Genomic DNA, 57,671 nt, shown 5'->3' on the forward strand with positions numbered 1-57,671 from the left:
ATAGGTGATTAAATTCCTTTAAAAACCAATTAAACTGCGGATTGAACTAATAATTTTTGTAAATGCTTTTTCACCCGTGGCCATTTTTCTAGCGTAATACTATATATCACCGTATGCCGAGTCGTGCCATCTTTACGAATCATATGATTGCGTAAAACCCCCTCTTTTATCGCACCAATACGTTCAATTGCGTTTTGCGAGCGCCTATTATTATGATCTGTTTTGATTTGCACACGCCGTAGATAAAGCTGTTCAAAACAATATTGCAATAATAAATATTTACAATTTGTATTTATCGCTGTACGCCAATAGGCAGATGTTAGCCAGGTATAGCCGATTTCAAGACGCTGATGCTGCTCATCAATATTCATAAATCGAGTAGAGCCCACAATCTTGCCTGATTGTTTATCCACAATTACAAAGGGAAATTCTGTTTGTTGTTGTTTTGCCATTAATGCCTTTTCCACAAAGTTATCCACATCTTTCCTTTTTTCAATGGTCATGGACATATAAGACCAAATTTCTGGATAACTCCCTGCCGTTAATAAGCCTGCGCTATCATTTAGTTCCAAAGGCTTTAATTTGACAATATCATTTTCTAGGGTAATAAATTCCATGATGCCTCACTCCTTTTTTGTCTATTAAACGATAAAATTGATATGATGAATATAACCAATTTCTAAAAAATAAACCATATCAGAGGAGGTTTCCATTATGGAGCTAGCCATTTTATTTACTGGAAAGTCACCGAAATATATAGAAATTTATCAATCCATCAAGCAGGCTATTTTAACAAAAAAACTGCTTGCTCATGAACAATTGCCTTCTAAACGGACACTTGCTCAAACGCTGAATGTAAGTGTACATACTATTAAGGAAGCCTATGAGCAATTGCTTGCAGAAGGCTATATTTACAGCAAGGAACGCGCTGGCTATTTTATCGCTCCCTTTGAGGTTGACTGGTTACAGCACAAACAGCAGCTTCCCTCTACACCCATGCCGTCCACACCAAACGATATTCAATTTGATTTTAATAATGGGCATGTGGATAACAAGGCTTTTCCTTATACTGTTTGGTATAAGTTAATAAAAAAGCATTTTACTGTGGATAATTTAACAATTAGCCCTTGGCAAGGAGAGGATGCCTTGAGAACTGAAATTGCCCGATATGTAGAACGTTCACGTGGTGTTACTTGTGATGCTTCACAAGTTTTTGTTTCTAGTGGCACACAAAGTCAGCTTCAGTTCCTTTGTCACTTCTTTGGCTCAAAAACATGTGTAGGATTAGAGGAACCAGGCTTTAAACGAGTACGTGCGGTTTTACAGCAATGTGGTCTAGCCACTCAGGCGATTCCTGTGGACCATGCAGGCATCACGATTCCGTCAAAAGATATTCACCTATTATACACAACACCAGCCCATCAATTTCCTTTAGGTATGATTATGACCATGGAAAGACGAGCAGCATTATTACACTGGGCAAGCTTAAACCAAGCCTATATTATTGAGGATGACTATGATGCTGAATTTCGTTATAAGGGGCTTCCCATCCCCTCTTTAGCAAAATTGGATCAGCTTCAGCATGTGATTTATTTTGGGACATTTTCAAAAACATTGCTGCCTTCTCTACGAATTAGTTATATGGTTCTACCAACATCACTCGTAGCATCATTTACAGCCTTTTACCTTGAGCAAAAATCAGTGGTTTCAAAGGTAGATCAGCTTGTCTTAGCCGATTTTATGGCACAAGGACTATTTGATAAGCATTTAGCCAAAATGCGAACCATTTATCGTAAAAAACAGCAAGCATTACTAACAGCGATTTCAGTCCATTTTTCAGCAGAGTTCCAAGTAATTGGGGAAAAATCAGGGCTACATATTGTGATAAAGCTTCCTAACAGATTGTCAGAAGCAAGAGCTATCCAGCTTGCCGAAGAAATTGGGATTCATGTCTACCCATGTGCTACCTCTTATCAGCACAAAACGAGTGAAGCAATGGTGATTATCGGCTATGGTGGACTAACGCTTCAGCAAATCAATGATGGCATTGCTCGCCTTGCTGCTGTTTGGCAATAGCTTCTGTTATATCAAAATTTAAAGGAGGAATTGAAGTGAGGAAAGAAAATGAACTAATTACACTTTTCGAAACTATTATTATAGATGATGATCGAATTAGACTAGCTGTTCTTGAAGGTTCGAGAACTAATACAAATATTCCAAAAGATAACTTTCAAGATTACGATATTTCATTCTTTGTCACAGATATAGAGTCATATAAGAAAAGTGACCATTGGCTAAATGTATTTGGGGGCATAGTATTTATGCAAAAACCAGAAGCTATGGAGCTATACCCAGCAGAGTTAGGGAATTGGTTCAGCTATATTATGTATTTTAGCGATGGTATAAAGATAGATCTGACCTTGATTCCTTTAAACGAAGTAGACCAATATATAGCTGATTCAGATGGCTTAGTAGAAGTATTGATTGATAAAGATAAACGAATAAAGGAAAAAATTATTCCAAATGATACAAAATATTGGATTAAAAGGCCATCCGAGCGAGAGTTCGATGATTGCTGCAATGAGTTTTGGAATGTATCAGCTTATGTAGCAAAAGGCTTACTTAGAAAAGAGCTACTTTATGCATTGGATCATTTCAACCAAATTCTTCGACCTGAGCTTTTACGTATGATGTCATGGGATATTGGTATAAGAGAAGGCTGTCATTTCAGCGTAGGTAAGAACTATAAATTTATTGGTAAATATCTTCCTGAAAAAGAATTAGAGAGACTGGTTCAAACCTTTTCCCTGGCTGGTTATAAAGTGACTTGGAATTCCTTTAACTTATGTTGTGAAATGTTTAGATTTTATTCTAAAAAAGTCGCCTCTTTATTAAATTATACTTACCCTGATTATGATGAAAAAATGACGAATATCATCCAAAATATTTACATTAATTTAAGTGAAAATTAATGAATATTAGGAAACCCAAATAATCCTTGAATTTCTGCATGTCATTGAATTATCTGCTCTTGCAATATGAAGTTGTTCGCTTTCATCACCAATGAAACTTTCCTGCTATTTTTTCGTATGTACAGTTAAATGAACAAGTAAGGGGATTTGATAACCATGGAGAATCGTGAGCTATTACAACAGCATTTACAGGAAATCAACGCATGGGAAAACGATCAAAAGGGTTTATGGTTTTGGGAGAAGCTAGGAAGGATACCGTTTAAAATATTAGATAAAATGACACCTGCCTTTATTCAAAATAAGATTGCTTTATTAGTCGATGAATTAGGTAGTTATATTCAGTCAGGTGGAAAATATTTAATTAGTGAACAAGCCATGCTACAAAGGATTCGCAAGCATTCCTCAACAGAGCATCTTTTAACCATTTCTGATGTTGGACAAATACCATTAGAGGATATGATCGCGCTTAGTGAGCAATTACAAAGTGAACGTGTGAAATTTGCGACAGTTCAAGGAGCCTCCACTGGCTTTGGTGGCATTTTTACGTTAGCGATTGATATTCCTGTGATTTTAGGAACAGCATTAAAAACATTGCAAGAAATTGCGATGATCCATGGCTATGACCCTAATGATAAAATGGAGCGAATTTTTATTGTAAAATGTCTACAGTTTACCTCTGCTGATATTGTTGGAAAAGAGGCAATTTTACAAGAGCTATCGACTATGAATAGCTCAAACAAGACTTCTGAAAATATGATTTCTCAGCTTCAAGGCTGGCAGGAGGTATTTTACACTTATAGAGATCAGTTAGGCTGGAAAAAGCTGTTTCAAATGATTCCGATCGCTGGTATGGTTTTTGGTGCTTATGCCAATAAAGGTATGATTCAGGATGTTGCAGAAACAGGTATTATGCTTTACCGTAAAAGACGTATTGTGGAAAAGTTAAATGAATTAGATCGTTAATGAATGTGCAAAAGATGACACTCCTTAGTGGAGTATCATCTTTCCTGCACTTTTTATATTTTAATTAGTATTTTACCTTGATGCTGACGACTTTCCATCAATTCATGAGCCTGTTGCATTTCCTCTAAGGAGAAAATTTTAGAAATCGGCACCTGGAAGCTTTCCTCTTTTACAATAGCAAAAATAGCCTGTGCCACCTGCTGTAGCATCGCTGGGCTTTTAGCTCTTGTTGTACCTAAGCTAAAGCCTTTAATATTGCGACAACTACTGTGTAAATCCGATGTGTTGATCGATCCTGCCCTGCCTCCGCTATTGCCAAATTGGACAAGTGTGCCGTATGATGCTAAGCAATGTAAGCTTTCCTCTGTAATTGCCCCTGCAATCGAATCAAAAATGATATCAACACCATGACCATTTGTATAATTATTAATAGATGTACTAAAGTCATCATATGTAAAAACTTGATGCGCACCAAGCTGATAAGCAATGGCTGCTTTTTCTAACTGACTTACTGTACCTAGGATCTGCTTTGCCCCAAGCCTTTTTGCCATTTGAATTAGCATTGTCCCGACTCCCCCAGAAGCAGCATGAATTAATACAGTATCCTGTTCAGTAATAGCTGCTACTTGATGTGTTAGCATATATGATAAAAATAACACAGTTGGTACAGCGGCTACCTTTTCCCTGGGAACATCTTGTGGAATTTTAAATACTAACTGCTCCTTTGCTACAACATATTCTGCATAAGCTCCATTTTTCGGAAATGCGATTACTTGGTCACCCTTTTGAAACTCACTGTTATTACCAAAAAACTCCTCCACAGTACCTGCGATATCTAAACCGAGAATCATTGGAAAATTTGCCTTGGCTTTATTACCTGTACGGTTTTTAATATCGGCAAAATTTACGCTTGTATAGGTTGTACGGATTAATACCTCGCCTTTTGCAATTGTAGGCTTCGGGCATTCACAATATGTTAAAACATTCGCTGATCCAAATTCATTGATTATGATAGCTTTCATAGAGTTCGCCTCCTTGTTATAGTAAAATTATATACAAATGATCCTATAAACGGAGGAATTTTATGAAAAATAAACCAAGGTAACTTTCCTATAACGGTGTATCCTATGATTTTTTTGACAAGAATAGCGATAACATCTGCTTTATGTTCTCTGGTACAGGCTATAGCTATAATAAGCCTATCCTTTATTATACAAAGTCATTAATGCTTGAGCTTGGTAATTGGTATAGGGTCTTTTCTAACAGCTTTAGGCTATGTTGTCTTTACCACATCCTTTCTGTTCACTATCGCAGCTTTAGGTTGCTTTACTGTAGGATTTGCCACTGCCTTTGCAAATACGGGCTTTTATACATTATATCAAAATAATATTCCAGTCCACAAGATGGGACGTATTGGTAGTATTTATGGTTTTTTTGGAGCACTTTTCGGTATTATTTTAACAGCCATACTTGGCATTGCTGCTGAATGGCTAACAATCCAGCTTGTTGTCATTAGTGCCTCTTGTCTAATGTTGTTGGTAGCTGTTATTTTATTATTATTAAATATACAGCCTGCAAAGAGGCACTTTTATTAACATCTCCAGCCAGATTGTGTCCATTCCCATCTGGCGCTATTACTGCTCAATTGGAAAATGTTTTACTTGCTCTACGGCTTCTAATAATTTTTCCGTCACGATTTCAGATTCATCAATATGGCTTGTTAGAACACGATTTGTTTCATCGAATAAAGCTGTTGTTGTCTTAAATTTATGCATGACATCTTCATTCGATAATTTTTGATCCTTAATATAGCCTAACAGCTCATTAATGCCTGTTTGAACATTTGTCATAATGTGCAATAAATCATCAATTTGCGTGGAGGTTTTAGCACTTTTATCAATTCCCTCAGCTACTAGCTTCATATTATTGTTATTATCCTCATAAGCTAGCCCAATTTGTTCCTCAATTTTCTTTGTTAAATTAGCAATATCCTCTGTGCTGGTTTTCGTATTTTCAGCTAATTTACGAACTTCCTCCGCAACAACGGAAAAGCCTTTGCCATGCTCCCCTGCTCTTGCTGCCTCAATCGATGCATTTAGAGCTAATAAATTGGTTTGATTTGAGATTTCTCCAATTACATTTACAATTTCTGCAATTTGTTTTGAACGGTCACTTAAATTGCTCATGCTTAAAGATGTTTTTTGTGATTGCTCTCCCAATGCATCAATGAGTAATTCAACCTCATGGACAGCCTGTTTACTCTCCACCGATAATGTCATCATTTGATCAGATGAGATAATCAATGAATTCCCCTTATCCAGTGCATGTTCCGAAATTTTATTGGACTGAATCGTGCTATCTTCTACTTTATTAAATTCTCCTACAATCTCACCAACCATCTTACCTAAAATAACATGCTGATTATTCACTTTATTATGCTGTTCAATGGTTTCGATGATCTCTTTATGTAACTCATTTAAAAATATTTGAAATTCATGATCTTTTTTATCAAGCTTCGCATTTAATTCATCAATTTTTGTTTTAAATTGTTCAACATCCTCTTTTTTAGATTGAAACATTGTGAACATCGGCCCATCACCTCAAGTAAAATTTTCCTGTCTCATTAATTTTACTTATTTTACAGGTATTAATCAATGATGCCCCATTATCTAAAAAATCCCCTTCAGCTCAAAATAGCGCTGAAGGGGATTTATCATTTTAATAGGCTAAACCAAATAAAGCTTTAATATGTGTTAAATAACGAATATTAGAAGCTTCTTTCATTAATGTAGCAGGAAGTCCTTTTAGCTCTGTGTTGCTAGCACCAATCGTTGCTACAGCATCTTTACGACCTAAGCTTGCAAGTGTACCAGAGTTGACTGCTGAGAATGATTTCATCTCTTGGTTTTTGTATTGTGCGAATACATTGTAACCAGCACATTCCCCCATTTGCCATGCAACTTGTGCAGTTGGTGCGTATAATGGACGCCCTCCATCAGCTGGTAGTGCTACCGATGCGTCACCAATAACAAATACATCTTCGTGTGATGTAGATTGTAAGAATTCATTGATTGTTGCTTTTCCACGATCTGCTGCTAAGCCTGATTCGCCTACGATTGGCAGTGGTGCTACTCCACCTGTCCAAACAAGTGTATTTGCCACAATTGGTTCACGGTCTTTTAGAGAAATAACATTCCCCTCAACACCTGTAACAGGCGTACCTGTAATAAATTCTACACCACGTTTTGCTAAGCTTTCAGTCGCACGTTGAATAAGTGTATCTGGTAGTACAGGTAAGATTTTTGGACCAGCCTCAACAAGCTTAATGTTAAGATCTGCAAAGTTAACACCGTGTTTCGCAGCGATTTTCGGGAAGTTGTCCACGATTTCGCCAACAAGCTCAACACCTGTTAAGCCGCCACCACCGATAACGATTGTTGCATCTGCTTCATCTTTAGACTGTGCATAGGCTTTAATACGGTCTTCGATATGCTTGTTAATTTTATTGGCATCATTAACTGATTTAAGAACCATCGAGTTTTCTTCTAATCCAGGGATGCCGAAGAATCCAGTTTGGCTACCTAAAGATACTACAAGTGTATCATAAGTTAATGTATAGCCATTATCTAAATCTACCTTTTTCGTATCTACATTGAATTTTGTTACTTTTGCAATATGTAGATCGATATCTAAACCTTTAAAGATTTTTTTAAGTGGTAAAGCGACAGCACCTTCTGCAATTGTACCACCAGCTAAACGGTGAAGCTCAGTAATAATTTGATGTGTTGGAAATTGATTAACTACAGTAATTTTAGCTTCATCAGCTGTTAGGTATTTGCGTGCTGTTAGTGCAGTTAACACACCAGCATAACCAGCACCTAAGATGACGATTTCTTTTGACATGATTAATTGATCCTCCGTCCTTACGAATTGAATTTACCTTGAGTCTTATTTAGCTTTACGTTCTGCGTTTACTTGTAAGAAAGCATTGACAAAACGGAAAATATTTTGAACTTGTGGGTCCTTTAACATTTTCATAAGACCGAATAAACCAATTACTTCCTGGCTCTCAGATGCACGGTCTTTCGCTTCAATTGCAGTAGCTGCAAGGTTTTTCGCAGAGCCTACTACAGGTCCAGCGATTTCTGTTACTGCTCCAACAGTATCATTTTTAAGCACTTCATCGGTTGCAACAGCTTGAGCAAACTCATATGATTTTGTTACTAATGTCATCATTTCAGTTAGCTTCGGTAATTGCTCAACTAAAGTTGTGAGTGATTCTTGAACTTCAGGCTTTAATAATTGGTCTAGCACATCTAATTGCTCTTTACTCACAGTTACTTGCTCAGTCTGTGCTTGGTTATTCGTTTCTGACATTTTGAACTCTCCTTTGCCATCACTAGTACTATTTTTTATTGCTTACATGTAAAAAAGACCATTAAGGTCAAACTTAACAGTCGTTACAGCGTATATCCTACACATTCACCAGTCACAAGGGCTGGACAGCAATCGTATGACTTGTTATTAGCGTGTTTAACTTTATCGTGCAAAAAGCTCATCATAATACCATCCTTAAGCTTGTCTTGGTGACATTACAACCTTCATTATAAGACTGTTCCACCATTATTTCAATGAGAGAATACACATATTCGACACTATTTTCAAAATCCATTGTTTTTATCAACAATTTGCTATTTTACAATAATAGGTTTTCCAACGCAGTATGGTCTATAATTTTAATATTTTTTCCTGCCATCTCAATATACCCCTTTTTTTTGAAATGTGGGTAAACGACGGCTTAATGTTTCTCTTATAGTATTTAATAAGGAAGCTAAATCTTTTTTGCTCAGTGTCAATAAAAATGTATCACTTTTGGCAATGGCTGAAGATTTTAGAATAAATGCAGCAAGCCTTTCGCTCACCTCTTTGGAAATTGCTTCACTCAAATGATTTTCAGTCTCCTCTAATCGTGCTGAAAGTTGTGCAAGCATATGAAACAAGGTAATAGGTGTACCTGCTAATATTTTCATAAGCTCCTCACCATCAAGCGAGCAAATTTCCATTTTTTCGAGAGCCTCTACTGTTGACTAGTATGATTCATTATTAAACAGGCAATGTTTTGTTCCATCTGATGATTTTTATTTGGGGAGAAACGATATTCTTCCAATGAGTCATATGGGATTAGCACTATAAATGACAATAGTTATCCACAAATGCGATTTATATTAAATTGAAAGGAGCTACCTCAAATAATGAGATAACTTCTTTCATAAATGATTAATGATTATTTTGTACAGATAGCCAAAAGAAATTTGTTACTTCCTTAGCTGTTTTATCTACAGCTCCTAATAAAGGCTTGCCGTCACCATCTTTCAAATATCCTACTGTCATCAGTGCCATAAAGTTATGGGCAAAAAATTTAGCATTACCTTTTCGAATCGTGCCATTCTCCATCTCCACTTGCATAGTCCGCTCGATTGTTTGATACATATCATTTTCGGATGCTTGGACTTGCCTCAACTGTGATTCCGATAAATTGATGGTAGCCTCTTTCATAAAATTTTTCATATCAATATCAATAGTTGCTGATAAATGAACTTCAACGAGCTGCTGTAATCGTTCTTTAAATGGCTTGGGTTGTTCTAAAATCTGTAGGATCGATAGCTTTATTCGATCCATCATCGCTATTAATGCAGATGTATATAATTCCCCTTTAGTTGGGTAGTAGTAATAGATCGTCGCCTTTGTTACGTTACAAGCCTTTGCTACATCATCCATTGAAATATTTTTGTAGCCTTCTTTAATAAAAAGTCTTGTGGCCGTTTCAAGGACAATATCTTTTGTAGGTTTCGCATTTTCATCATGGCGAGGTCTCCCGAGAACACGCGGTGATTGTTTCAACAAGTTCGCCTCCTTAATTAATCTTTTTTTTACGCATATTATAACATATAATATTTATGGATTGATTAATTAACCATCTAGTATATATAATTAAATTACTTACATGAAATGGGGGTCTTTTGATGAAAAAACATCCACTTGAGCAATGGGGCTCAATGGTTGCAAGTAAAAAGGGACGATTATTAGCACTAGCTTTTTGGGTGTTATTAGTAGTTGTATTCTCATTTGCTTGGCCACAAATCAATAGTATAGAAAGTGAGTCAGGCAAAAACTTACCTGACACGGAAATGTCTGAGCAAGCTACGTCCATCATTGCAGAGCAATTTCCTAATGATGCTGGCACACCTCTATTGCTGGTGTGGCATCGCGAAAATGGCTTAACACCTGATGATTTTTCGGCTATACAAGGTGTATACAACGAGCTGCAAGCAAAGCCCTTAGCCCATCAAACAATGGTTCCACCATTTGATCAAATGCCGCCTCAGGCTTTAATGGCTTCCGCTTCCGAAAATGGTACAACAATTGTGACACCTGTGTTTTTTGAAAAAGGTGTCGCAACAGATATGCTACAGGATAGTTTAGATAAGCTGACAAAAATTATAGAAGGCTATCAAGTCCAATTAGATGATAAATTATCAAGCGATGCACTCCATGTGCGCTTTTCTGGACCTGTGGGAATTGCCACTGATGCTGTCAGTTTATTTTCACAAGCAGATGTGAAGCTATTGATCGCAACTGTATTACTCGTTTTAGTACTACTTATTATTATTTATCGTTCTCCATTGCTAGCGATTATTCCTTTAATTGTTGTAGGGCTTGCCTATGGTGTGATTAGCCCAACACTTGGTTTTTTTGCTGAACAGGGATGGATAGATAAGGATTCACAGGCAGTTTCCATTATGACCGTTTTGCTTTTTGGTGCAGGTACTGACTATTGTTTATTTTTAATTTCAAAATATAGAGAAATACTCTTTGATGTTGAGGATAAGACGGTCGCAATGAAGCTAGCTGTCAAAGAATCGGGTGGTGCTATTTTAATGAGTGCCCTAACCGTGGTCATAGGTTTAGCAACCCTTAGTCTTGCCCAGTATGGCGCTTTTCAACGCTTTGCCGTGCCATTTAGCTTTGGCGTACTAGTCATGGGGATTGCAGCACTTGTCGTCCTACCTGCAATTCTTGTCCTTATTGGTCGAGTAGCGTTCTTCCCCTTCACTCCACGCACGGAGGAAATGGCAACTAAAAAGGGCAAGAAACAGCATAAGCCTTCACATAAGGTCAGTCATAAAATTGGTCATTTTGTTACCCATAAACCTTGGGTCGTTATTGCTATAACTGTAATCATACTTGGAGGATTGGCGGCATTTGTTCCACGTATTCAATATACATTTGATTTGCTTTCATCCTTCCCAAAAGATATGCCGTCTCGAGAAGGGTTTACTTTAATAGAAGAAAATTTTTCTCCTGGAGAGCTAGCACCTGTTCAATTAGTCATTGATACAGAAGGTACTGAAATGAACTTACAACAACAACTTGAAGCTATTTCTTACATTGATAGTGTGGCAGATGTACAAATAGGCGAAAAAAATAAGAATATACACTTGTATGAACTCACCTTCAATGCCAACCCTTATGCACAGGAGTCATTAGCTCATATTCCTGAACTACAAACAGAGGTGATTAAAATACTAGAGGCACAAGGGCTCAACAATGCTGAGAAACATGTTTGGCTTGGTGGAGAAACAGCTAGTCAATACGATACACAGCAAATAACGAAGCGTGATGAAACAGTAATCATGCCAACCATGATTGCCTTAATCGCATTATTATTATTTGTTTATTTACGTTCTATTACAGCAACTGTGTATTTATTAGCGACTGTTATTATTTCTTACTTTGGAGCATTAGGCGCTGGATGGTTAATCTTGCATCACATCATGGGTGCTGAGGCTATTTCCAGAGCTATTCCATTGTATGCCTTCGTATTCTTAGTAGCTCTCGGCGAGGATTATAATATCTTTATGATCTCAGAAATTTGGAAAAAACGTAAAACAGCTGATCATTTAACCGCTGTAGAAGAAGGTGTTGTTCGAACTGGGAGTGTTATCACATCCGCTGGGCTCATTCTAGCAGGTACATTTGCTGTATTGGCAACATTGCCGATTCAGGTGCTGGTACAATTTGGAGTTGTCACAGCCATTGGCGTACTGCTCGATACATTTATTGTTCGCCCATTGCTTGTACCAGCCATCACAACAGTTCTCGGCAAATATGCATTTTGGCCTGGTGCATTATTTAAAAAGGATGCTTAAACCTATTAACACGGACATTCATACAGCTCAGGCTACTACTATGTCCGTGTTCTTGTGATGATTCTTATCATAAAAAACTCCCTGTAGATAAATTAATTATCATAAGGGAGTATTTCTACGCTATTTAGTTGGCTTTTTTAAATCCATAGCATTTGCTGCACTTTCCACTTTTACACGTTTTAAGAAGAAAGCAAGTACTATAGCAACCGCTGTTAGCGCAGTGGCAATTAAGAAGGAGTGTGTAATACCATCCAATAAGGCTGTTTGCATAATTTGATCTTGCATTTGCTGCATCTGCTCTGGCGTAGGCGCAGCCCCTGATTGTGCTGCATTTGCTTTTGCCTCTGCCACTAATTCCTCTGCTTTGACCTTTGTACGATTATTCATAAATGTCACTAATATGGCACTACCAATAGCACCTGATACTTGCTGCAATGTATTGTTAATAGCCGTACCATGTGGGTTCATCATTTGTGGTAGTTGGTTTAAGCCATTTGTCATAATTGGCATCATAACCATTGACATACCAAACATACGAATTGTATACATTGATACAATATATGTGTAGGTAGAATCTATTGCTAATTTTGTTAAGCCAAATGTGGCAATTGTTGTAATAGCTAAACCGATAATCGCCAACACACGTGGACCAAATTTATCAAAGAGCTTACCAGTAATTGGCGACATAATCCCCATTACAAGTGCCCCTGGCAACATCATTAAACCAGCTTCAAAGGGCTCGATACCACGAATAGATTGAACATAAGCTGGCGTTAAAATCATCCCTGAGAACATCGCCATTGATATAATCACTGAGATCACAGATCCTAATGCGAACATTGGATATTTGTAAATACGCAATTCCAATAATGGCTCATCCATTTTCAACTGTTTAATAATGAAAATGATTAAAGCGATAAAGCCAATGGAAATTGTGCCGTATACCCATGGACTCGACCAGCCTTTATCCCCTGCTGTACTAAAGCCATATAAAATACCACCGAATGCAACTGTTGATAAAAGTACTGAAAGGAAATCTAAGTGAACTTCACGTGTCTCCATCACGTTTCTTAGCTTCCAAACACCAAATAATAAACTAATTACAGCAAATGGAATAATCATTTGGAAAAGCATACGCCAATCATGATGTTCTACAATATATCCTGATAATGTTGGGCCGATTGCTGGCGCCATAATCATAACTAAACCAAAGATCCCCATTGCTGCCCCACGCTTCTCTTTCGGGAAGCTTGTTAGCATAACGTTCATTAAAAGTGGTGACATACTAGAAGCTCCAGCTGCTTGCACCATACGACCTGCTAGCAGCACACCAAAGTTAGGTGCGAAGCCTGCCATAATTGTACCGATTGTAAAGATGGACATCGCTGTTATAAATAGATGTCTATTTTTAAAGCGTGTCACAAAGAATGCTGAAGCAGGTACTAAAATACCGCTCACAAGCATATACCCTGTTGCTAACCATTGTACTTTTGAATAGGTAATCCCAAAATCTTTCATGATTGTTGGTAATGCCACATTCAACAATGTGTTGTTTAGAAAAGCAACAAAAGCACCCACAAATAGAATAGCTATCATGCCATAAGGGGGCTTTTTCATTGTTTGCTCACTATTCATTTATATCCCTCAATTCTTTCTTGTGTTTTGCGATAAAACTTATTTTATACTCGTAGTCTACTTTTTTCAACAAATAAGTTTATAAATTTTATAAATGTTGATATATAAACATTTATACTATAGAATAAGAGTATAATACTTTAAAAAAGGTGAGGTTATGAACAAAAGAAAAAGACAAATTATTACAGCTGCACGCGAACTTTTTATTAAAAAGGGATTTGTAGATACATCTATTAATGACATCATCAGCGCTGCTAATATTTCAAAGGGAACCTTTTATAATCATTTTACTTCTAAGAACGAATGCTTAATCGCTATTTTAGATGAGGGACGTGAGGAAGCAAGCAATCGTCGTCATGAGCTTCTTTATGGGCAAGACCCCACTGATTTAGAGGTATTAACACAGCAAGTTGCCGTCCTAATGCATGTCAATAAAGAGCTAAATTTAGTACAGATTTTTGAATCCATCTTCCATGCACGGGATGCTGAGCTGAAAAAAATCATTATTAACTACCATTTACAGGAGGTAGAATGGCTTGCCAATCGTCTTGTGCAAGTATTTGGAGAAGAAATTAGTCCCATTAGCTATGAATGTGCTGTGCAAACATTTGGCATGATTAACCTCACATTACGTGCAGTCTTTATTGCTGATTATAAATACATCAATCGAGAAGCCATTGTACGTGTAGCATTACGCAATATTAGCGTAATTATACCTACTATGCTGGAATCGAAAGAAATTTTGATAAGTGTGGAAATGATTAACACGATTCAAAATGTCGTAAACTATAAAAACGTAACGAGGGAAATGGTTATTGAGCAATTGCAAGGCTTTACAAAAGGATTGTCAAGCACCGATATACCAGAAGGCTTAGAATATGCGGAATTTTTATTAGAGGAGCTACAGCGTGAAAAACCAAAGCTCTTTATTGTCGAATCACTGCTTACACCTTTCCGTAAAGCTTTCGTTGGAACAGGGCATGTAGCGGAAGCACGTGATATCGCCAATAGCTTATGGCGCTATGTAAAAATTGAACAACCCGCTGAGAGTTCTAAAAATAGATAACCTAAGAAAAATAAGTAAAAGGATGACTTCCATATGTAGCAGAAGTCATCCTTTTTAAATGTTATTTATTTTCAAGCTTATAATTGTCAGTTATTAACCTCAAATTATATAATAATTACAAACTTTTAATGAGGAGGTTGGCTTATGAAGAAGGAATGGAACTTAATCTTAACACTCATCATTGTTTTAGTTATTGCGGCTTTTTCAGTAATCAATGTAGACCCTGTAACCGTAAATTATTTATTTGGAGAAGCGCAGTGGCCACTGATCCTTGTTATTATCGGCTCCGTTTTATTGGGAGCGCTATTAGGCGGACTACTCAGTATGCTCAAAATTTATCAGCTTCAAAAGGCTTTAAAAAAGGCACAAGCGGAAATAGATCATCTTTCATAAATACAGCTTCAATAAAGGATTCACCCTTAGCGATTATCACACTTATTTTCATGCTAGTTATAGTTTAGCCTTACAAGTCGTTTTCAACTGTCCCCTCCTGTATACTGTTAGTACAACTATACAGCTTAGGGGGCATTTTGTTGTTACAGCGTATAATAATTACTGGCTATAAACCATATGAACTCGGTATTTTTAATGATAAGCATCCTGGTATTATTATTATAAAAAAAGCATTAGAAGTCCGTTTACGTATACTGTTGGATGAAGGACTTGAGTGGGTTATTATTAGTGGACAGCAGGGTGTGGAAACATGGAGTGCTGAAGTAATATGGATACTAAAAAGGGAGTTTCCTCACTTAAAATATGCAGTTATTACCCCTTTTTTAGAACAAGAGAAGAATTGGCAGGATCCTAAAAAGGAGAAATATCAAACAGTCATTGCCCAAGCCGATTTTGTCACTAGCGTTACAAAGAAACCGTATGAAGCACCTTGGCAATTTATCGAGAAGGACAAATTTATTATTCAAAATACAGACGGTCTTTTGCTAATTTACGATGAGGAAAATGAAGGCTCACCAAAGTATATCAAACGTCTTGCCGAAAAATATATGGAAACACATGACTATACACTCGCACTTATTAATGCCTATGATTTACAGATTATAGCAGAGGAAATACAGCAACAGGATTGGTAGAAAGATATTGCTATAATTTTCTGACAATTATATACTAGAACTATAAAAATCTTTTGTGAGGTTTTGATGAATGATTGTCGTGGATGCTACTAATTATTCGAAAGGAGCTGTTGTCATTTGAATAAACATATTGAAATGATTTTTGAAGCGTCTCCAATAAATGTCACTCATGATACGTATCGTAGAGAGTGTATGTATACACGTGGTATTCATATTGAAGAACAAGAATTTCTCGCCATTTTGAATACAATGAACTCTGAAGCACGTTTATATTTTGACTTCCATAATCCACGTAAAGAAATTAAACAAGGCACCTACTTAAATGGACACTCCGGCTTAGCCTACAATATTTATCATTACTATAAGCAACACTACGGCATTGAGGTTGCCGAGTTAATCAACGGTCAAGATTTTTATGTAAAAATAATATAATCGATCTATCAAAAAAGCCCCTTCAAAGTTCTACCATTCAAACTTTGAAAGAGGCTTCTTTTTATGTTATAGGTCTGTTACTTGTGCACCTAATTCTTTATTATTATACATCGTTGTATCCAATTCTTTTGTTACACGTGCTGTTGTTACACCTGCAGTCATTGAACCACTGACATTTAAAGCTGTACGTCCCATATCAATTAAAGGCTCAACAGAGATTAATACACCCGCAAGCGCCACTGGTAAATCAAGCGCTGATAATACTAAAATTGCTGCAAATGTTGCACCACCACCAACACCTGCTACACCAAATGAGCTGATGGCTACTACTGCAATAACCGTAATAAGAAATACAGGGTCAAGTGGATTAATGCCAACCGTTGGCGCAATCATAATCGCTAACATGGCAGGATAGACGCCTGCACAGCCGTTTTGACCAATTGATAAGCCAAAGGAAGCCGAGAAGTTTGCGATACCTTCAGATACCCCAAGACGTCCTGTTTGCGTTTGAATATTCATTGGTAATGTGCCCGCACTTGAACGTGATGTAAAGGCAAATAACAATGTTTCCGCAGATTTTTTTACATACGTTATTGGATTTAAACCGCTTAATGTCAAAATTAATAAATGTACAAGGAATACAATAATTAATGCTACATAAGACGCTATAACAAATTTACCTAAGTTATAAATCGCACTAAAGTCAGATGTCGCTACTGTACGAGCCATAATCGCTAAAATACCATATGGTGTTAAACGTAAAATAATTGTTACAACGCCCATAACAAGCGCATAAATCGCATCCAAGCCTTTTTTAATAGTAGCTGCTGTCGCCTCATCCTTACGTGAAACACGTAAATAAGCAAATCCTAGAAACGCTGAGAAAATAACAACCGCTATTGTAGATGTAGAACGTGCACCCGTTAAATCTAAGAATGGGTTTGCTGGGAATAGCTCAATAATCTGTGTTGGTAAATCTGGCGCTGCTAAGCCTGTTGCTCTTTCCTCAATATATTGCCCACGCTCAGTTTCTGCATCACCCTGCAAAATTTGCGTTGCATCTAAATCAAATACAGTTGCTGAAAAAATACCTACGGCTGCTGAGATAGCCGTTGTACCAATTAAAATCGCTAAAATAAGTGCCGCCATTTTCCCAAAGTTCTTGCCAATCTTCATTTTTGTAAAGGCAATTAAAATGGAGATAAATACTAACGGCATTGCCACCATTTGTAGCAATTTTACATAACCTGTACCGATAATATTGTACCAAGATGTTGTTTTCGCTAACACCTCTGAATCAATACCATAGATAAAATGAAGCCCAAGACCAAGTACAATCCCTAAGCCTAGACCTGCAAAAACACGATTTGAAAATTTAACGTGTTTTTTGTTCATCACATATAAAATTCCAACGAACACCAGCAATACTGCTACGTTCACGATAATTTGTAAATTTGACAATGAAATGCCTCCTAAGATGTTTTAATATAATGTATTCGAATTATATACCTATAATACCTATAATTCAAGTAAGTTTTATTGAGATTAATAAATTTTTGCGCTAAACATAGCCTCTTCCTTTTAATTATGCCCTGAAAATAGCCCTCGAAAACTTCGTTCAGATGGCTTTTTCGATCGTATAAATATTTTAGTCGTTCACACTACAATTGGTGACAAATAATAAACTGCCCCTAGATTGTTGGCTTTTAACAATCTAGGAGCAGTTTTATAGCTACATTTTAATTTCATTTCTAATCATAGCCGCCAATTATTCAAAGATACCATCATTATAGAATGTTCACTGTTAGGCTTTCCCGCGCCTTGGCTAATCAAAGCATGCTATATCGTCTGAAGAGTTTATCTTGTAAAACTATTTTACCGTTTGTAATGAGGCAGGCTTTTTATTAATCAGGTAACAGCTACCTGCAATTTTTTTACATTCTTTTTTTAGATGAGCTATGGCATTAGATAATTGCTCTACAAAGTCAAAATGCTGGCATTCATTTGTAATCACAGCAATAGATAAGGAGGTGCATGTTAAAGGTTGTAGTTCCCCCACTCTATTCGCCACCTGCACATATGTTAAATCCTCTAAATGATAAAAGCTTAAAATATTAGCATCAAAATCAGCGATAATTTTTTGACAAATGTCTTCTATCTGATAATGTGGAAGAATCGCCACAAAATCATCACCGCCAATATGCCCTAAAAAATCCTCCATACCACATATATGCCTTTTTAAAATATCTGTTAAATACAATAAAATTTTATCACCCTTATTAAAGCCGTACGTGTCATTATAGGATTTAAAATGATCTAAATCGAAATATATTAAACTGTATTGTGGTCGCTGTAATGCTTCCTCTAGCTTTTCATCAATTAATTTATTTCCTGGAAGACTGCTTAACGGATTCAAAAAACTTGCGATAGTTACCTGTATCTCTACTAGCTTTAATAGTAATTCTCGAATACTAACCATTCCATTGTATAAGCCATTTTTTGTAACGATAATATCATCATACAAATCCTCTGGTGGTCTGGACATTGCGAGCGTACTGACCTCTGTAATAAGTCTATTGCAGTCTACTATTAACGAATCTTCCTTCACAACAAGTCGATTTTGCCGCTCCATAAACAAATTGTAGCCATAGCGAGTACCTATTTTTTGATAGAAATGTGTACGTGTAATATGTCCAATCGGTTTTTCATCCCGAACGACAACGACACTACGCAACGTAGGATCACTTGTAAAAAGTTTATCTACTTCTTTATTTTTCACAAACTCGCTAATATATGGACCTTTTTCAATGACTTCCCCTATCTTCATAGTCACCCATCCTTATTCTCCCTAATCGTATTTCCTCTGCGGGCTTTCCTATCGCATAACCTTGGGCATAGTGAATACCTATACGAGACAAATATTCAAGTTCTTCGTGTCGTTCAATTCCTTCAGCGATAATTTTAGTATTCGCCTGTTCCGCATATTCCATCAACAAACTAACAAGCTGTTGTTGTTCCCTATTTTTATCAATAAATTGAATTAATGAACGATCCAACTTAATGAATTCTGGTTTTAAATAGATAAGCGTTTTTAAACTATTATAGCCTGAGCCTACATCATCTACGGCAATACGATAGCCTTGCGAGCGGTAATGGGATAACACACGTTCAAATTCCACAAAATCCACTACAGCACTACGCTCCGTTAATTCAAAGACTACCTGCTGAGGTTTAATACCAAGCTCTTTTAATAATTGTAGAGTCTCTCCACTATGATATTTTTTATCGATTAATACATTCGGATGAATATTGAGAAACACTAAAAAGCTTCTGTCCTTCCACTTTTCAGATAACCGCTCCTTAAAGCGTTGTAAGGAAAGATTTCTACAAAAGCATTCAAATAAAAATACGCAATCTGTTTGTCCCACAAACTCATAAAATTGATCGACACTCGTAAATAATTTTGAAGATACAGGGCGATTTAATGCTTCAAACCCTATCGTTTGCTGCGATTGTAAATCTACAATAGGCTGAAAGTATGTCTGTAGATCATGACGTTGGATAATTTGCTTTAATGCTTTTAAGCGCTTGATATATAATGCATTATGTCGATATTTTCCATATAAATATTTCAATAGGGAAACTATAGTGCTAGTTTTTAGCCTATATCCTACAGCAGACTCCATTGGTGCACCTCTTCAAATAGTTATTATGCTTCATTGTACGCCTTTATTGTAAAGAGACTGTGAATCATATGTAAAAAAGAAAGCAACAGTAGTCATTTCCAACATACTTACTTCATGATTCCCCATTCAACAAGTAGATGTCTCCTTTCGTACAGTCTACGATACAAATGGTTTTTTATCAGCAAGTTCATTTATAATAGAAAAATAGTAGCTTATTATAGGAAAGGCCTGATCGAATGATGAATGTAGAAAACTTTTTACAGCTACCCATTACCAAAAATTTCACTGTTGTTGCTGGTCACAACGGCTTACATAGAACTGTTCAAAATGTAGAGATTTTAGACTTTGAATTCTCACCAGATATTCACCCTGCTCGAGAAACGGCTTTTTCACCCAATAGTGTTGTGTTAAGCAGTTTATTATTTGCTAAGCAACAGCCTGACTATTTATTGAATGCTGTTAAAAGTCTGATTGAGCTTGGTGCTAGTGCCCTAGCATATAAGCCTGTTATTTTCCGAAGTTTACCGGATGAGGTGCTGATATATGCTGATAAGGAAAATTTTCCGATATTAAAATTTGGTGGAGATGAGTTTTTTGAGAAGATTATTTTAGAAACAATGGCCTATGCAAACACACAGGATTATTCGTTCTTTTTAGAAACTATTTTGCGAAGACTTATTGAAGAGGATATGACACAGGAGCAACTAAAATCCTTTTTACAGCAAATGAACAAGCCCTTTGAAAAATATGTATTTGTCGTTAATTTGCGAGCAAAGGACTCCTTTCAATCGAATTGGAAACAAAGCCTTATGGCATTAGAGCCGCTCTTAAAAACAGGTCTTATCTGCTCCTATGGAGAGAGCCTTTTTATTATCATGACTCATTCATCTCAGCAGTTTCAATTCGAAAAAGTGTTACATGAATGGCTTGCCTTATACGCTTTACCTATTGAGCTATATACCATTGGCTATAGCAATAGCTACGATAGCCAAACAGGATTTCCATTCGCCCTACGAGAAGCTTTTGCTGCAAGCATTTTTGCCGAGATAGATTTAATGCCAAGCTATCATTATAGCCATCTTGCATCAGATTGTTTATTCATTGAGCTCTATCGGAAAGAGCCAGCATTTGCAATGGACTATGTTACGAAATTTTTAGCCCCACTCCTTGATGATAAAGCAGACCCAGATTTAATAGAAACCGCCATCACCTATATTATTAAAAAAGGAAATATCAAAGAAGTAGCCGTAGCGCACTTTTGCCATCCCAATACAATTCGCTATCGCTTGGCAAAAATACGACAACTCGTTGGATGCATAGATAATGATTATGTTTTTTATGAACGTCTTGCTGCAGCCATTAAATTGTACTTATTACATCATAAATTAACCGGTGCATAATCACTTTGGAATAAGTACAAAAAACGCCTGGATATTTAGAAATAGAATCAAATTATTTTCTTCTTTCTTATGCTATTCTATTGAAGTCAGGAGGAAGGAGAGAAATGAAAACTTACATAGCTGATGGCATGCTGCTCATTACGGCAATCGTTTGGGGGAGCGGATTTGTCGTGACAGCCATTGCCTTAGAATATTTAACGGCCTATCAATTGATGGCCGCTCGCTTTACTTTAGCAACGCTGATTTTAATTTTATTATTTGGGAAAAGATTAAGAAAAGCTTCAAAATCGGTTATTTGGAAAGGTGCAATATTAGGTGCAATTTTATATACAGCATTCGCTCTACAAACCGTTGGGCTCGAATATACAACACCATCAAAAAATGCTTTTTTAACTGCTGTGAATGTTATTATTGTGCCGCTCATTGCACTTGCGGTGTACAAACGCCGTATCGATGGCTACGAAATTATCGGTGCTTTTATGGCGATTTTCGGAATCGGGCTTTTATCGCTTGAAGGTTCATTGACAATGAATATAGGTGACCTTTTATCATTGGCCTGCGCTGTTGGCTTTGCCTTTGATATTTTCTATACAAACCTTTTTGTCAAAAAAGAGGACCCTATTACTTTAACAATTATTCAATTTATGTCTGCTTCCATTATAGGTATTATCATTGTTATGGGACAGGGAGGTATGCCAACAAGCTTAGAGAAAGAAGGCATGTTATCCATTGTATATTTAGCCATTTTCTCAACAGTTATAGCTTATCTATGTCAAAATATAGCTTATAAGTATACATCAGCTACAAAAGGAGCTATTATTTTATCTACTGAATCATTCTTCGGTATGGTATTTTCAGTTATCTTTTTACATGAAATTTTAACAGGTCGCATGATGGCAGGTGCAGTGCTTATTTTACTAGCGATTATTATCGCAGAGGTTAAACCAGCCTATCCGAAAAAGCAGCTACTTGATCGAAATATTTAAAGGGACTTAGCAAATTTTTCTCTTTTTGAATATAAATTGATAAGAAAACCTTTTGCAATACTAAAAAGACTAGAAATAGAATATAGCATTTCTAGTCTTTCTTTACTATTTATAACACTTTTGCTAAAAAGTCCTGTGTACGTTTCTCTTGTGGATTATTAAATATTTCAGCTGGTGTACCTTCTTCCACCAAGTAACCACCATCCATAAATAAAATACGATCTCCCACTTCACGTGCAAAGCCCATTTCATGCGTAACAATGACCATTGTCATTCCTTCATGCGCCAGAGCACCCATTACGTTTAAGACTTCTCCAACCATTTCTGGATCTAATGCTGATGTTGGTTCATCAAATAGCATGACTTTTGGTTTCATCGCTAAAGATCTAGCAATAGCAACACGTTGCTGCTGCCCGCCCGATAGTTGATGTGGGTAGGCATGTTCTTTATCTGGTAATCCTACTTTTTTTAATAATTCTCTCGCTAAACTTTCACTTTCTTCTTTACTTTTTTTCAGCACTTGAATAGGTCCAATTGTAATATTCCCTAACACTGTTAAGTGCTCAAATAAATTAAATTGCTGAAAACACATACCCACATGCTGTCTTAATTGTGGAATATTTGTTTTTGGGTTCGTTAACTCCATCCCCACAATATCAATTTTTCCTTTTGTTGCCTTTTCTAATCCATTTAGGCATCTTAAAAAAGTACTCTTTCCACTTCCAGAAGGTCCGATGACTACTACCACTTCTTGAGGTTTAATATGTGCGTTTATGCCTTTTAAAACTTCAATATCTCCATATGATTTATATAAATCTTCAACGTGTATCAAGTCGCATCTTCCTTTCTAAATAACCAGCAAATTGGGATATAGAAAAAATAAGTATAAAATAAATAATCCCTATTGTTATCCAAATTGCGAAAGGTTCGAATGTTGTGGAAATAATAATTTGCCCTCGGTAAACTAAATCAATAATACCGATTGGTGCTAATAAAGACGTATCTTTAATGGCTTGCGCTGATTGATTCACTAACGGTGGAATCATTCGTTTAAAAGCTTGAGGTAAAATAATGAAACGCATTGTTTGAAACTCCGTCATCCCAATACTTTCAGAAGCTTCTCTTTGTCCTTTATTAACACTTAAAATCCCAGCACGAATAATTTCAGAAATATATGCTCCTTGATGCAATGCCAACGTTAATGTAGCCGCTATTATAGGATATGACCTTTGCCCAAACCATTCATTTAAAGGCAAAACACCCGCTAAACCAAAAACAATGAAAAATAATTGAACTAATAATGGCGTTGAACGGAAAATTTCTACATAAATTGATGCAATCCCTTTTAAAAAGGAAGATTGTGATAATTTCATAATCGCGGCAATTAAACCAATAATAATTGCTAATACAATGGAAGCGATTGAATAATAAATTGTATATTTAAGACCTTCTAAAATCATTGGCATATTTTCTAATACTACATCCAAGCTATCTCCCCCATTTCAACACTATCAATATTACAAAAGAGACGTAATATACCCCTTTTTAGCAATATTTAAAATCAGTAACATTGCTATGGGTTTTACCTTGATTCAGCAAAAATATTTGTACGGTTGCACAAAAAATATTGCTGAATCAAGATAAATCATGTTATTCAGCTTTAACTGCTACTTCCTCAGGCTTTACAACATCTTCAATGAAACCGTTCTTTTCTCCGTTTAAATACTCATCAAATAACTTCTCGTATTCCCCATTTTTTTGAAGCTTTTCTAAGCCGCCATTAATCTTTTCTAATAGCTCTGTTTTTGATTTATTGATAGCGATACCATAATATTCACCAGCTAAAATATCCCCTACAATTTCTGCATCTGTTTCTTGTGTAGTAATATAGTTAATGTTTGATGGATTGTCATATAAAATCGCATCGATACCACCATTGTCTAATGCACTATATGTTGTACTAATATCAGCATATTGCTTAATATCCTGGTCTTTGATGCCATTTTGAGTTAAATAGTTGTAGGATGAAGTCCCTTTTTGAATCCCTACCAGTTTACCTTTTAAATCGTCAAAACCTTTAATGCCTGAATCAGGCTTTGTTAAAATAGATAAACCAGACTTATAATAGGCATTTGAAAAATTCACGCTTTCTAGTCGCTTGTCTGTAATACTTAATGCACCTACTACTACGTCTAACTGACCTGCTTTTAAAGCTGGTACAAGACCATCAAATTGCATGCTAGAAAGCTCTACTTCAAAACCTTCTTCTTCACCAATTTTTTTAATGAGGGCAATATCAAAACCTACTAATTCCCCTTTTTCTTCAGATTCAAAGGGTGGATAAGTAGGGCTAGTTCCCACCTGGACTACTAATTTTTCAGAACCTCCACCTTCTGTCTTGTCAGAGCCTGATTTATCTGCCCCACAAGCAGCTAAAACAGCCACTAATAGTGTAGTTAAAAATAATAGCATTACCTTCTTCATAAACATCCTCCTCGTTAACAAATCTATGCGGTCAATACAGAATTCCTAAAATATTCAGACATTTAAACCCCTCACAGCGTACAGCTTTTTTCAATATGTTTTAACGTCTGGCTCTTGACGACACATATAGTTTTACCAATAGTATGAATTAGACTATCGAACCTTTTACTATATCTAAATTTTGAAAAATGAGTGTTGTTGTCTGTAAAGCTAGTATAGCACATATCAGAAACTGGCTGTGGGTAAATCTATACCGCTTCCAATGCCCAACTACACCCTGCTCAGGTCGTTTATTAGAAAATTCTGTTAATACAATAGATTGTATTATATGAAACTCGTATTCATTCCCTTCTAGTTGTTTCAAATAATCTACCTAGTACTGTTAAGCCTTGTTCTAGCATTTCTAAATCACCTATCGTATAGCCAATTCTGAATGATTGTGGTACTTCCAATCAATCCCTGTAGCAAAGGACAACACCTTCTTTTTCATACAAATTTCTACATAGCTCCTCGCTCGAAATATCAAAATCATATTTAATCAATACCCTAGTACCAGACTGTTATATTAACATGATAAATGAGGCCGGCTTTCTAGCCACTGATCAATGACTTGCTTCTCTTCGTACACAATTTTTCGCCCTCTTTCTAAAATCTTTTCAGAATGCTCAAAGGCAATTGCTGTAATGAACTCATCAAATACACCATCACAGATTGTGTCATAAGATCTTCTATTTTCCAATCAATCATATGTTTCTTTATCCTTTGTTACAATCGTTCTAGCTACTTAGAAAACTTTAGATGTACTGCACGTAGCAACTCCTTTAATAGATGGCATCTATTGCTCATCTATATTTCATCACATAGAACATAATCATCCACAATAGGGCTAGCTTAGATCTTCATCACAATGTTGAACATTATAAGCAGTTTTCCATTGCTATTAAAATTTATTTATATATAGCTAAGCAAGAAAGATTCAATAATTATTTGAATACTATTTCTCATAAACAATAGGATCCATGATGATCCACCAAAGCTTATAAAATAAAGGCTACTATTCAGAGGGGGTGCTCTCTGAATAGTAGCCTTTATTCCGTCACTGTCATAACACTAATAATAAGTCCTCCAACAAGCACCGTAACAATAGATAGGAGCAGTGTATGTGAAGACAATACGATACCACCTACCAAAATAATAATAGCATCCATACAAAAAATCAGTAGCCCCACATTCATACCTGTTTTATCACATATAAATTGAGCAATTAAATCTGTTCCACCAGTGCTTGTCTGAAATCGAAGCATCAAGCCAATGCCAAAGCCTACAAGAATTCCTCCAAATATAGCACTATAAAGAGCATCTATTTGTACAATATTCCTTACTGGCTTTAGGAAATCAATAATAAAGGATGAAGTAATTAGGCCATGCACGCTATTATAAAAATAGGTTCTATATTTAAACCAAGCTATAATAAAAATTGGCATACTAATGATAATAATCATTAAGCCAATTTTAAGATTATACAAATAATGTAAAATCAGTGCTAGCCCAACAACTCCTCCATCTAAAATTTCATAGGGTGTTAAAAACAAGTGAATACCTAATGATAAAGAAATACTTCCTATTATAATGACAAGACTTTTGGTCAAAAAATACATATAGCCCCCCTCTACAACTAAGCCTGTCTTATAGTATGAAATCAGATTATTGAACATGTTATAAAATAGCATAAGATACATAGACATTTTTATGATGATTTCGAAACTTATTGACGTATCCTTCGTATATACATAAAAACAAAGGGAGATGATTCAATGGGACATGCTTTATTAGAACAGGTTAAACAAACAAGAGTACATTTAAGGGAAGAACTGTTAGCAACGATTTTTGAAGAATTTGATGGTCAACGTATGGGATTAACAAAGGCTCAACGCTTAGAAAAGTATCGAAAAATGCTGGAAAGTCCATTTCGTTTTTTCCGTGGCAGTGCGTATCTATTTTATTTTGATGTGACAAAAATTTCGTCCCTTTTCCACACACCTGATCTAAAACCAACTTGGATTCAGGGTGATATGCATATGGACAATTTTGGTGCTTTTCAAAATGAGACAGGCAATATCGTTTTTGATGTAAATGATTTTGATGAGGGCTATGTCGGCTCCTATTTATACGATCTTACACGTATGAGTGTTAGCATTGCACTTTATTTAGAGGAACAAGGTTTACATAATACAGCCCAAGAAACGGCTATCCAGCATTTTCTGAGTAGCTATCTTCAGCAGCTCAAACGTTTTCAGCGTAAACAGGATGATCCATTGACAATGCTATTTACAAAGGATACTACCAAGGGGCCTATTAAAAAGATGTTAAAAAAGCTGGAAAAACGGCAAGGTACTCAATTCGTTCAAGACATTACACAGATGAATGAGGATGGCAAGCATGTTTTTCGATGGGATGAGGAAATACAGCCTGTTTCACCAGAGGAATATCAAGCGATTTCAAATGTCTTAACCAACTATACCATTAAGGATATCGCCATTAAATACGGCTCTGGCACAGCTTCTATAGGTTTAAAACGCTATTATATTTTAGTAGAGGGTGATATTGTCCTAGAAATGAAGGAGGTTCGTACAGCTATTCCAGCCTACTTCCTCCCCTATCGAGAGGAATTTTGGAATGCCTATAATCATCAGGGCGCACGCGTGGTGGGCACACAAAAGGCCATGCACCATTTAGAGGACCCACACCTCGCCTATGTAACAGTAGATGGGCAAGAATTTTATATTCGTGAGCGTTCACCATTTAAGAAAAAGGTGAAGCCAAAAAACTATAAAAGCTTAGAGGATTACTATACAACAACTGCAATTATGGGACAAATTGCCGCAAAAATTCATGCAAGAGCTGATATCGACTACTCACATGTGTTTGACTATCATAGTGAGGATGAAATCTTAAAAGCTATTGGCAAAAATCATTATCTTTTTATAGAGCATATTATATTACAAGCGATGCACTACAAAAACACCGTCTATACAGACTTTGAATTATTTAAAAACTGGGTTGAAGAGAGAATGACCCCACCTAGCTAATCAAAAAGTTAAAAAGCGCAAAAAATCAATTTTCAATAGTTGAAATTTTGCGCTTTTCTAATATAGAATTTTTTACTTTTGTCTTGCCTTCATGCGAGCGACTAAAAAACCACCTTTAAATGATTTAGGCTCATAGGAGATAATAAAAGCAGTAGGCTCAAATTGCTCTACGATTTGAAAGAGCTCAGCCTCACGATTTCTTTTAGTGAGGATTTCATATTTATAGCGATTACTATCTCTTCCCTCACCAACATAGATGGTTACAGCAAATCCTTCATTACGTAAAAATTTTACAAGCTCTTCATTTTTACTTTGCGTATTAATGGTTGCATAAACATAGCCGATTGCTAGCTTACGCTCAATTTTAGCCCCTAAAAATATACCTAAGCCAAAGCCAAATGCATAGACAACCATGGCAAATATACTTTGTTTTCCACTAAAGACAAGTGAAAGGCCAAATACATACACCAACATCTCCACCATACCAAATATAGCAGCAAGGAAGGTAATATTCTTTACCAAAAATATTGTGCGTAGTGTTAAAAAGGGTACATAAACTAGCTGAAGAATTAAAATTAAAATTATACTTTGCATTGGCATAAGACCTTTCTAAAAGTAATAATCGTTTCAGTGTATATTTGCTTCAATGATTTTATTCTATCCCCTTGTTACTGAGCATTAAAACACTAAATCCTTATTTCCTCTATCAATAGTACAATTTTAGTGTCTCTATTTATTTAACATCCTCCCCCTTATCTTTCTTATCGCATATATTTCTATATACACTGAGACAATACCTTTATTTTTAGTTAGTTTCACAGCATTATATTTAGAATTTTCTACGTAAAAATACCACCACCTTAGTTATTAGGAGATGGTATAATTTTTTCTTTCAACTTCCCCATATATCGGGTCTTTTTATTTAGAAGCCTCAGCAACTCCATGTTTAAAAGTATAGTGAACGAATAGTAACATGGTTATTTCCGTTCTACTAAAATAAACGAGCTTTCACTTTAAGACTTACTTTGATAGTTTTAGCTCCACAGCCTTCCCTTATGCTACACCATGTTTGAAGGCCTTAGCTCAAGCAATCTCTTTCAGCGTCTCACATAGTTACTAAAACCCTTTTATTATATTAACATAATTAAAATCGTATCTGCTTATTTAGAACTTTTCATTCTTAATCGCTTTATGGTATTTTACACGCAAAGCTATATCCACCAATTTTTTGAGCTGCCATTGCATCAGTTGTTCCATCTAAACCAGCATTATCTCTCGAATCAATTTCTGGGTTACCCCTCTGAGCAAAACATTTATTCATACAATTCATTTTTTCTTTATGTGTAAGATATCGTTCCCAGAAAAAATATCCAACAATAGAACCAAGGCCAATTCCTGCAAGCCATGCGACTACACCATATGTTGAAGGTTCCCCTTCTTCATCTTCTTTGTAGTTTACATCATCATCATAATTTTTCATATCTATTCCTAATTCTAAAAATTTAGTATTAACCTCTTCAGAAGTTAATGTTTCTAAATATAGGTATGAATTTATTTCCCTATTTGTAAAATTATACTTTTATTAGGCATTTTCATCATTAAACTCTAATTTTTTATGTTAAAATTATACGATATTAGTTCTGTTAGAGCTTCATCTTTACTGTTTCACCCAATATAAATCATATAAGTATAATAAGTATTTCGTTTTATTATACATAAATACCAAATAAATATAGATTATTTACCAAATCCTTTAAAATCTCCTAAAAAGTTGTTAAATTTGATTTTGATAGGGATCTCTTATAAAAAGAGGAATCTTATAGCAACATTTATGAATCAGTTTGAATGTCGGTAAATAATTCGAGATAAAGTTGAAAGCGAGGTGTTTTATTTGTATTTCTCAAATATTCAAATTTTAATGCTTGTATTTGCTTTTATTATTGCAGTTCTGGGAGCTGTAAAGATGTATCAAATTAAAAAAGAATATTTAGTGAAGCAGAAAGAATTAGAGGTAGAATCTGAAAAGATTGAATTGGAGAGACTAAAAATAACAGCTACACCTGAGGAAATTTCCAAATAGTCCATTTTACTTTTAGTTATTGTTATGCTATTAAATCTTCCATATAGAAAAGTGTCATCCCCTTATCTATAAGAGGATGACATATTTTTTTAAGCTTCCCCATGCATTGGGTCTTTCTTATGCTTTGGCCCAATCATGTTGAATAAAATATTAAGGATAATCGCTGTGACAGAACCACAAACGATACCGTTAGATGTAAGAATTGAAATTTTTTCTGGTAGTGCATCAAAAATGCCAGGAACCACTGATACACCGACACCTAAGCTTACTGCAATCGCAGCAATCATCGCATTCTCAGCTGATTCATTCATAACAGGTACAAGCATACCCATACCTTGTGTAATCACCATCCCGAACATTGCAAGCATCGCCGCACCTAGTACAGACGTTGGTATAATCGTTGTTAATGCTGCGATTTTTGGTAGGAAGCCAAGTGCTACAAGTAAACCACCTGTGATGTAAATGACTTTGCGGTCCTTAACGCCTGACATACGCGTTAGTCCCACGTTTTGTGAAAATGTTGTGTATGGGAAGGCATTGAAAATACCACCGATTACTGAAGCTAGACCCTCTGAACGGTAGCCACGAGCCAAATCCTTTGAATCTAATTTTTTATTACAAATATCACTTAGTGCAAAATAGACACCAGATGATTCTACTAAAGATACCATTGCCACAAGTGTCATGGTAATAATTGCCGTTACATCAAATGTTGGCATTCCAAAGTAGAAAGGTTGTACCATATGGAAGACATCTGCCTCTGTCACTGGGTTAAAATCAACTTTGCCCATCACTGCGCCTAAAATTGTACCAGCCACTAAGCCGATAAGAATCGAAACAGCACGGACAAATCCAGTAGAAAAACGGTAAACAACTAAAATAATCGCTAATGTAATAAATGCTAACGCAATATTAGAGCCTGATGCAAAATCTTCTGCACCTTGTCCACCCGCCATATTGTTTAATGCTACTGGTAATAAGGAAATACCGATAATCGAAACAACTGAGCCTGTTACGACTGGTGGGAAGAATTTCACAAGCTTTCCAAAGAAGCCTGCAATAATCATAACAATTACCCCTGAAGCAATTATTGAACCATAAATATCTGTAATACCTTGTTCGGGGTTTGTACCAATCGCAATAATGGGACTCACTGCAGTAAATGTACAGCCTAGAACTACGGGCAAACCAATACCGATAAATTTCCCCGAATAAACTTGTAATAGTGTAGCGACACCACACATCATAATATCAATCGCCACTAAATAGGTCATCTGTGCTGAATCAAAGCCAATTGCGCCACCAATAATTAATGGGACTAAAATAGCTCCTGCATACATTGCAAGCAAATGTTGAATCGCTAGCGTTGTGGATTTAAAGGTATTCATTATGCGTCGGCCTCCGGAGCAAATGTTACTTTGCCATCTTCGAGAGAATCTACAATTGCCAATGATTCTACACGTACGCCTTGCTCACGTAATAACTTACCGCCATTTTGAAAACCCTTTTCAATCACAATACCAACACCTACAACATGAGCACCGGCTTGTGCAGCAATATCCAATAAGCCTTTTACCGCTTCTCCATTTGCTAAAAAGTCATCAATAATTAAGACATTGTCGTCTTCATTTAAGAAACTACGTGACACTGAAATATCATTTGTTTCATTTTTTGTGAATGAATGCACCTTTGATGAAAAAAGATTATCTGATAATGTTAATGATTTACGTTTACGTGCAAATACAACAGGTGCCCCAATTTCTAAGCCTAGCATAACAGATGGCGCAATTCCTGAAGATTCAATTGTTAAAACTTTTGTAATCACTTGGTCAGAAAAGCGATTTGCAAACTCATGACCGATTTCCTTCATTAACATTGGGTCAATTTGATGGTTTAAAAATGAATCTACCTTTAATACGGATGAAGATAATACTTTACCCTCTTGCATAATTTTATCGTGTAATAACTTCATGGCTGTCATATCCTTCTTTCCTAAAATTAATAAAAAAACGCTGAATACCTTGATTCCATTCAGCTACGAGTGGAGCAAAGCATTCAGCGTAAAAACGTCGAAACGAATAGAAAACATCCTAATAATTGAAGTTCTCTAAAAGCATTGCTACCCATAGTCGATTTATTTACGGTAAATCGGTAGAAACTCGCGAGCCCTATTCTCGCTATTATATGAGTGGAATTGTATAAAACCATCAGAATACCCAATTTATCACTTTATTCGGAATAAGCTTGTAACTTCTTCAAAAAAAGTTTGATTTTTCGGAATTTAATGGCATTCTATAGTTTTTTATTTGTAAATGTTCGTGTTTTCAATCAACGTACTGATTATAGCAGACTCTTTTCTAGCTTGCTAGTATTATTTTGATAAATAAAAAAGGTATATTCATAATGACGACATTTTTGTGAAATAGCAACATCCTATCCTAACAAAACTAAGAGCTGTTAGGAAAGATAAAATCCTTCCCAACAGCCCAGCTTCTATATCAGTCTTCAATATCTTGTTCAAACGTTACAATTTCCCCTGAGATTGCATTAACATCTACCTCATATTCATATTGGCCATCTCTAATTTCAATTTCATAAAAGCCGCCATCCAGCTTAATTTTTGTCACTGTCCCTTGTACTTTTTTTAGAGCTGCTTCAATAGCCTGCTCCTTCGTAATCATTTTCGTAGTAGTGGCTGGAACATTATAGTCATCCCAATCATCATTATCTCGATATTCTTTTCTCTGCTTTAATAGCTTCCCACTATAGGCATCAAATTTTAAGTCGTACTCTTCCGTATCCGTATGCACCTCTACTTCATAAATAGAACGGCCAAGCTCAATGTCTACTACTGTTCCATCCACAACCGCTAAAGCCTTCTTCTCTATTTCCTGCATAGTTAATACCTTTTTTTCTTGGGCATTTCCTGATAATAATGTTGTAGAACCAATAGCAGCGCCAACTCCAAGGGTAACCACTAATGCTGGAATTATCATTATTTTTCTCATGTCCATCTCTCCTTTGCTTTATCTATTATTAGCTTACCAAGGAAAGATGATAGGACTATAAGGAGAACATTAGAATTTCATGAGAATGGATTAGTGATCGTCATCCCATATAACAGACATGACTTTTCCTGAGACAGCATGAATTTGAAAAGTAGCTTCATCGTCCTTTGTTTCAATTTCGACTAAATAGTAACCACCCTCTGCTGTTTCTTCAAAATCCACTGAGTCTACTTCCCCCTCTAATTGCTGCTGTGCTATATGAATAGCGTGTTGTGCCGAAAGGATCTGTCCCTCTATAGGCTGCTTAGACGGTTCGATATCCCTTTCAGCTATAATTTCACCTGAAAAGGCATCTACTGTTAACTCTTTTTGCTTGTTCTCTTTTTCAACACGCATTGTATATACATTATCTGCTAATCTAACGCTCTCTATCTCACTATATTCTTTTTTAACTAACTGTCTTATTTCGTTTTCTGTTAGCAATAATTGATTGTGTACTTCTTTGACCTTTAACTCTGCTACTTGCTGTGTTATCGCATCAAACATAGCTGTATACGTTACTTTATCTCTCGTAAAAAGCATTTCATAACTATTTCCTTGTTTCCTCACCTGTGTCACATGTGCCTGGTAGATTGTTTCAATATGCTGTACAGCCTCTGCCTCACTAAGTGGCTCAGCATGAAAATAACGATATTGAATAAACCAAATTATCCCACTACAAAGAAGGAGAGTAACAGCAATTATCACCATCCATTTTTTCATCGCTGTCCCTCCTTTGGTATACATAAGGTAAAGCTCGAGCCTTCCCCAAGTGTACTTTCCACATCTATCGTAATGCCCAATTGTTTAGCAAGCTCATAAGCAATGGCAAGCCCTAATCCTGAGCCACCTGTTTTTCGATTACGATCCTCTGTTACACGGTAAAAGCGCTCAAATAAATGAGGAATATGCTCTGCTGGAATACCGATGCCAAAATCTCGAATCGTAACTCTTACACAATTGGTCGTTTCCTTAGCAGAAATATGGACTTCACCCTCACTATATTTTCGTGCATTATCCAGTAAAATAAACAACAGCTGCTTTAAGATTTTTTCATCACTGGCAATATAGATTGACAGTGATACATCGACTATAAATGCTCGTTGATAAGCCTGTTGCATTTGCATAGCAACTTTATCTAAAAATGGCGCAAGATTAAGCTGTTCAAAGTGGATGTCCAGATGCTCGTTATTTTTGGCTAGCTCTAGCAATTGTAGCACCATTTCATGCATACGAGATGATTCATTGACAATAGCTTGTAGCGATTCCTGCGCTACTTCCCTATTTTCAAAGCCCCTTCTTAACAGTAATTTTGCATAGCTTTCAATAACTGTTATAGGTGTTTTTAATTCATGGGAGGCATTTGACACAAATTCTTGTTGCTTTTGATAATGCTGTTCAAGCTTCTCCATCATCATATTGAAAGTACGGTTAATATTGGCTAACTCATCCCCGCCTTTACTTGGAATGTCTATTTTTTCATATTTCCCTGTCAGCGCACTTTTACGCATCGTGTTATTTAAACGCTCTAATGGTAATAAAATCAGACGCCCAAGCATTAGGCTTGCTAAAAAAATCGGAATTGTTGCCATCACAGATACAACGACTAATATCACCTTTAATAGCTCCAATGTACTTGCTACTGCTTCCATAGATTGTTGCAATGTTATAGCTACAACCGTACCATCAACCCATATTGCTGGCATTGTATAGCTGATAGAGGGACCATCTGGCATTTCGAGGGTAGCCTGAACCTTTGTTTTTAAATGCTCTCCTTCATAAATATAAACAGCACCATCTGTTGGCATATAGGCTCTTAATACTTGTTGCAGATCGGTTTGAGCATTTAATTGACTTAATGTGGTGCTTAATTCATTTGCACGTGTCTGAAGCTGATTATGCTCTGTGTTGTAGGCAAATTTCTCATACAAAAAATAAATGCCACTATTGGTTGTTATTAAAATAACGAGCATTAACAAGGTTGTTAGCAGATGAATTTTTGTCTTAAGTCTCATAGCTCTGTTCCTTCAGCACATATCCGACACCACGCACTGTTTGAATAAGAGGCGTTGCATTAGCAGCTTCAAGCTTTTGCCGAACATAACGAATATAAACATCCACCACATTCGTATCCCCATAATAGTCATAGCCCCAAACAGCCTCTAGTAGTTGTTCTCTTGTTAGTACCTGCTTTGGATGCTTTAGCAAATAGCGCAACAAATCATACTCTCGTGGTGTCAGTTGAATTTCCTTATCAAAATATACAACTTCTCTTGTTTGTTCATTTATAGATAAATGTCCAAATGTAAGAGCTATTTGCTTTGGGCTAGCCTTTTGTGAAAACCGTAAAGCGTTACGAATACGTGCCAGTAATTCCTCAATTTCAAAAGGTTTCGTTACATAATCATTTGCTCCTAGATCCAACCCTTTTACCTTATCCTCCACTTCACTTTTAGCCGTTAGCATAATAACAGGTGTCTGTGATTCTGTTGCACGGATACGTTTTAGCACATCAATACCACTCATCTCAGGTAGCATAATATCCAGTAAAATTAGATCCCACTGCTGCTCACGGTATAGTAGCAAGCCCTCTGTCCCTGTATGGGCCATCTCTGCCTCATAGCCTTCAAATTGAAGCTCAAGCTGTAGCACTCTCGCAATATTTTCTTCATCCTCTATAATTAAAATTCGATGGGGCATGTCGAATCAGTCCTTCTTCTTTTCTTTCATCGTAAACGATGCAGGAGGTTAAAGTCTAATTAGAAAACGATGAGAAAAAAATCTCACCAAAAGCCTTGTTGATCGCTAATGGTGAGATTTTTAGTTAGTGGTGCAAAGCTCTATATAATAATGCTGCGAACTCTGCGCGTGTCACAGGGTCATTCGGTCTAAAGTTCCCATTATCACCGATTGCGATACCATTGGCTGCAAGAATGGCAATATAATCATAAGCCCAATGCGTTGCGGGTACATCTTTAAATGTTTCTTGCTCAGTAGCAGTAAAGTTAAAAGCCACTACCAATACTTTTGCCATTTGAGCGCGTGTCATATTAGCGTTTGGGTGGAAGTTGCCATCTATGCCATCAAATAGTCCAGCCTGCTGTACCTGATTAATTACCCCCCAATAGAGATGACTTTCTGGAATATCATTAAATGCTAATGCCTCTTTTTTCGGCTCTAGCTCTAATGCCCGTGTCAGCATCAACGCAACATGCTGGCGCTGAATCGGTGCATTTGGCTGGAATGTACCATCTGGGTAACCTGTAATGATGCCTTGCTTCGCCATCTCCTGAATCATCTGCCATGCCCAGTGATGCTGTAAGATATCTGAGAAAATTATAGCTGCTTCTGGCTGTGGTGCTGGCTCTGGTGATTGTGGCTCTGATGGCTCTTCCGGTTTAGGCTGTTCTGGCTTTTCAGGCATGGTTGGCTCTGGCGTTGGTGCTGATTCTGTTGGTGTTGGAGCTGGAGACGAATTACTGCTTCCTCCCCCACCTGACGAACCATTTGCGAACCATTTGGCAAATAAAGTATGATCCGCTGTCATTACATCTGTACTAAAATTCCATGTTGTTGTGAATTGAGCATCCTTATACCACCCTGCAAATGTATAGCCTGCTTTTGTTGGATCAGCAGGCTTAGTTGCTGGTGTATTATAAATAACCTGTTGTGACGGAACCGAGCTTCCACCTGTTGTATTAAAATTTAATGTATATTGTACTACGTTCCACTTGGCATACAAGATTGTATCTTCTATTATCACATCTGTAGCAAAGTCCCAAGGAATATTCAATGCCTCATCCTTATACCAACCCGCAAATGTATGCCCTGCTTTTGTCGGAGCTGTTGGTTCACTTACCTGCCCCTTATATATTACGGTAACAGGAGTAATTACTGTTCCTCCATTTGTATGAAATGTGACGTCATATGAATTTGCTACCCATTTCGCATACAAGGTAAGGTTTGATTCTTCAATATCAATCAGGCTATTTACTGCATAATCTATACCATCCCCAGCAGTAGTGCTGTTCCAACCCTCAAATGCAAAGCCTGTTTTCTCTAAAGCCCCTATATTATCTAGGATCGTTGCTTGAGCATTTCTTGGATACCTATTCGTATCTACTGGCGTATTCCCTTGTACAGAGCTATTGCCATGATAGATGACCTGATAAGTAAGCAATTCGAATAGGTGATGATATTGATTTGCATACGCTTGTGCAGTCGATGCATCATGACCATAAATAGTTAAATCACTTGGATTCATATTAAAAATATCTTCTAAAAGAATCGTTGCATCCGATAATATTCTTACGTGCTTGAGGCTATTGTCAGTAAAGGCATTATCCTCAACAGTTATTACATTTTTAGGAATTTCTAAACTACTAATTTGATTCTCCCCAAATGCCCATCTACCAATATTCGTTACACTACTAGGTATCTCTATAGTTGTAAGCTGATTATTGAGAAATACACTTTCTGCTATGTTTGTTATACTTAATGGAATTATCACATTCGAAAGTTGATTTGTGGCAAATGCGTATTCTCCTATACTGGTAACACGTGAAGGGATCTCTAAAGAGGTAAGTTGATTTTCTGAAAATGCCCATTCTCCTATCGTCTGCAAGGTTGTCGGTAGCTCAATGCTTGTTAATTGGTTCGCCATAAATGCGAAATCTCCAATTGTTTTAAGTTGATTTGGTAGCTTTACAGTAGCAAGCTTATTATCTAAAAATGCATATATGCCAATTTGCGTCACCTGATCTGGTATTTCTATACTAGTAAGTTGATTATCAAAAAATACACCTTCACCTATTTTCGTAAGATTATTGGATAGCTTCACATATGTTAATTGATTTTCTGCAAATGCCACATCTCCAATATTCGTTACACTGTCTGGTATAACCACCTGTGTAAGACCCTTTTCGCCAAATGCTCCACTACCTATTGCTGTTACTACCCCGCCACCTAGCTGACTTGGAATGGTTATTGCCGTATCTGTACCAATATAATCCCTAATCGTTACGGTTCCCCTATTATTTGTCCACACATAATCCGCTTCATTGACCTGAGCTGGAGGGTCAAATACTTGGAAGTTTATATTTAATCTATCTGCATACTCTTTTGCTGAAGAGGAATCTGGAGCATATATAACAACATCAGGACTATGCCCTATAAAAGCATCATCACTTATTGCAACATCCTTAGAATGTATAGTGATTTCCTTTAAATAATTATGGGAAAAGGCTCCATTCCCAATGCTTTTCACACTCTCTGGTACCTCTAAGCTTTCAATATCATTCCCTGCAAATGCACTTGCCCCTATAATTTCCACACCATCCAATATTTTCACATTGACAATCTCATTATTTGAAAATGCATGATCTCCGATACGGGTAACACTATTAGGTATATCTATGCTTGCTAATTCATTGCCAGAAAACGCATAATTACCGATAGTACTTAGATTATTTGGCAATATCACATTTGTTAGTCGGTTTAAGGAAAATACGCCATCATTAATACTCGTTAGATGACTTGGTAGCGTCACACTTGTTAGCTGATTTTGATAAAAAGCATAAGCGCCAATTGTCGTTACTGTTTCTGGTATTATTAGGCTTGTTAGATTTTTATTATTAAACGCCCAAGGATCTATCCCTGTTACTATTTTCCCTTGCAATTGATTGGGAAGCACAACGGCTCCGCCAGCACCTGTATATGTCTTTATGGTTACTGATCCATCAGGATTATCTTCAACATCATAATCCGCTTCATTAGCCAAAGTAATTGGCATTTTTATTATCGTTATGAAGAAAAATAGTGTGAGCAATATTCCGTACCTAACACTTGTGGTTTTCATATAAACTCTCCTTTCTAGTAAGATTGAAATAATTCTCCTTCATCTTAAAGATAATCATTTACCCCTACTATTGAGGAATGTTAATTGTTTTTAGTTAAACGTAAAAAACCCCCGCCATTAGTGTAAAACTACCAGTGAGGGGGATTCTTCTTATTGTAAGAGAGCTCTATATAAAAATGTGGTGAACTCTGCGCGTGTCACGGCATCATTCTGTCTAAATTTGCCTTGGTCGCCTATTGCAATGCCATTTGCTGCAAGAATAGCAATATAATTATATGCCCAATGTGTTGCAGATACATCGCTAAATGTTCTTTGCTCAGTAGCAGTCAAGTTAAAAGCCACTACCAATACTTTTGCCATTTGAGCGCGTGTCATATGAGCATTTGGCTGAAAACTTCCATCTATACCGTCAAATAGTCCTGCCTGTTGTACCTGATTGATTACCTCAAAGTACATATGACTTTCTGGAATATCATTAAATGCTAATGCCTCTTTTTTTGGCTCTAGCTCTAATGCCCTTGTTAGCATCAACGCAACATGCTGGCGCTGAATTGGCACATTTGGCTGGAATGTACCATCTGGATAACCTGTAATAATGCCCTGCTTCGCCATCTCCTGAATCATCTGCCATGCCCAATGTTGCTGAGAAATATCTAGGAAAGTAAGCTCAGGCTGTGTTGGTTGTAGCTCAGTAGGTTCCATTGGTAGAGGCTCTAGCTGTTCAGGCACTGGTACTGGCTCTTTAGGCATTGGTACTGGCTCTGCTGGTATTGGTGTCGGAGATTGATTACTACTTTCTCCACCACCAGTTGAAGCATTTGCTAGCCATTTGGCATATAAAGTAAGATTGGCTGTTACTACATCTGTCTTAAAATTCCAGGGTATTGTGAATTGAGCATCCTTATACCAGCCTGCAAATATATAACCTTCTCTTATTGGATTTGCTGGTTGTGTCGCAGTTGTGCTAGCAGTAAGCATTTGGGGTGCGATAGTACTTCCGCCGTTTGATACAAAGTCCAGTGTATAGTAGTGTGCTGCTTCCTTTTCCCATTTTGCATACAATGTTGTATTCTCTGTCACTTTATCTGTATCAAAGCTCCATGGTTTCATCAGCTCCTCATCCTTATACCAGCCTAAAAATCTATAATCTGCTTTTATCGGGAATGGTGGTTCGTCTATTAGCTTATTATACATCGCTGTCACAGGAGAAATGGCTGTACCTCCATCTGTATAAAAGGTAATGCTATATTCATCTGCTATCCATTCTCCATATAATGTCATATCCTCTGTCACTTTATCCATATCGAAGTTCCATAGTAATGTCAGCTCTTCATCCTTATACCAGCCTGTAAATGTATAGCCTGTTTTCATCCAAGCTATTGGTTTCTCCACCTTATCTCCGTATTGCACATTACTAGTGATTAATTCAAAGTTTGTTTGAAATTGCACAGTATAGTTATTTTTTGTCCATTGTCCGTATAGTGTGATATCCTCTGTTACCTTATCTGTCGCAAAATCCCATTGCGAACTAAATTCCTCATCCTTATACCAGCCTAAAAATGTATAGCCTGTTTTGGTTGGGTCTAGCGGCTTGGTGAGCAGCTCTCCATCTAATACTTCAACAGTTGTTATGTCTGTATCGTTATGAAATGCGACCGTATGTGGTTTTTTCATCCATTTTCCATATAAAGTTAAATCCCCTATTACCGCATCTGTAGCAAAGTTCCATGGCACAGTCAGCTCTTCATCTTTATACCAGCCCACAAATAGAGAGCCTCTTTTTGTAGGGTCTGCTGGTGCTAGTGCTTTTTCTCCAGCCAGTATTTTTTGTTTATCAATGGCTGAACCATTATTTGCGTTAAATGTCACTGTAAATGTTAGCGCATTTCCCTTTGCATAAATACTCGTCGGTTGAGAGATACTGCCATCCCACGGCGTTGTCCATGCTAAATCCTTATACCAACCATCAAATGTGTTACCTTGGTCTACAAATGTATTAGGTTGTAATACTAATGGACTTTGAAAGCGAACCCACTGTAATTGATTATCGGCGAATGTCCAATCCCCTATATGTGTCACTGTATTTGGGATATGAAGCTTGGTCAGTCTATTATTTTGAAACGCTCTAGCTGCGATGTTTGTCACTCCATTAGGAATAGTTAATTCTGTGAGTTTTTTCATATAAAATGACTGGACGCCAATATATGTTACACCATCTGGGATATCGACATTTACTAGATGATTCTCATAAAATGCAAAATCTCCTATATTGGTTAAGCCATCTGGAAGAATAATCGTTGTTAATAGATTTTGATAAAATGCGTAGTTCCCTATACTTGTCACGCTACTTGGAATGGTGACACTTTCTAATTTATTCCTCGTAAATACACCGTTCTCTATTTTTGTTATACCGTCAGAAATTGTCACCGATGTTAGCTGGTTATTTGAAAATGACTCTGCCCCCATTATTTTCACGCTATCAGGAATATCCACCGTCGTTAATTGGTTATTAAAAAATGCTAAATTTCCTATATGTGTAACGCTATTAGGAATAGTCACAGTCGTTAACTGATTCATCAAAAATGCTCTATCCCCTATTTTAGTCACACTGTCAGGAATAGTTACGCTTGTCACATCCTTATTAAAAAATGAGGATTCCCCTATGATCGTAACAGGCTGCCCGTTAATAATAGCAGGAATATCAACATGCCCACCATCCCACAAATAGGCTGCAATGGTGATGCCTGTATCGTTTGGTGTTGTATAAAACTCAGGTTTACTAAAGGGCATTATATCATTGCTTATACTGCTATCTTCACCTTCATTTACTTCATGCTCATTTGCATAAGAAACCGAAATTTGTTTCCATTGCAAAAAGAACAATATAAGTATAATCGTTGTAGTCTTTTTCATGCATCCCCTCTCCTTCATCTAAAAAATCAAGTAGTCTTTCCCTCTCATATTAAAAAAATAAAGTTAATGCCACCATTGAGGAATGTTAATTGTTTTCATACAAAAAATCCGCTACCTAGAAACGATAGCGGATGATCTTATTCCATTAGTTTTAATAATATTGCCTGTGCTCGGTTTTTAACACCTAACTTACTGTAAATCCCTGAAAGGTAGACGCGTATTGTACCTTCCGATAAAAATAGCTGCTCGGCTATTTCCTTATTAGAAGCCCCTTCTGATAATAACGAAAATATTTCCTGCTCACGAGCGGAAAGGGTGGCGAATGCTGGGATTTGCTTATGCTTTTGAGCACACTCTAGCAAATGTTCAACATAGCTTATGGAAACTTCCCTCCACTCCTTACCAGAGGACTGCTGTCGAATATTGTTTAATAAAGCATATGTTTGAGGCTCATCCATAAAGGTTCTAGTATATTGATAGGGTTCAGCTAATATTAAGGCTTGATGTAATGTCCATAAGGCTTCATCTGTTTTCTCCTGCTTTGCTACACAAATGGCGAATAAAATCATAGCTTCAATATGAGTAGAGAGCTGTCCTTGTTGCTCTGCCTGTGATCTTACTTCTACAATAAGTTGCTGTGCTTCTAAAAGCTGCTCCTTCATCAGCAAGATCCGTGCTTTAACAAGTGAATAGAATGGCGAATCCATTGCTACATTTTCTTTAATCTTGGCTAACTCCTGCTCTGCTTGAACAATTTGATTTTCACGTAAAAATACAAGTGCCTTCATCACCCTGATCATATCTATCCAATAACGTTCACCGACAATTTCCATTGCATGGTCTAATACAGCTTGCGCTACGATATACTGACTATCTAAAACAGCAATTTTACTTTTTAACATATACATCGGCACTAATAACCCTGCATCTTGGAATTGATGGCCAGCACGTAAAGCCTCCTCTAATTCTATTGATAGCTCATCAAAGCGATGCCACTCATATAATTTTTCCGCACGCATGCCATAGCTATAACCTGTCATGCTTAAATCCCTAAACTCACCTGTTCGAAACTTTGCAAAAAAGGACATTGCTTGTTCATCTGAAAGTAGCTTCCCTTTAGAGCCTATATTTGTTCGAAACAGCATATGCTCCTTTTGATTATATTGTATAAAAATGGCATCCCATTTTGAACCAACAGGCTTTCTCTCCAGCCTTTGCCGAATGTATTCTGCCCCTTGTGCAAGGTTGCCATTTCTCATAACAACAATATAGGCTTTCACCCCTAAAAAATCATCTACAGCAGATGCATATTCAGCTTTTTCCATCCATTGATTGGCTTCATTCTTTTGTTCCAGCTCCATTATTATTTGATAGGCCTCATCTAAATTGTGCAATACAGCAAGTGTATAGGCGTACATCACTATTAGCTCTGGATGGACCTCACAGCCATTGGTCCATAAAGTATCTATCCAATTTATATAAGTTGTTGCATGTCCACAAGAAAGAAATGTAACAATATGCTCATAAATCCATTGTTCTGCATAGGTGAAAATCTCACCACTTAATGCAAGCTCTATGGCAGATAAAAAATGACCGTTATTGTATAAGGAAACAGCAGCTTTTTCATATAGTGCCAAAATATCTTGATGAGAAAATTGCTTCTTCAGCTCTTGTCGTAATGTTTGTCTAAATAAATTATGGTATTTATAAACCTGCTGCTGTGCTTCAATTCTACTAATAAATAATCCCTGTTTCTCAAGCTCCACTAAAACCTGTTGAGCATCGTGACGAGCCGTTAGAAGATTACAAGTAGCAGGAGTTAGTTGCTCCAGCAACGAAGTATAAAGAAGGAACGTTTGAAGAGATGGATCAAGCTTGGTAAAAATCTCTTTCACTAAATACTGAGCCACATATGAATTACTTCCTTTTAACGGTTCATCATCAGCCTTGCTAAATCTAGCTAAGTTCGTTAATTGCAAACCGATAGCCCAGCCCTCTGTTCTATCAAAAACCTTTTGTAACTCCTCTGTATCTATTTGTTTATTAAGCCTATTATAAAATTCCTTTATCTCCTTATACGTAAAAAGAAGTTGCTCTACACTGATTTCTACTAAACAATGGTTTAATCGCCACTTTATAATAGGAAGAGAAACCGTTGATCTACTTGCTATATAAATAAAGCAATGCTCTGGTAAGAAATCAATCAGGCGAGTCATCATTTGATGAATGGCCTCATTGTGAATATGATGATAATCATCAATCATTATATGAATTTCCTTGGTAGATTGCGCTAATTCATGCAAGAAAGTATCTACTAAATAGGCTAATGGTAGCTGTGGCTGAGCATGAAGAATGGCTGTAATACGAGCTACTGATTCTGTAGGTAAAGCATGACTAATCGCATGCATAAGTAATTTCCAATAACGCATCGGATCATTATCCGTTTGATCCACTGTATACCAAGCAACGGCTGAATCAAGCTGATAAAACCAGCTACTTACTAAGGTCGTTTTTCCATATCCTGCTGGCGCCTGCACTACTATAAGCTTTGCATGAGCTTGTTGAAAAATAGCCGTTAAACGTTGTCGATGAATGACTTGCTTACTTATTTTAGGTATAGTTGTTTTTGAGGCTACTAAAATAGTAGGCATCTTGTCACCCCCTTCTACTTTACAGGTTTAATAGCCCAGCCATTCTTTCGCCCACACAATTGCCTTCATACGAGATTTTACACCTATTTTAGCGTATATCTCTGTTAAATAAACACGAATGGTTCCCTCCGTAAGCTGTAGGTGCTGTGCAATCTCATTATTAGAAGCACCCTCCGCAAGCAATTGTAAAACATCTCGCTCCCGCGGTGTAAGGCTATCGTGCCATTTATCTGTGTAATTATTTTTCTGCAATAGTTTATAAACGTATGCTAAAGGTACTGATTGAAAGACATCCTTTTGATGATGCTGACGTATACGCCAATATTTATGAAGCAACGGAAATACGGCCTTTTCTTCTAAAAACGTTCGGCAATAGCCATACAAAGCTCCTTGTTCAAGGGCATCATGTAAAATGGATATAGCAGATTCCTCTTTTCCTAGTTCAAAATGACATGCAGCCTCTACCAAACTCGCTTCAATCAATGTACTCACTTGCTTTTCCCGAGTCGCTCCCTCTTTCATACGAATAGCAATTTGCAGCGCTTCCTCTAGTTGATTTTTAGCATAATATATTTTGCTTTGAACAAATAAATAAAATGGATTTCTTCGTGCAATTTTGTAATTAATAAAATCAGTCACTCTAAAAAACTCTCGCTGCGCATATGAAATATTTCCTTCCTGTAAATAGGCCTGGGCCTTCATTATATACAATACACCAATCCAATAGGACTTATCTGTTTCCTTCATAGCTTCATGCAACAATATATATGCCTCTTCAAATTGTTTGTTCGTCATATAAAGACGAGCCTTTAATAGATACATCGGTATAAACAATCCTGGGTCTTGAAAATACAAACCGTATTGTAAGGCAGTTTCTAGTTCCTTACTTGCCCTCTCTCTATCATTTATTTCATATAGTATCTCTGCCAATAGCCCATAGGTAACGCCTGTTATATTTCGTTCCTTTATTTCACTATCACATAATACCTGAATAAGGGCATCTATTTTTTCTACTGGCAAAAATTTCCCTTTCATACCTGCCATTGTACGCAAAATTCTAGGCTCAAATTGATTATACTTTAAGGAAATACGATATAAAGATGACTTTTCCTTTCTTACATTGACACGTGTTTGTAAGCCTACTTTGGCTTTTTCGAGATTGCCATCCTTCATATAAGCAACGTATGCATTAATAATTTCAAAGATTTTGGATACAGCGATAAATTTAAAGCCATCCATCCATTGCAAGGCATCTTGCTTAAAAAGCAGCTCCTCAATAATTTCATTCGCCTTGTCTATTTCATGCATCGAAAACAACGTAGTAATATATAAAACAAGCAAATTAATATCTACAGAAAACTGTGCATGTCTTAATGCTTGTACCCATTGCCCAAATAATAGTGTATGCCCCTCAGCAAAGATTTCCACCAAATAGCACTGAATCCACTCATGCGCGAGTTCATATAGCTCTCCATTTAAGGCAAGTTCAATTGCAGCTACATAATCTCCTCCTTGGCAGAGGTGGGTAGCCGTTTCACAATAAATAGCGGTAACGGTCTCAGAGGAATAACGCCTTTTAAGCTCCTGCTGTAGCGCCTTTCGAAATAGCGTATGGTAAAGATAAACAGGTGGATGGCTTGCAATTTGTTCAATAAATACACCATTGCTCTCTAATTTCATAAGGGTCGCTAGGCTGGTTGCTTCATTTGTTATAACAGTGCAAATACTTGGCTCTAAATGGTTTAATATTGAGGTACGAATTAAAAAATCCTGTAGTGCTGCTGGCAACATTGTCACAATTTCCTGCATAAAAAATTCATGAATATACGCATCAGTATCAATTGACAATCTCATAAGCTGAATACCTGCTATCCACCCCTCTGTTTCCTCTAACAAGGGCTTCAATGCATTAACCTGCTGCTCATCATGAGAAAAACCATAGTAAAAAGTCTGTAGCTCCTCTAAATCAAAGCGTAATTGACGGCTTCCCACCTCTAACATCCATCCCTTTATACGCCAATTTGCTAGTGGTAGCTCTAGGTGAGTTCGAGTTGTTAGATAGATACATATATTAGCTGGTAAATACTCGATGAAGCGAATCAGAAGATGATGAATGTGAGGATGCTGAATTGCTTGAAAATTATCTAAAACAATATGCATATTTTCCTTATACAGCTCTAACTCATTTAACAATGTATCTATAACTGTTTCTAGGGGCGCTCTTTCATCCAGTAAATGATATAGTTCTTGTTTGAGGCTGAAAGATAAAGTATGTATTAAATATTTGATAAAACGGATGGGCTCATCATCATTTCGATCAATTGTAAACCATGCCACAGCTTCCTTTATATGTCCCAGCCATTGACTAAGCAACGTTGTCTTACCATAGCCTGCCGGTGCCTGTATAATGGTTAATTTCTTCATTCGATTATTAGTAAGAATGGTCAATAATTTCTTTCTCTCGATAGCATTTGGTATGATGCGTGGCATTGTTACTTTTGATTTTACCCAGACCATCTCCATCTTTTTAGCCCCCTTTCATCTTAATCATTAGTTCGATATATTTTTGAATTTTCCTGCCATTTTATTTACAGGATACATACTACTAAGCAAGTTACTTCACATTTTTAAATCCTAGCGTTAGAATACTACTATATTATTTTCCTATAGGAAACTTTATTTCATTTACGATTTTTTTTGAAACGAGGGAACATTATGGCATACAAACAAGTAACAAAATCGGCTGCTGAGGCGGTTTTAGATGGAGATATACAAGGCTGGCGACGCTTTTTGCCGTTTCTTGGTCCTGCTTTTATAGCAGCTGTTGCTTATATTGATCCTGGTAATTTTGCAACAAATATTACAGCAGGCTCTCAATATGGCTATTTATTGCTTTGGGTTATTGTCTTTTCTAATTTAATGGCTGTGCTCATTCAATCTTTATCAGCAAAGCTTGGCATTGCGACAGGCAAAAATCTACCTGAAGTAGCACGTGAACATTTTTCTAAAAAAACATCTATTTTCTTATGGATACAGGCTGAATTAGTCATTATCGCCACTGATCTTGCTGAGTTTATTGGGGCAGCATTAGGGCTTTATTTATTATTTAATATTCCTATGCTTCCTGCGGCCATTATTACAGCCGTTGGATCATTTGCGATATTGGAATTACAACGAAGGGGCTTTCGGGCATTTGAGGCGGGTATTTCTGGTATGGTGTTAATCGTTGTGCTAGCGTTTGCCTTCCAAACCTTTTTAGCACAGCCAAATTGGGGCGATGTAACCATTGGTATGTTGACACCGCAGTTTGAGGGAGTAGATTCTTTATTATTAGCAACAGGCATTTTAGGCGCAACAGTAATGCCACATGCGATTTATTTACATTCTTCATTAACACAAAATCGTATTGTAGGTCGTAATGAGGTTGAAAAACGACGTATCTTCCGTTTTGAGTTTATTGATATTCTTATCGCAATGCTGATTGCTGGTGCAATTAATATGAGCATGCTAATTATTGCGGCAGCCGTATTCCATACACAAGGCATTGTCGTGGAGGATTTAGATATCGCCTATAATGGCTTAAAGGATGCACTTGGCCCAATGGCGGCTATTTCCTTTGGTCTTGGCTTACTTATTGCAGGGCTAGCCAGTTCCTCTGTTGGGACTTTAGCAGGTGATGTCGTTATGCAGGGCTTTATTCAAAAAAGAATTCCACTTTATTTGCGTCGAGCCATTACCATGTTACCTCCGCTAGTCATCATTGCCTCTGGTGTCAATGCAACCTATGCTCTCGTTCTTAGTCAGGTTATTCTATCCTTCGGCATTGCATTCGCTCTTGTCCCTCTTGTTCTGTTTACAAGCAAACGGGACATCATGGGTAGCTTAGTCAACCATCGTATTACAACAATTTTAGGTTGGTTTGTCGTTGTTATCGTCGTTGTTTTGAATATTTATTTATTATGGGAAACAATTTTTGGTTAAAAGTACGTTTCATTGATTGAAATAATAAAGTTCTACATAGCTTTCCTCATCTAAGCTATCTGTAAAAAAGACCCTTTCAATATTAGCTATATAGTTAATACTAAAAAGGATTACATCATCTATCAATGGTTAGCCATCTAAAATGACTGTTTCATCTAAATCCAAGTCGGCTGGATGATAAAATGTATGGTAGGCATTATCGCTCTTATTGGTTTCTGTCCCATCAAACCCATCTTAAATCGCTACATTGTTTCTCATTTGGAAGATCTTATTATGCTTTGTTTATCTACATCCATAGATAAGCAAAGGACTTGAGAGAAGCATCCTCTCAAGTCCTGGTGACTATTACTGCAAATACGCCTTCACTTCTGCCAAACTATTAATCGCGAAAATATTTGCAGTAATTGAATTCAATGCCTTTGTATTTGCTTGGTTAATTGCCTGCTCTAGTTCCTCTGGCAGCTCACCGAATTTTTGGGTTAACAATATCAGGACTGTGCGAGAGAGGGCTTTTATTTCTCCCTGCTGTACACCTTGTTGCAGTCCTTCTTGCAATCCTTGTTGCAGTCCTTCTTCCCAACCTTCATTTTTCCAGATTTCTGCTAATGTCATGGTGATATCACTTCCTTTTAATTCATAATTTTCAAGGCGTTCAATGATTTTCTCCATATCCTCTTTTTTTAGCTGATCTCCTATCTCCGCAATATAACGCAACATCGTTTCAATATAGCCAACAGCCGATTGTTTATCTTCTAGTTCCCCTAAATAATAAAAGGCATGTAGAATGGATGCAAGTAAGGCACTGCCTTGTTTTTGGCGGGCATCACGCAGCAGGGTGAGCAAGATGCGGTTGCGAACAGAGCCACGAATGTCCTCATCCTTATATTGCGACACATCATAGAGTAAATACTCGAAATTCGGAATATATTTTTGGAGTGCTACGGGTAAGTCCTGATAGCCCTCTAGTAATTCCCCTAAGCTTGTTGGCACTCGCCATTCTCGATTGTCATGACAGATGAGCAAGGGTAGGATAACAGGCAGCTTCATGGCATGCTCTTTCACCTGTTTTGCCTCCCAAATAGCCAACATATAGCGAAGCAATTGTAAAGCTGTGCCTGTATCACGATAACTTTTATGCTCGAATAATAAATATAAATAGCCTTCTCGCTTACAAATATCCACTGTGAACTACTCCCACCACTTACCACCCTTGCGAGTCGCTTGAAGTGGGGGCTTCTCGACTTATCGTTGCTTTTACTAGCCAACGAAAACTGACCGAGCTACCCCTCTTGTTCCAAGAGTTTTGGTGCTTATGATCACGCTAATAGGCGTATACCTTCATTTTTGATATTGATTGCTGAATTATAGTCACGATCTGCCACATAGCCGCAGGAACAGCGGTAGGTGCGTTCAGATAGTTTCATTGGTTTTTCTGCACCACAACAAGAACACTTTTTAGTGGAAGGGAACCACTTATCAATTTTCACAAGTTGTTTCCCTTGTTCCTTTAGCTTATACGCGAGGAAAGTAGTGAACATCCCCCAACCGTTGTCGTGAACGCTTTTTCCAAAGCGAAGGGCTTGAGACATTCCTTTCATGTTCAAGTCCTCCATCACAACAGCATCAAAATTAGAAGCTAACTCTTTTGACTTATGGTGAAGGAAATTCATGCGTTGGTTTGCTACTTTTTCATGTAACTTAGCCACGACTAGCCGTTGCTTGTGCCAACGTGCAGAACCTTTCTTGCGTTTCGATAGAATACGTTGTGCTTTAGCTAATTTTTCTGACATGACACGATAATAGCGAGGATAATTGGCTTTCTCATTCTCACTACTCACGTAAAATTCAGCCATAGCAAAATCCAGCCCAACGACATTTTCTATTTTTTTAGGCTGTATGTCTTTTTTGTATTCTGTTAGGACAGAAACATAATATTTTCCTGAGTTTGTTCTTGAGATTGTACATGATTTTAGTTTGTAATTCTTAGGAATTTCTCTATGCTGTTTGATTTTCACAAGTTTCAGTTTTGGTAACTTGATATGACCATCTTTCCATTCGATGTTTCCATTGACAAAGTTAGTTGTATAGGATTGTTTTGTTTTACGGTTTTTGAACTTTGGAAATTCAGCATGTCCTTCAAAAAAGTTCTTATAAGCCGTCTGTAAGTTCATTTGTGCATTCGCTAAAGCGAGTGAATCCACTTCTTTTAGGAATGGAAATTCACCTTTATACTTTGCAGGAGTCGGAAACTTTTGCTTTTTAAGTGCTTCTTTATCATTCTTAAACTTTTCATACGTTTCTTTGCGTTCAGCTAACATCTTATTGTAGACAAAGCGAACACAACCAAATGTCTTAGCTAATAAGACGGATTGTTCTTTGTTTGGCAACAAACGAAATTTGAAAGCTTTGTTTTGTNAAATTCATGCGTTGGTTTGCTACTTTTTCATGTAACTTAGCCACGACTAGCCGTTGCTTGTGCCAACGTGCAGAACCTTTCTTGCGTTTCGATAGAATACGTTGTGCTTTAGCTAATTTTTCTGACATGACACGATAATAGCGAGGATAATTGGCTTTCTCATTCTCACTACTCACGTAAAATTCAGCCATAGCAAAATCCAGCCCAACGACATTTTCTATTTTTTTAGGCTGTATGTCTTTTTTGTATTCTGTTAGGACAGAAACATAATATTTTCCTGAGTTTGTTCTTGAGATTGTACATGATTTTAGTTTGTAATTCTTAGGAATTTCTCTATGCTGTTTGATTTTCACAAGTTTCAGTTTTGGTAACTTGATATGACCATCTTTCCATTCGATGTTTCCATTGACAAAGTTAGTTGTATAGGATTGTTTTGTTTTACGGTTTTTGAACTTTGGAAATTCAGCATGTCCTTCAAAAAAGTTCTTATAAGCCGTCTGTAAGTTCATTTGTGCATTCGCTAAAGCGAGTGAATCCACTTCTTTTAGGAATGGAAATTCACCTTTATACTTTGCAGGAGTCGGAAACTTTTGCTTTTTAAGTGCTTCTTTATCATTCTTAAACTTTTCATACGTTTCTTTGCGTTCAGCTAACATCTTATTGTAGACAAAGCGAACACAACCAAATGTCTTAGCTAATAAGACGGATTGTTCTTTGTTTGGCAACAAACGAAATTTGAAAGCTTTGTTTTGTTTGGTCATATCAATTCACCTCACTTTTGACCTTGATTTTCAATCTATTTTTTGATGGTATCTATTGGGACACCGCCTGTTGGAAGTAGGCAGAAGCTTCTTGACCAAATATACCTCCCACCTACTATTGGTGCTATTCGAACCTTCACATTCCTTCAGGATGGGAGACTTCTTTCGGAAAGCCGTTAAATACTAAATCGGAGAAGCTTTCTTCCAACTCAGGGGTTAAAAAGCTATCCTTCTGCGGCGCTAGTGTCGCTAAGTCCAATACTTGCAATACTTCTGGTGGACAATAATTCAACAAAAAATCCTTGGCGACTTCGACATTACCAAATGACTCCTTGAAAAACTTATCATGCGGATTCCTCAATTTCACGTACCTTATCACCTCATTTCTCACCAATTTTCTTACATCTATTATACAATTTTGTATGTCGGGATGCGAATAATAGCAGACGAAAAAGCTTGGAAGGAAATTCCCTCCAAGCTTTTCTCATTTACTGATTTTGCAAAATCCGATATAAAAACGTCACAAACTACGCTCTTGTCACAGGGACATTTGGATTAAATTTATCATTATCCCCAAGCGCAATGCCTTCTTGCTCTAGCACCGCAATATAGCCTGCACTCCAATGGGTGCTCGCTACATCTGTAAAGGAGCCTGTGCCTTCGGGTGTTTGACCCATTAAACCAACGAGTACCTTTGCCACTTGTGCGCGTGTCATCTTTTCGCTTGGCAAGAACGCACCATTTGTTCCATCCACAATACCCGCCTGCTGTAGGGTCATGATGGCTTCATAATAAGGATGCGTTGGAGAAACATCCTTGAAATCATTACCTTCTCTTACTTGTTCAAAAGAAAATGCTCTTGTGAGTAAGGCGGCAACATGCATACGGCTAATCACTTCATTCGGTCGGAAAGTACCGTCCTCAAAGCCTTGAATAATGCCTGCTTCTGTCAATTCTTTAATCATCTCTTTTGCCCAATGCCTTTCGATATCCCTAAATGTCACAGTTGGGATTGGTGGTTCAGGTTGTGGTTCTTCTACAGGTAGTGCCATCCATTTGGCATAGAGTGAAATATTTTCACGTAGCACCGTATTCGCTGCCCATGGCTTTGTCAATTCCTCATCTTGATACCAGCCAGCAAAGCGATAGCCTTCCCTTGTTGGGATAGGTAAGTCACCAATTTTTGTATTATAGGTAATATCAATTGGTGCAATCGCTGTGCCACCATTTGTATGCAAGGTGATTTTTACCTTTGCGGGTGGTGAATCGTTATTGTCGTTTGAGACATTACTACCTCCATTTATTGGTGGTGGATTTGGGTTAGCTGTCCATTGAGCATACAGGATAATATGTGTTGTGCCCATTTGGAAAGTTGCTTTTTCAGTATATGATTTCCCTTTGCCATCTGCTTGCGTGTTCCAACCGACAAATGTATAGCCTGTTCTTGTCAGGTTGCCGCTATTGCCTTGCACTGTCACCTGAGCTTTTTCCTCATATACCTGATTGTCATGTGGTACCATGCCATCTGTTGCACCATTTGAATCATAGGTCACCGTATACGTTGGATTCGCTGTCCATTGGGCATACAGGGTGATATCCTCCATGACGACATCTATGGCAAAATCCCATTTGTCATTCCCATCCGTATACCAGCCTGCAAATGTATAGCCCTGTTTGCTTGGCATAGGAGGTTCAATTGCCTTCTCATTATACAGAACTTGTTGTTCAGCAACATCGCTACCTCCATTTGATTCAAAGATTACTTTATAGGGATTCGGTATCCACTTGGCATACAATATTTGATTGCTTGTACCCATTATGAAAGCGTCATTCTCAACATAGCTATCTCCTTGACCGTCTACCTGTGTGTTCCAACCCACAAATGTATAGCCTGTTCTTTCCAAATTGCCGCTATTACCTTGCACTGTCACACTTGTATTTTCTTCATATCTTTGCGTGTCCTCTGGTATATCACCATCTGTTGCACCATTTGGATTATAGGTCACCGTATACGTTGGATTCTCTGTCCATTGGGCATACAATATTTGATTGCTTGTGCCCATTATGAAAGTGTCGTTCTCCGCATAGCTATCCCCTTGACCATCTGCCTGTGTATTCCAACCTGCAAATGTATAGCCTGTTCTTGTCAGATTGCCACTATTGCCTTGCACTGTCACACTTGTATTTTCCTCATATCTTTGCGTATCCTTTGGTACATCACCACCTGTTGCACCATTTGAATCATAGGTCATCGTATACGTTGGATTCTCTGTCCATTGGGCGTACAGGGTGATATCCTTCGTGACGACATCCATGGCAAAATCCCATTCCTCATTTCCATCCGTATACCAGCCAGCAAATGTATGGCCCTGTTTGCTTGGCACAGGAGGAGCAATTGCCTTCTCATTATACAGAACTTGTTGTTCGGCTACATCGCTACCACCATTGGATTCAAAGATCACTTTATAGTTATTCGGTATCCACTTGGCATAGAATGTCTGATTTTGTGCCCCCATTGTAAAAGAGGTATTTTCAGCATAGTCATCGCCTGTGCCATTTGCTTGTGTGTTCCAGCCTACAAATGTGTGACCTGTTCTTTCTAAAATGCCACTATTATTTTGTACAGTTACAGTGTCTCCTTGCTGATAGGTCAACTTATTTATCGGCGCATCACCTGACGTTGCATCATTTCTCTCATAGGTTATATGATAAGGAAATGCCTCATATGCTCCTAAATCAATTATGCCCCCTTGAATACGGAGATTTCCTGCAAGGTCAGTGGCTGTCGCATTCAGTGTATTGTTTCCTTTATTAATCGCTGGTGACCCTGCCCGTAATTGGTAATTTCGCTGACTTGGGTTAACATGATTTGGGTCAATAAAAATAGCTTCTGGTGTATACGTGTCTGGTTGTATATCTGTTGTTGACTGATGGAACTTAGCTAAAATATTTCCACTTTCCGCTACATCCAGTAAGCTGTTTTCAATCGTCGCACTAACACTTGAATGAAGCGCTGGCTCGCCATTATTGCCAGCAATGAGACTATTGTATATTTTTGGACTGCCACCATAGATGGCTCCTTTATCCGTTATTTCTGTTTTATTGCCACTCATTGTGACATTTATTAGCGTGGGGCTGCTATTATTATAATTGTACATGCCGCCTCCAACATGTGTTGCTGTATTGTGCTCAAAAATGACATTTGTTAGCGTGAGGTTGCTATATTTATTGGACATGCCGCCTCCATAAGATGCTTCGTTGCTCCTGAATGTCACATGCGTTAGCGTGGGGCTGCTGTATTCATTGGACATGCCGCCTCCAGAATTAGAATAAAATTGATTGGCACCACTTGCATTCCCCCCTGTAATCGTTACACCGTCTAAAATGGCTGTAGAGTTTAACTGCAAGCCATCCGGATGATAGAATACATGGTAACTATTTCCTGAATTATCGGTTGGTATGTTATCAATATCACCGCTTAAAATCGTTTCATTATTTTCCCAATCACGCTCTGTTAAATCGGTTTCCGTTCCATTAAAGCCACCATAAATCGCTACATTGTTTTGCATTTGGAAAGTCGCAGTACGTGGATCATTTGAAGTCGTTCTCTTTGTCGGTTTATATATGCCTGCTGCTAACCAGATTTCTAGCTTTGTTGTTGGGACCACCTGTAACTTTGCTTTTGCATCATCAAGTGCTTGTTGTAAATTATTATAGGCAGTTGTCCAACTTTCGCCATTGCCTCCATTGCTTTTTGCATCGACATAAATAATCACACTATTCGCTGCCGTTGTTTTCATCAATTGCAACGGTTGCACTAGTCGCGAATCCATTTTGATGATACGTCTTTCCTCCACATCTGCTAGGCGGAACCAGAGCTCATGCTCGCCTTCCTCGGTAATAACCAATGGCTGGGTATGGTCAAAGGGCTGCCATGTTGTGCGCATCTTGTGAAATTTCAATCCCTGCGCTATCTCCAGAGGTCGTTGTTACCTGTACTTCTACAGCGCTTGTGGCAGTGTCTCCTTCCTTATATGCCTGTCCGTTTGTTGTCATTGTGATATGCAAGGTAGATGTATTTTCCATTGCCATGGCTGGTAAACTACCAAATAGTGTTTGCATAAATAAAGCAACGATGGCTACAAACACTAGCGTTTTCTTTGTTTTTTGTTGCATATAGAGTCACTCCTTTTCTATTAGATTTGAATGTTAGATAGACAATGATTTAAACCGATAGGCACATCACCACTTTTCACCTCACTTTAAAAATAGAAGACTACCTATATATTATTAATAAGTAATATAAGGCTATAAAGTTTATCCCAAATGGTCAGACTGTAAGACTCCCACTCGGTTGATAATAGCTATTGATTGCTAATTTTAATCTATATTATCTAAAAGTAATATTCAACTATAAAAAAGGAGAAAATTAGATTTTACCTCTCTCAATATTGAAGGGCATGTCTGTCTATATGTACAAGCCTTAAAAAATGCCCCTTTCAGTATTAATTGTATAGTTAATACTGAAAGGGGCGACATCATCTTACGAATCTATTGTTTGCATTACACGGTATAAAAATGTCACAAACTGCGCTCTTGTGACAGGGGCGTTTGGATTAAATTTACCGTTATCCCCAAGTGCAATGCCTTCTTGCTCTAGCACAGCAATATAGCCTGCACTCCAATGCTTCTGGTCTACATCTGCAAAGGAACTTATGCCTTCAGGCGTTCGGTTCATTAAACCAACGAGTACCTTTGCCAATTGTGCGCGTGTCATCTTTTCTGCTGGCAGGAATGCACCATTTGTTCCATCAACAATACCCGCCTGTTGTAAGGTCATAATTGCTTCGTAGTAAGGGTGAGTTGGGGACACGTCGGAGAATTTCTCTGCTTCCCTTTTTGGCTCAAAGGTAAAGGCACGTCCAATTAATGCTGCGACATGCATGCGGCTAATCGCTTCATTCGGTCGGAAAGTACCGTCCTCAAAGCCTTGTATAATCCCCTGTGCCGTTAGTTCCTCAATCATGTCTTTTGCCCAATGGCGTTCGATATCGCTAAATGTTACGGATGGACTTGGTGCTTCTGGTTCAGGCTGTGGCTGAGGTTCTTCCACAGGTAATGCTGCCCATTTAGCATAAAGCGAAATATTTTCACGCAGTACCGTATCTGCTACCCATGGCTTTGTCAGTGCCTCATCCTGATACCAGCCATCAAAGCGATAGCCTTCTCGTGTTGGGACAGGTAAGTCACTAATTTTTGTATTATAGGCCATGTCAATGGGCGCTAGCGCTGTGCCGCCGTTTGTATGCAAGGTGATTTTCACCTTTGCAGGCAGTGAATGGTCATTGCCGTTGTTGTTACCGTTGTCATTTGAGACAGGTGGCGGATTGGAAATGACTTTCCATTGGGCATAGAGGGTGATATCCTTTGTGACGACATCTACGGCAAAATCCCATTTCTCATCTCTATCCGTATACCAGCCAGCAAATGTATAGCCCTGTTTGCTTGGCATAGGAGGTTCAATTGCTTTCTCGTTATACAGAACTGGTTGTTCGGCTACATAGCTACCACCATTGGATTCAAAGGTTACTTTATAGGTGTTCGGTATCCACTTGGCATACAATATTTGGTTGCTTGTACCCATTGTGAAAGTTCCATTCTCTGCATAACTATCTCCTTGACCATCTGCCTGTGTATTCCAACCTGCAAATGTATAGCCCGTTTTGATTAAATTGCCGCTATTACCTTGCACTGTCACACTCGTATTTTCTTCATATCTTTGCGTGTCCTCTGGTATATCACCACCTGTTGCACCATTTGGATTATAGGTCACCGTGTACGTTGGATTCGCTGTCCATTGGGCATATAGGGTGATATTCGCTGTCACCTGAAACGTATCATTTGCTGTGTATGACGTTCCTTCCCCATCTGCTTGCATATTCCAACCTGTAAAT

At 37.4% G+C, this 57,671-nt stretch carries 47 protein-coding genes, 1 pseudogene and 1 riboswitch (1 of these 49 only partly in view); of the genes and pseudogenes, 14 read left to right on the forward strand and 34 right to left on the reverse strand.

Translation table 11 applies throughout. The annotated features are described in order from the left end of the window. Positions 1-29 precede the first annotated feature (29 nt). Positions 30-617, reverse strand: coding sequence for a GNAT family N-acetyltransferase (locus tag ADM90_RS01780; RefSeq protein ID WP_053993357.1), 588 nt, complete (start codon positions 615-617; stop codon positions 30-32). A gap of 97 nt (positions 618-714) precedes the next feature. Here ADM90_RS01780 and pdxR point away from each other — a divergent pair, with 97 nt between their 5' ends. The 3 genes from pdxR (at position 715) to ADM90_RS01795 (ending at position 3,935) form a co-directional block, all read left to right on the forward strand. Further along, entirely contained in the window at positions 715-2,076 is a 1,362-nt protein-coding gene (gene pdxR, locus ADM90_RS01785; RefSeq protein WP_053993358.1) for a MocR-like pyridoxine biosynthesis transcription factor PdxR, read from the forward strand. 35 nt (positions 2,077-2,111) lie between these two features. Continuing rightward, positions 2,112-2,972, forward strand: a complete 861-nt coding sequence (gene ant(6), locus ADM90_RS01790) for an aminoglycoside 6-adenylyltransferase (protein WP_053993359.1) — start codon at positions 2,112-2,114, stop codon at positions 2,970-2,972. A gap of 156 nt (positions 2,973-3,128) precedes the next feature. Then, complete coding sequence (locus ADM90_RS01795) at positions 3,129-3,935, forward strand: EcsC family protein (RefSeq protein WP_053993360.1); 807 nt, start codon at positions 3,129-3,131, stop codon at positions 3,933-3,935. Between the two features lie 53 nt (positions 3,936-3,988). Here ADM90_RS01795 and ADM90_RS01800 read toward each other — a convergent pair whose 3' ends face one another. Beyond that, positions 3,989-4,957, reverse strand: a complete 969-nt coding sequence (locus tag ADM90_RS01800) for a quinone oxidoreductase family protein (RefSeq protein ID WP_053993361.1) — start codon at positions 4,955-4,957, stop codon at positions 3,989-3,991. A 207-nt stretch (positions 4,958-5,164) separates the two neighbouring features. Between ADM90_RS01800 and ADM90_RS01805 the strand changes: the two genes are divergently transcribed. Further along, positions 5,165-5,530, forward strand: a complete 366-nt coding sequence (locus tag ADM90_RS01805; protein ID WP_053993362.1) for an MFS transporter — start codon at positions 5,165-5,167, stop codon at positions 5,528-5,530. A gap of 39 nt (positions 5,531-5,569) precedes the next feature. Here ADM90_RS01805 and ADM90_RS24930 read toward each other — a convergent pair whose 3' ends face one another. From ADM90_RS24930 to ADM90_RS01830, 5 genes are all read right to left on the reverse strand, one after another. Beyond that, on the reverse strand, positions 5,570-6,523 hold the full coding sequence (locus ADM90_RS24930) for a methyl-accepting chemotaxis protein (RefSeq protein ID WP_053993363.1): 954 nt from the start codon (positions 6,521-6,523) through the stop codon (positions 5,570-5,572). A gap of 130 nt (positions 6,524-6,653) precedes the next feature. Next, complete coding sequence (locus ADM90_RS01815) at positions 6,654-7,838, reverse strand: NAD(P)/FAD-dependent oxidoreductase (protein WP_053993364.1); 1,185 nt, start codon at positions 7,836-7,838, stop codon at positions 6,654-6,656. A gap of 45 nt (positions 7,839-7,883) precedes the next feature. After that, the gene (locus tag ADM90_RS01820) at positions 7,884-8,312 is read right to left on the reverse strand and encodes a helical membrane plugin domain-containing protein (RefSeq protein WP_053993365.1); all 429 of its coding nucleotides are present in this window, start codon (positions 8,310-8,312) and stop codon (positions 7,884-7,886) included. Between the two features lie 380 nt (positions 8,313-8,692). After that, entirely contained in the window at positions 8,693-8,965 is a 273-nt protein-coding gene (locus ADM90_RS01825) for a helix-turn-helix domain-containing protein (protein WP_161804048.1), read from the reverse strand. 247 nt (positions 8,966-9,212) lie between these two features. After that, positions 9,213-9,836, reverse strand: a complete 624-nt coding sequence (locus ADM90_RS01830; RefSeq protein ID WP_053993367.1) for a TetR/AcrR family transcriptional regulator — start codon at positions 9,834-9,836, stop codon at positions 9,213-9,215. 122 nt (positions 9,837-9,958) lie between these two features. On the opposite strand from ADM90_RS01830, the gene ADM90_RS01835 reads away from it, so the two are divergent. After that, complete coding sequence (locus tag ADM90_RS01835) at positions 9,959-12,145, forward strand: MMPL family transporter (protein ID WP_053993368.1); 2,187 nt, start codon at positions 9,959-9,961, stop codon at positions 12,143-12,145. 120 nt (positions 12,146-12,265) lie between these two features. Here the strand turns inward: ADM90_RS01835 and ADM90_RS01840 are convergent, their stop codons facing one another. Next, positions 12,266-13,780, reverse strand: a complete 1,515-nt coding sequence (locus ADM90_RS01840; protein WP_053993369.1) for a DHA2 family efflux MFS transporter permease subunit — start codon at positions 13,778-13,780, stop codon at positions 12,266-12,268. Positions 13,781-13,937: 157 nt separating this feature from the next. On the opposite strand from ADM90_RS01840, the gene ADM90_RS01845 reads away from it, so the two are divergent. The 4 genes from ADM90_RS01845 (at position 13,938) to ADM90_RS01860 (ending at position 16,366) form a co-directional block, all read left to right on the forward strand. Then, positions 13,938-14,846, forward strand: coding sequence for a TetR/AcrR family transcriptional regulator (locus tag ADM90_RS01845; RefSeq protein WP_053993370.1), 909 nt, complete (start codon positions 13,938-13,940; stop codon positions 14,844-14,846). 144 nt (positions 14,847-14,990) lie between these two features. Beyond that, entirely contained in the window at positions 14,991-15,239 is a 249-nt protein-coding gene (locus tag ADM90_RS01850) for a LapA family protein (protein ID WP_053993371.1), read from the forward strand. 140 nt (positions 15,240-15,379) lie between these two features. Further along, positions 15,380-15,934 (forward strand): SLOG family protein, encoded by a 555-nt coding sequence (locus ADM90_RS01855; RefSeq protein WP_053993372.1) that lies wholly within the window; start codon positions 15,380-15,382, stop codon positions 15,932-15,934. Between the two features lie 117 nt (positions 15,935-16,051). Then, positions 16,052-16,366: a hypothetical protein gene (locus ADM90_RS01860; RefSeq protein WP_053993373.1), complete on the forward strand. Its 315-nt coding sequence runs from the start codon at positions 16,052-16,054 to the stop codon at positions 16,364-16,366. 66 nt (positions 16,367-16,432) lie between these two features. On the opposite strand, the gene ADM90_RS01865 is transcribed toward ADM90_RS01860, so the two are convergent. From ADM90_RS01865 to ADM90_RS01875, 3 genes are all read right to left on the reverse strand, one after another. Further along, positions 16,433-17,827, reverse strand: a complete 1,395-nt coding sequence (locus ADM90_RS01865) for an L-cystine transporter (RefSeq protein WP_053993374.1) — start codon at positions 17,825-17,827, stop codon at positions 16,433-16,435. 409 nt (positions 17,828-18,236) lie between these two features. Continuing rightward, positions 18,237-19,193, reverse strand: coding sequence for a GGDEF domain-containing protein (locus ADM90_RS01870; RefSeq protein ID WP_053993375.1), 957 nt, complete (start codon positions 19,191-19,193; stop codon positions 18,237-18,239). Beyond that, positions 19,171-20,052, reverse strand: coding sequence for an EAL domain-containing protein (locus tag ADM90_RS01875; RefSeq protein ID WP_053993376.1), 882 nt, complete (start codon positions 20,050-20,052; stop codon positions 19,171-19,173). Before ADM90_RS01875 ends, ADM90_RS01870 begins: the two co-directional genes overlap by 23 nt. Before the next feature lie 236 nt (positions 20,053-20,288). On the opposite strand from ADM90_RS01875, the gene ADM90_RS01880 reads away from it, so the two are divergent. Further along, positions 20,289-21,452: a PucR family transcriptional regulator gene (locus ADM90_RS01880; RefSeq protein WP_235473251.1), complete on the forward strand. Its 1,164-nt coding sequence runs from the start codon at positions 20,289-20,291 to the stop codon at positions 21,450-21,452. Between the two features lie 104 nt (positions 21,453-21,556). Then, positions 21,557-22,438, forward strand: coding sequence for a DMT family transporter (locus ADM90_RS01885; RefSeq protein ID WP_053993377.1), 882 nt, complete (start codon positions 21,557-21,559; stop codon positions 22,436-22,438). Positions 22,439-22,547: 109 nt separating this feature from the next. On the opposite strand, the gene ADM90_RS01890 is transcribed toward ADM90_RS01885, so the two are convergent. From ADM90_RS01890 to ADM90_RS01905, 4 genes are all read right to left on the reverse strand, one after another. Then, positions 22,548-23,270 carry an amino acid ABC transporter ATP-binding protein gene (locus ADM90_RS01890; RefSeq protein WP_053993378.1) on the reverse strand — a complete coding sequence of 241 codons (723 nt, stop codon included), beginning with the start codon at positions 23,268-23,270 and terminating at the stop codon, positions 22,548-22,550. Beyond that, entirely contained in the window at positions 23,257-23,925 is a 669-nt protein-coding gene (locus tag ADM90_RS01895; RefSeq protein ID WP_235473254.1) for an amino acid ABC transporter permease, read from the reverse strand. The genes ADM90_RS01890 and ADM90_RS01895 overlap by 14 nt, the downstream gene beginning before the upstream one ends. 163 nt (positions 23,926-24,088) lie before the next feature. After that, positions 24,089-24,922 (reverse strand): basic amino acid ABC transporter substrate-binding protein, encoded by an 834-nt coding sequence (locus ADM90_RS01900; RefSeq protein ID WP_053993379.1) that lies wholly within the window; start codon positions 24,920-24,922, stop codon positions 24,089-24,091. 1,088 nt (positions 24,923-26,010) lie between these two features. Further along, positions 26,011-26,580 (reverse strand): YitT family protein, encoded by a 570-nt coding sequence (locus ADM90_RS01905; protein WP_053993380.1) that lies wholly within the window; start codon positions 26,578-26,580, stop codon positions 26,011-26,013. 156 nt (positions 26,581-26,736) lie between these two features. On the opposite strand from ADM90_RS01905, the gene ADM90_RS01910 reads away from it, so the two are divergent. Further along, entirely contained in the window at positions 26,737-28,011 is a 1,275-nt protein-coding gene (locus ADM90_RS01910) for a DUF2252 domain-containing protein (protein ID WP_053993381.1), read from the forward strand. 72 nt (positions 28,012-28,083) lie between these two features. On the opposite strand, the gene ADM90_RS01915 is transcribed toward ADM90_RS01910, so the two are convergent. Next, positions 28,084-28,605 carry a DUF2179 domain-containing protein gene (locus ADM90_RS01915; protein ID WP_053993423.1) on the reverse strand — a complete coding sequence of 174 codons (522 nt, stop codon included), beginning with the start codon at positions 28,603-28,605 and terminating at the stop codon, positions 28,084-28,086. Between the two features lie 595 nt (positions 28,606-29,200). Then, a complete protein-coding gene (locus ADM90_RS01920; RefSeq protein WP_053993382.1) occupies positions 29,201-29,491 on the reverse strand; it encodes a hypothetical protein in 291 nt (96 codons plus the stop codon). 411 nt (positions 29,492-29,902) lie between these two features. Between ADM90_RS01920 and ADM90_RS01925 the strand changes: the two genes are divergently transcribed. Further along, positions 29,903-30,091 carry a hypothetical protein gene (locus ADM90_RS01925; protein ID WP_053993383.1) on the forward strand — a complete coding sequence of 63 codons (189 nt, stop codon included), beginning with the start codon at positions 29,903-29,905 and terminating at the stop codon, positions 30,089-30,091. Between the two features lie 89 nt (positions 30,092-30,180). Here ADM90_RS01925 and ADM90_RS01930 read toward each other — a convergent pair whose 3' ends face one another. From ADM90_RS01930 to ADM90_RS01975, 10 genes are all read right to left on the reverse strand, one after another. Further along, on the reverse strand, positions 30,181-31,479 hold the full coding sequence (locus tag ADM90_RS01930) for a nucleobase:cation symporter-2 family protein (protein ID WP_053993384.1): 1,299 nt from the start codon (positions 31,477-31,479) through the stop codon (positions 30,181-30,183). Then, on the reverse strand, positions 31,479-32,063 hold the full coding sequence (locus ADM90_RS01935; protein ID WP_053993424.1) for a xanthine phosphoribosyltransferase: 585 nt from the start codon (positions 32,061-32,063) through the stop codon (positions 31,479-31,481). Before ADM90_RS01935 ends, ADM90_RS01930 begins: the two co-directional genes overlap by 1 nt. Positions 32,064-32,197: 134 nt before the next feature. Next, positions 32,198-32,299, reverse strand: a riboswitch (purine riboswitch). Positions 32,300-32,589: 290 nt separating this feature from the next. Continuing rightward, on the reverse strand, positions 32,590-33,099 hold the full coding sequence (locus ADM90_RS01940) for a PepSY domain-containing protein (RefSeq protein WP_053993385.1): 510 nt from the start codon (positions 33,097-33,099) through the stop codon (positions 32,590-32,592). 90 nt (positions 33,100-33,189) lie between these two features. After that, positions 33,190-33,861: a PepSY domain-containing protein gene (locus tag ADM90_RS01945; protein ID WP_053993386.1), complete on the reverse strand. Its 672-nt coding sequence runs from the start codon at positions 33,859-33,861 to the stop codon at positions 33,190-33,192. Beyond that, complete coding sequence (locus ADM90_RS01950) at positions 33,858-35,153, reverse strand: sensor histidine kinase (protein WP_053993387.1); 1,296 nt, start codon at positions 35,151-35,153, stop codon at positions 33,858-33,860. The genes ADM90_RS01945 and ADM90_RS01950 overlap by 4 nt, the downstream gene beginning before the upstream one ends. Further along, positions 35,143-35,838, reverse strand: a complete 696-nt coding sequence (locus ADM90_RS01955; RefSeq protein ID WP_053993388.1) for a response regulator transcription factor — start codon at positions 35,836-35,838, stop codon at positions 35,143-35,145. Before ADM90_RS01955 ends, ADM90_RS01950 begins: the two co-directional genes overlap by 11 nt. Before the next feature lie 124 nt (positions 35,839-35,962). After that, entirely contained in the window at positions 35,963-38,995 is a 3,033-nt protein-coding gene (locus ADM90_RS01960; RefSeq protein WP_053993389.1) for a leucine-rich repeat protein, read from the reverse strand. Between the two features lie 150 nt (positions 38,996-39,145). Further along, entirely contained in the window at positions 39,146-41,908 is a 2,763-nt protein-coding gene (locus tag ADM90_RS01965) for an InlB B-repeat-containing protein (RefSeq protein ID WP_053993390.1), read from the reverse strand. Positions 41,909-42,045: 137 nt separating this feature from the next. After that, on the reverse strand, positions 42,046-44,559 hold the full coding sequence (locus ADM90_RS01970; protein WP_053993391.1) for a LuxR C-terminal-related transcriptional regulator: 2,514 nt from the start codon (positions 44,557-44,559) through the stop codon (positions 42,046-42,048). Between the two features lie 27 nt (positions 44,560-44,586). After that, positions 44,587-47,082, reverse strand: coding sequence for a LuxR C-terminal-related transcriptional regulator (locus tag ADM90_RS01975; RefSeq protein WP_053993392.1), 2,496 nt, complete (start codon positions 47,080-47,082; stop codon positions 44,587-44,589). Positions 47,083-47,274: 192 nt separating this feature from the next. Here ADM90_RS01975 and ADM90_RS01980 point away from each other — a divergent pair, with 192 nt between their 5' ends. After that, positions 47,275-48,540: an Nramp family divalent metal transporter gene (locus ADM90_RS01980; RefSeq protein WP_053993393.1), complete on the forward strand. Its 1,266-nt coding sequence runs from the start codon at positions 47,275-47,277 to the stop codon at positions 48,538-48,540. A gap of 345 nt (positions 48,541-48,885) precedes the next feature. Here ADM90_RS01980 and ADM90_RS01985 read toward each other — a convergent pair whose 3' ends face one another. The 7 genes and pseudogenes from ADM90_RS01985 to ADM90_RS23580 all read right to left on the reverse strand — a co-directional run. Then, positions 48,886-49,722, reverse strand: coding sequence for an Rpn family recombination-promoting nuclease/putative transposase (locus ADM90_RS01985; protein ID WP_053993394.1), 837 nt, complete (start codon positions 49,720-49,722; stop codon positions 48,886-48,888). A 134-nt stretch (positions 49,723-49,856) separates the two neighbouring features. Beyond that, positions 49,857-50,955 (reverse strand): RNA-guided endonuclease TnpB family protein (locus tag ADM90_RS01990; protein ID WP_152927957.1); only part of this gene is annotated, 1,099 nt, incomplete at its 5' end. 1 nt (position 50,956) lies between these two features. Next, positions 50,957-51,717 (reverse strand): annotated as a pseudogene (locus tag ADM90_RS01995) (RNA-guided endonuclease TnpB family protein); the annotation flags it as partial. Between the two features lie 136 nt (positions 51,718-51,853). Next, complete coding sequence (locus ADM90_RS02000; RefSeq protein WP_053993396.1) at positions 51,854-52,084, reverse strand: Rpn family recombination-promoting nuclease/putative transposase; 231 nt, start codon at positions 52,082-52,084, stop codon at positions 51,854-51,856. 160 nt (positions 52,085-52,244) lie between these two features. Next, complete coding sequence (locus tag ADM90_RS25430) at positions 52,245-55,679, reverse strand: InlB B-repeat-containing protein (RefSeq protein ID WP_327037005.1); 3,435 nt, start codon at positions 55,677-55,679, stop codon at positions 52,245-52,247. Continuing rightward, positions 55,639-55,893, reverse strand: coding sequence for a hypothetical protein (locus ADM90_RS02010; RefSeq protein WP_053993398.1), 255 nt, complete (start codon positions 55,891-55,893; stop codon positions 55,639-55,641). The genes ADM90_RS25430 and ADM90_RS02010 overlap by 41 nt, the downstream gene beginning before the upstream one ends. A 367-nt stretch (positions 55,894-56,260) precedes the next feature. Beyond that, on the reverse strand, positions 56,261-57,671 hold the end of the coding sequence (locus tag ADM90_RS23580; RefSeq protein WP_083448426.1) for an InlB B-repeat-containing protein. The gene runs 1,484 nt beyond the window's last position; only the last 1,411 of its 2,895 coding nucleotides appear in the window; the start codon falls outside the window, past its right edge — the gene reads right to left on this strand; the stop codon is at positions 56,261-56,263.

Origin of the sequence: Lysinibacillus macroides, assembly GCF_001281525.1 — a bacterium.
In the GTDB taxonomy this organism is placed as follows: domain Bacteria; phylum Bacillota; class Bacilli; order Bacillales_A; family Planococcaceae; genus Lysinibacillus; species Lysinibacillus macroides.

Coding starts and splice junctions, on each gene's coding strand:
- ADM90_RS01835 (WP_053993368.1), top strand. CDS start 9,959: ATGAAAAAACATCCACTTGAGCAATGGGGCTCAATGGTTGCAAGTAAA.
- ADM90_RS01870 (WP_053993375.1), bottom strand. CDS start 19,193: ATGAAGATAGGGGAAGTCATTGAAAAAGGTCCATATATTAGCGAGTTT.
- ADM90_RS01945 (WP_053993386.1), bottom strand. CDS start 33,861: ATGAAAAAATGGATGGTGATAATTGCTGTTACTCTCCTTCTTTGTAGT.
- ADM90_RS01845 (WP_053993370.1), top strand. CDS start 13,938: ATGAACAAAAGAAAAAGACAAATTATTACAGCTGCACGCGAACTTTTT.
- ADM90_RS01905 (WP_053993380.1), bottom strand. CDS start 26,580: ATGTATTTTTTGACCAAAAGTCTTGTCATTATAATAGGAAGTATTTCT.
- ADM90_RS24930 (WP_053993363.1), bottom strand. CDS start 6,523: ATGTTCACAATGTTTCAATCTAAAAAAGAGGATGTTGAACAATTTAAA.
- ADM90_RS01840 (WP_053993369.1), bottom strand. CDS start 13,780: ATGAATAGTGAGCAAACAATGAAAAAGCCCCCTTATGGCATGATAGCT.
- ADM90_RS01825 (WP_161804048.1), bottom strand. CDS start 8,965: ATGAAAATATTAGCAGGTACACCTATTACCTTGTTTCATATGCTTGCA.
- ADM90_RS01965 (WP_053993390.1), bottom strand. CDS start 41,908: ATGAAAAAGACTACAACGATTATACTTATATTGTTCTTTTTGCAATGG.
- ADM90_RS01795 (WP_053993360.1), top strand. CDS start 3,129: ATGGAGAATCGTGAGCTATTACAACAGCATTTACAGGAAATCAACGCA.
- ADM90_RS02010 (WP_053993398.1), bottom strand. CDS start 55,893: ATGCAACAAAAAACAAAGAAAACGCTAGTGTTTGTAGCCATCGTTGCT.
- pdxR (WP_053993358.1), top strand. CDS start 715: ATGGAGCTAGCCATTTTATTTACTGGAAAGTCACCGAAATATATAGAA.
- ADM90_RS01980 (WP_053993393.1), top strand. CDS start 47,275: ATGGCATACAAACAAGTAACAAAATCGGCTGCTGAGGCGGTTTTAGAT.
- ADM90_RS01920 (WP_053993382.1), bottom strand. CDS start 29,491: ATGAAAAATTATGATGATGATGTAAACTACAAAGAAGATGAAGAAGGG.
- ADM90_RS01960 (WP_053993389.1), bottom strand. CDS start 38,995: ATGAAAACCACAAGTGTTAGGTACGGAATATTGCTCACACTATTTTTC.
- ADM90_RS01955 (WP_053993388.1), bottom strand. CDS start 35,838: ATGCCCCATCGAATTTTAATTATAGAGGATGAAGAAAATATTGCGAGA.
- ADM90_RS01885 (WP_053993377.1), top strand. CDS start 21,557: ATGAAAACTTACATAGCTGATGGCATGCTGCTCATTACGGCAATCGTT.
- ADM90_RS01900 (WP_053993379.1), bottom strand. CDS start 24,922: ATGAAGAAGGTAATGCTATTATTTTTAACTACACTATTAGTGGCTGTT.
- ADM90_RS01910 (WP_053993381.1), top strand. CDS start 26,737: ATGGGACATGCTTTATTAGAACAGGTTAAACAAACAAGAGTACATTTA.
- ADM90_RS01820 (WP_053993365.1), bottom strand. CDS start 8,312: ATGTCAGAAACGAATAACCAAGCACAGACTGAGCAAGTAACTGTGAGT.
- ADM90_RS01875 (WP_053993376.1), bottom strand. CDS start 20,052: ATGGAGTCTGCTGTAGGATATAGGCTAAAAACTAGCACTATAGTTTCC.
- ADM90_RS01930 (WP_053993384.1), bottom strand. CDS start 31,479: ATGAATACCTTTAAATCCACAACGCTAGCGATTCAACATTTGCTTGCA.
- ADM90_RS01780 (WP_053993357.1), bottom strand. CDS start 617: ATGGAATTTATTACCCTAGAAAATGATATTGTCAAATTAAAGCCTTTG.
- ADM90_RS01970 (WP_053993391.1), bottom strand. CDS start 44,559: ATGCCTACTATTTTAGTAGCCTCAAAAACAACTATACCTAAAATAAGT.
- ADM90_RS01800 (WP_053993361.1), bottom strand. CDS start 4,957: ATGAAAGCTATCATAATCAATGAATTTGGATCAGCGAATGTTTTAACA.
- ADM90_RS01815 (WP_053993364.1), bottom strand. CDS start 7,838: ATGTCAAAAGAAATCGTCATCTTAGGTGCTGGTTATGCTGGTGTGTTA.
- ADM90_RS01940 (WP_053993385.1), bottom strand. CDS start 33,099: ATGAGAAAAATAATGATAATTCCAGCATTAGTGGTTACCCTTGGAGTT.
- ADM90_RS01950 (WP_053993387.1), bottom strand. CDS start 35,153: ATGAGACTTAAGACAAAAATTCATCTGCTAACAACCTTGTTAATGCTC.
- ADM90_RS01880 (WP_235473251.1), top strand. CDS start 20,289: ATGATGAATGTAGAAAACTTTTTACAGCTACCCATTACCAAAAATTTC.
- ADM90_RS01975 (WP_053993392.1), bottom strand. CDS start 47,082: ATGGAGATGGTCTGGGTAAAATCAAAAGTAACAATGCCACGCATCATA.
- ADM90_RS01935 (WP_053993424.1), bottom strand. CDS start 32,063: ATGAAGTTATTACACGATAAAATTATGCAAGAGGGTAAAGTATTATCT.
- ADM90_RS01850 (WP_053993371.1), top strand. CDS start 14,991: ATGAAGAAGGAATGGAACTTAATCTTAACACTCATCATTGTTTTAGTT.
- ADM90_RS01915 (WP_053993423.1), bottom strand. CDS start 28,605: ATGCAAAGTATAATTTTAATTTTAATTCTTCAGCTAGTTTATGTACCC.